Origin of the sequence: Achromobacter sp. JD-1 (genome assembly GCF_038594925.1) — a bacterium.
GTDB lineage: Bacteria > Pseudomonadota > Gammaproteobacteria > Burkholderiales > Burkholderiaceae_B > Achromobacter > Achromobacter spanius_C.
Window position 1 is genome coordinate 111,240 of record NZ_JBCGCS010000005.1, and the last position, 56,908, is coordinate 168,147.

The window sequence follows — 56,908 nt, forward strand, 5'->3', positions numbered from 1 at the left end:
GGCTGGCCAGCATCGTGTTTCGCTCGTTCGCGGGCCTGGGCCTGACGGCCAGCGGCTCGACGATGAGCATGGGCGAGTTCCTGCAACCGGGACGCCTGGCCAAGACCGGCATCGACGCAGCAGCGCCGATCCTTGAGCAGATCAGTGACATGGCGGGCTTCCCAGAGGTGTTCGTGAACATGACGCCCATCGTGGTCATGTTCCTGGCCTGGGCGGTGGTGATCCTGTGCTTCTTCGTGCTGGCAATCCAGCTTTTCATCACGCTGATCGAGTTCAAGCTGACCACACTGGCGGGCTTCGTGCTGGTGCCGTTCGCGCTGTGGAACAAGACCAGCTTCCTCGCCGAGAAAGTGTTGGGCAACGTGGTGTCTTCGGGCATCAAGGTGCTGGTGCTGGCGGTCATCGTCGGCATCGGCTCGGGCCTGTTTGCTGAGTTCCAGGTGCATCCGGCCGAGCCGTCCATCGACCATGCGGTGGTCATTATGCTGGCCTCGCTCACGCTGCTGGCGTTGGGGATCTTCGGCCCTGGCATCGCCACCGGGCTGGTCTCCGGCGCACCGCAGTTGGGTGCCGGGGCAATGGCTGGTGCTGCGATTGGTGCCGCAGGCGCGGCGGTTGCCGTAGGTGCCGCCGCCACAGGCGTGGGCGGTGCTGTGATGGCCGGTGCGCGCATGGCACCGGCTGCCGCCAAGCTCGCCGGGTCTGGTGCGCGGGCCGCGACCTCGGCGGCTGGCAGCGCGAAGTCGGCTTTCCAGGCCGGTTCCGCCGCTGCGGGCGGCGGAGCCAAGGGCGCGATGGCCGGGCTGGGCAGTGTTGCCAAGGGCGGTGCACAGGCCGCTGGCCAGCGCGCTGGTGCTGGCATCAAGGCAGCAGCGGCCAAGGCCGCCGCACCATTCAAAGCAGGCTGGCAAGGCTCTGGTGCCGATGGCGGCTCAGGCGGTGGCACTGCGGGGCCAGCCGCCGCAGGCGATGCCGCTGGCAACACAGCCAACGCGCAGAAGCAAGAGCAGCCCGGTTGGGCCAAAAACCTGCAACGCCGCCAACGACTCACCCAGGCCACCACTGCGGCCGCGCACACGCTGCGCGGTGGCGACGGCGGCGGTTCGGGCCAAGGCCCGAGCCTGCGGGATTCCGATAGCTGACTTTCAAGGAGAACTCCATGCGATTCAAACGACCGCAGGTGCGCTATGCCGATGCGCCACAGCCTGCCACCCCGTATCAAGCCGCTGCCCAGGTCTGGGACGAGCGCATCGGCTCGGCCCGCGTACAGGCCAAGAACTGGCGGCTGATGGCCTTCGGCTGCCTGGTGCTCGCGCTGCTGATGGCCGGTGGCCTGGTGTGGCGCTCGGCCCAGTCCATCGTCACGCCCTATGTCATCGAGGTCGATCAGTCCGGCCAGGTGCGCACCGTGGGCGAAGCGGCCACGCCGTACCGGCCCACCGATGCGCAGACGGCGCACCACATCGCGCGCTTCGTGACGCTGGTGCGCTCGCTGTCCATCGACCCCATCGTCGTGCGCCAGAACTGGCTCGATGCCTACGACTACACCACCGATCGGGGCGCGGCGGTGCTCAACGACTACGCGCGGGTGAATGACCCGTTCGCCCGCATCGGCAAGGAGTCGGTGACGGTGCAGATCACCAGTGTGGTTCGCGCCAGCGATGCGTCGTTCAACGTGCGCTGGACAGAACGCCGCTACGTCAATGGCGCGGCGGCCGGGCTGGAGCGATGGACGGCGGTGGTGTCCATCGTGCAGCAGACCCCGCGCACCGAAGAACGCCTGCGCCGCAACCCGCTGGGCATCTACGTCAATGGCTTGTCGTGGAGCCGTGAACTGGATTCTTCTGAAGGAGCCAAACCATGAATGCACATTTCCATAAAACCGCATTGCCGCTGATCCTGCTGGCATCGACTGTTCTGTTTGCGGGCTGCGCCACGCAGGGCAAACCGCCGCCGGTGATCTCGCTCGATGAGCCGGTGCAGGCCCAGCCGTTGCCCGAGCTGCCCAAGCCCATCGAAGTCGTGGCGGTGCCCGAGCCTTTGGCATTGCCAGCGCAGTTGAAGCCGCTGCCGGACGTTGATGCGGCCCCGATGGCACCGGAGCCTGCCGATGAGAAGGTGCGCGTCTCGCGCGCCAACGCCGAAGCACGGATCGCACCGACCCGTGAGGGCTACGTCAATGCGATTCAGGTTTGGCCCTTCACCGATGGCGCGCTGTACCAGGTCTATGCGTCCGTGGGGCGCGTGACGGTGATCGCGCTCCAGCCCGGCGAGGAACTGGTGACGGTCGCTGCCGGCGACACGGTGCGCTGGATCGTGGGCGACACCTCCAGTGGCAGCGGGGCCGATCTTCGCGTCAATGTGCTGGTCAAACCTATCCGTTCCAGCTTGAAGACCAATCTGGTCATCACCACCAGCCGCAGGACGTACCTGCTGGAACTGACTTCGACCGACAAGGCATGGATGGCGTCGGTGTCCTGGGACTACCCCAAGGATCGGATGCTGGCCTTGCAGCGCCAGGCACAGGCTGCCAGCGCTGCCGCGCCGGTCGATGCAGGCTTGTCGCTGGAGAACATCCGCTTTCGCTATGCCATCAGCGGCAGCAATCCGCCGTGGAAGCCGCTGCGCGCCTTCGATGATGGCGAGAAGGTCTATATCCAGTTTCCGGCAGGCATCGCCCAGGGCGAGCTGCCGCCGTTGTTCGTCATCGGTGCGCAGGGTGACGGGCAATTGGTGAACTACCGCTTCCGCTCGCCGTACTACATCGTGGATCGCCTGTTCGGTGCAGCCGAACTGCGCCTGGGCGCTGACAAGGGAGATGTGGTGCGCATCGAGCGCACGGATGGCATCGCCGGGAGGAACTGAGCATGAGCCAGGACGACATTCCCGACCTTGCCACGCCGCAGGCGGACAAGGTGGCACCCGAGGCGGTGGCGCTGCGCGCCCAACCGCGCCCGGTCACGCGCCTGAACCGGCGCACGCTGGCCATCCTCGCCGGCGGCCTGTCGGTTGGCGTGATGGGCGCGCTGATCTGGTCGCTGCAACCGCAGCAACGCGGTGCAGGCGAATCCACCGAACTGTACAACGTGGATCGCGTGTCCAAGTCGGAAGGGCTGGATGCGCTGCCGACAGACTATTCCAAGCTGCCAGCGTTGCCGCCTGACGTGCCGGAGCTGGGGCCTCCTTTGCCTGGCGACTTGGGGCCAGCCATCGTGAACTCGCAGCAGCCTGTCGCCGCCACCTATGCCGCGCCCGGCTACGACCCCAACGATGCGTTGCGCAAGGAAGCAGAAGCGGCGGCAGCTTCATCGGTGTTCTTCCGCACGGGTTCCCCGCAGGCCGCGCCCGTGGCGCAGTCGCAGGTCGCTGCCGCACCAGGCTTCGCCGCCAATGCCGCTTTTGATCCGCTGGCCGCGGGCCCGGCCTCGACGGCGGCCCAGCCTGCTGATCCGACTGCCGTGCAGAACCGGCAAGACCAGAAAGAGGCGTTCCTGACTGGCGGCTCTGCGGAAACCCGTAACTCCGGTAACCTGCAAATGCCCGCATCTCCATATCAGGTGATGGCCGGAGCGGTCATTGCCGGGGCACTGGTCACGGGCATCAAGTCCGACCTGCCGGGCGACGTGATCGCCACGGTGACGGAGCCGATCTACGACACGGCCACTGGCAAGTTCCTACTCATCCCGCAGGGTTCGCGCATCCTGGGCAAGTACAACAGCCAGGTCAGCTACGGGCAGAGCCGCGTGCAGGTGGTGTGGAACCGTATCATCCTGCCGGACACGTCTTCGCTCACGCTCGACAACCTGATCGGCACCGACCCGGCGGGCTATGCCGGTCTGGAAGACGACGTGGACTGGCATTGGGATCGGATCTTTGCCGGTGCCGTGCTGACCACGCTGCTGGGCGTCGGTGCCGAACTGGCCGCACCCGAGAACCGCCAGGACGGTGATCGCGTCATCATCGCCGGGCGTGACAGCCTGCAGGACGCCGTGAACCAGGTCGGCCAGGAAGTGACTCGGCGCAACCTCAACATCCAGCCCACGCTGACCAGCCGCCCCGGTTTGCCGGTGCGCATCATCGTCAACCGCGATCTGGTGCTGCGGCCCTATCAGCCGCTGTTCTTCAACAAGGGGACTTCACGATGAGCACAACCAGGAAACTGCGGCTGGGGCCGCTGCCCAAGATCGAGAGCGTGAAGCTGACCTTCGCCTGCCCGGCCAGCTTGAAAGCCGATCTCGACCGCTACGCCGCGCTGCATGCCCAGGCGTATGGTGAGGCGGTCGATGCCACGACGCTGATCCCGCACATGCTGGAGGCGTTCATGGCGGGGGATCGGGGATTTCGGAAGTCCACCGTACCGCGAGTTCGTTCGTCACCTGAAAGTAGCTAGGTGCCTATTGTGTCGTGTAAGGCTGTGTTTGAAGTGGCAAGGTCAGCTCTGCAACCAAGCCGCCACCGTCCCTGGGCTTCAGGGTCAGCGTGCCATCGAAACGCTCGGCAATGGCGCGCACGATGGAGATGCCCAGGCCGGCGCCGTCGCTACGTTTTCTCCCATGATCCGCTCGCCAGAATCGCCTGCCTGCTTGCGTGGCCTGCTCGGCACTCAGGCCCGGCCCTCGGTCGGCCACGCGAATGGTGCAATGCTTTTCCGCGTTGTCGAACTGAACCGACACCTCGATGCGGGTCTGTTCCGGCGAGTAGCGCAACGCATTGTCCACCAGGTTGCGAATCGCCGTTCCCAACATGGATCGAGGGACGATGCTGCCCGCATCGTCACCTTGCGTTGTAAGGCTGACTCTCGCCCTGGCAGTTCCTTCCATTGTGTCGAGCGCATCGTTGACGCAAGACCACACGGATTCGCACCGGTCTGCCGGTTCCACAGTCGCTTCGGCATGGGCCAACGTCATCATCTGATCCAGCGTTCTTCTCAGTCGGCGAACGCCTTCTTCAGCACTCGACAGGGAGGATTGTGCCTCTTCGCCGTCGGTCAAACGGATGACCTGCAGGTGCGTGTCGATGACGGTCAAGGGGGTTCGCAGTTCGTGCGCAGCCGCGTCGGTGAATGCCCGCTGGCTGGACAGCGCCTGGGCCAGCCTTCCCATGAGTGCGTTCATGGCATCCAGCACCGGGCGCAGCTCCTTCGGGGCGTGCTGCACCTCAATCGGGGTGGTGTCGTCCACTTCCTTGCTGCGCAACTGTCTGCGCAAATTTTTCAGTGGAGATAGGCCACGGCCAATGCCGATCCACAGCGCTGCCAGGCCGCCCAGGAAAGCAATCAGGAAGGGAACGCCTGCTGCGCGGAGCATTTCTTGCGTCAGCACATGGCGCTGGTCAATGCGGTCGGCGGTCGTGATCTGGTAACCATCGGTTCTAAGAACATAAACGCGCCATTGCTGCCCCTCAACCTCACGGGTGCTCAGGCCGGCGGGAAGGTCGTCAAAGGCTGAATGTGGACTCGGGATGGTGCGGGCCAGGACTTCACCGCGCAGCGAGCGGATCTCGCAGGCAATGCCTTCACTGCCGCTGATGCGAACGGCCTCACTGAAATCGGTGCTGGTCGATTGCGGCCCCAAGGCCGCGCGATCCAGCAGCCCCGAGACCATGCGTGCCGACATGGCCAGTCGCCCGTCCAGCGTCCGATCCAGATTGGCCTGTACGCCCCGCATCATCCATCCCGCTGCTGCCCCCCAAAGGACAAGCAGCGCAATGCCTGCGATCAGTACGGCGCGAAGGCGCAGGCTCATGCGTGCTGCCTCCACCCTAAACGGTAGCCGAGTCCGCGTGCTGTTTCGATGGCCTCAGCGCCCAGTTTGCGTCTGACGTTGTGGATGTGGACGTTGAGCGCGTTGCTGCCCACTTCCTCATTGAGCCCATAGAGGCGTTCGTTCAGTACGTCTGGTGGAATCCAGCCCCCTTTGGCACCTGCCAGATGCACCAGCAGATCAACTTCGCGCCGCGACAAGACGACTGGCTCGTCGTTGAACCAGGCTTGGCCACTTTCCGGTTCAACCCGCAGCGGGCCTGCTTCGATGATGGGGACTGTCCTGCCTTGCGTGCGTCTGACAAGGGCATGCAGGCGCGCCGCCAGCTCGCGCAAGTCAAACGGCTTGATCAGGTAGTCGTCAGCGCCGCTATGCAAGCCAGACAAGCGATGCTCCACAGAGTCCCGTGCGGAGAGGATGATGATCGGTAGCGTAGGCTCGAAGGCGCGCATCACGCCCAGTAACTCAATGCCATCACGATCCGGTAGTCCCAGATCGAGCACCATGGCGTGAAATACGTCTTCTGCCTGCGCGGCTTCCGCCTCGGCAGCAGTACAGACATGCTGCACCGTAATACCGTGCTTGCGCAGTCCGATCACGATGCCTTGGCCGATCAGTTCGTCGTCCTCCACTAGCAATGCTCGCATTCACGCTTCCACTTTTTATTCCCAAAGGGTCATGTTAGGCCAGAACCAATTTTTGGGTTGGAAAGCATCTCGCAGATAGGAAACGATCGGTCGCGCTCCCAATCTGCGATCAGCTTGGTGGTGCTGGCGTGCGCAGTATTCACCGCACGGCAGGCGAAAGAGTCTGATCCCATGCCCAGGTCAAAGACGCATCATTCAGTTGTCCCGCCAGCGCATCAAGTTGTAGTCGGTGCATCGTCAATTGAACTCTGGCTTCATCAAGGGCTAAGAGTGCGGACGCTCGTTCATGCTCGGCATTGAGCAGATCAAGGGTGTTACGGTCGCCAGCACGTAGGCCAACACGGGTGGCATCCAGTTGGGCCTGACTGGCCAGGGCGGCCGCGTCCAATGCCCTGATGCGTGTACTTCCCGACGTCAACCCAAGCCACGCGCTGCGCACGGCCTGGCTGACTTGTTGCCGGGCGAGCTGCTGCTGTGCCTGCGCCTGAGTCAGCGCATGGATGGCCTCGCTTTTCTGGGCGCTACGCAGGCCGCTGGTGGAGAGAGGGATCGTCAGTTGCAATCCGACCCACGTTTGGCGTCCATGATTGATTGCCCGTTCTGCCGGGCCTTGGCCGTTGCTGTGCTCTCCGCCCGCCTTGAGTACCAGATCGAGCTTCGTACCGTCCAACGGCCCCAGCCGTTCCACCTGCTGCGAGACCGCCGCGATGTTCTGCCCCATGAGCAGGATCTTCGGATTGTGCTGCATGGCCTTGCTCTGCCAGAGATCCATATCACCGGCATCAGGAGCGGCATGCAGATTCTGCGGCAGTCGTGCGACGCCTGCCGGCAGGTTGGCCTGCGTCAGATTGATCAAGTCATGCTGGCGCAGATTCAGATCAGTCTCCGCAACCAGTACCTGCGCGCGGACAGCCTGGGCGCGCGCCTCAGCTTCATGTACATCCGTGATCGGGCTGTCCCCCAGCCTGAAACGCTCCTGCGTTTCCTGAAGAATATGTTCGACCGCCTGCTGCTGTTGACTCAGGACGCGCAGCTTCTGTTCCGATAGCGCCAGTTGGAAGTAGGACGAGATGACGTCCAGCATCAGCGCATCGCGAGCGGCGCGCCATTGCAGTTCCGCCTCGGAGGCAGAGATGTCCAGAAGGCGCTTGGTGGCTGTGCGCTGCGGGTCAATCAAGGGTTGAGCGACCTGCACGCCCCAGCTTCCCGTTCGGGCGCGTTGCGCATCGGTGCCGAAGCGCACGTTGTCGCTTTGCCCGAATCCGGGCGCGGAAAACTGGGCACCTCGAATGTCACTGCTCATCTCTCCATATCCGGCACTGCCGGTAAGCGTGACATCGGGCCGCCATAGCGCGCCGGCTTGCGATTTTCGGCTTTCCCCTGCGGCCCGTGTGGCGGTCGCAACCTGCATGGCCGGTGCATGGGTTTGCGCCATCTCCCACAGCTCAGGCAAGGAAGCCGAGTGGGCCGTCAAGCTGCCCCCAAGGCTGCACGCAAGCACCAGGGCTTTGATGGGGATGGAGGCAATAGACTGTCGAAATGGTTTTTTCATGATCAGATGTCCTGGGCAGGAGACGCAGTCGTGGGCGTTTTCCCGCGATAGGCCATGTAGTAGAGCAACGGGATGAGCACCAGGGTCATCAGCGCGGAGACCAGGATGCCGAAGATCAACGAGATCGCCAGGCCATTGAAGATCGGGTCATCCAGAATGAAGAAGGCGCCAGCCATGGCGGCGATGCCGGTCAAGAGAATGGGTTGCGCGCGCGTGATTGCCGAGCGCATGACGGCTTCTTCCAGGGCAACGCCGTCTTCCACCTGTCGGCGGATGAAATCGACCAGCAGGATCGAATGACGCACGATGATGCCGGCCAAGGCGATCATGCCGATCATGCTGGTCGCGGTGAACTTCGCCCCGAGCAGGGCATGGCCAGGCATGACGCCAATCAGGGTCAGCGGGATGGGTGCCATGATGATCAAAGGTGTCAGGTAGGAACGGAACTGCGCCACTACCAGCAGGTAAATCATCAGCAACCCGACCGCGTAGGCGGCACCCATGTCACGGAAGGTTTCGTAGGTGATTTGCCACTCGCCATCCCACTTGAGGCCGTAATCGCGCCAGGTGTCGGCAGGTGCCTCGATGAACGCTTCGACCAGCGGCCCGTCATTGGGTGTTTGCAGTCCCGACAAGGCATCGCGAACGGCAAACATGCCGTACAAAGGGCTGTCGTTCTTGCCTGCCATGTCGGCAGTCACATAGTGAACGGGCAACAAGTCCTTGCGGAAGGCCGGTTGCTCGCGCACGCCTTCGGTCAGTGTCACGAACTCGCGGATCGGAACCGCCTGGCCGCTGCTGGTGCGCACGCGTAACTGCAGCAAGGTGTCCAGATCGCCATGACGTTCGGCGGGCAGTTGCAGCACCGTCGGCACGGGATACTTGCTTTGGTTGTGCAGCCATGTCGCGGCGTCTCCCGACAGTCCCGCCTGCAGCGTGGTCACGATGTCCTGTTGCGAAACCCCAAGCAAGGCAGCCTTGCTGCGATCAATCACCAACTGAGTGCGTGGCGCGGCCTCAATGCTGCTGTCATCCACATCGACGACGCCAGGTGTCGATTCAAAGATGGCGCGCAGACCTTCTGCGACGGCCTTACGACCCGCCGCATCCGGGCCATACACTTCGGCCACGATGGGAGCCAGCACCGGCGGCCCCGATGGCACTTCCACGACTTTGAGGTCGGCACCGTAACGTGCCGCGATAGCTTGCAGTTCGGGGCGCATCCGCATGGCGACAGCATGGCTCTGCTCCGAACGATCAGCCTTGCCGACCATGTTGACCTGCAAGTCGCCGACATCGCCGTTGCGCCGCAGCGCGTATTGACGAACCAGCCCGTTGAAGGTGATGGGGGCGGACGTACCCGCATAGGCCTGCCAGTCGGTCACCTCTGGTTGTTGCGCGACATAGGCGGAGAGTTCGCGCAACACCGAAGCGGTTTGTTCCAAAGGTGTTCCCGCCGGCATGTCGAGCATGATCTGCAGCTCGGACTTGTTGTCGAACGGCAGCATTTTGAGGATCACCAATCCGGCAACCGGAAGCGCTAGCGACAGGCCGACCAGGGACAGGGCTCCCAACGTCACGGCAAGCCGCCGACGCGCACCGCGCTGGGCATCCAGCAAGGGCTTGAAGATGGCCTCAAGCACCGTGGCCATACGTGCGGTGAGTCCACCCGATCCCGCATGAGCGGGCGATTTCTTCATCCAGATCCGGCAAAGCCAAGGTGTGACCGTGAACGCGATGGCCAGCGACAGCAGCATGCCCATGCTGGCATTGATCGGGATGGGACTCATGTATGGCCCCATCAGGCCGGTGACAAAGGCCATAGGAAGCAGTGCAGCGATGACGGCGAAGGCGGCCAGGATGGTGGCACCGCCCACTTCGTCGACAGCGCCGGGGATGATCTGCGCCAGTGTCTTTTCGGGGTATAGCGCCTGGTGCCGGTGGATGTTTTCGACCACCACGATGGCATCATCGACCAGGATGCCGATCGAGAAGATCAGCGCAAACAGTGAAACGCGGTTCAGCGTGAAGCCCCACGCCCAAGAGGCGAACAAGGTCGCCGCCAACGTCAGTACGACAGCGACCCCGACGATGGCGGCTTCGCGCCGGCCTAGCGCCAGGAATACCAGCGCCACCACGGACACCGTGGCGAACAGCAGCTTCTGCATCAACTGCTGGGCCTTGTCGTTGGCGGTGGCACCATAGTTGCGCGTAATGACTGTTTCCACCTCATGGGGAATCAGGGTGTTCTTAAGTTCCTCCATCCGCTCGACCAGTGCGTTTGCGACACTGATGGCGTTCTCGCCCGGCTTTTTCGTGATGGCCAGGGTGATGGCGGGATATTCGCGACCCGCAGTCTGCGCCGCGTCGCCGACTTCGCCATGCCATACATACTGCGTCGCGGGGCGCGCGCCATCGCGCACCGTGGCAACGTCGCGCAGATAAACGGGGCGTCCATCGTGCACGCCAACAACCAACTCAGAGACTTCTTGCGCATCCCCAAGGAACGTACCCGCCTCAAGCCGCACTGCACGGTTGGCCCCCAGCAGTTCACCCACCGGCATGCCGACATTCGCTGTCTGCAACGCATGGCGCAAGTCGGAGATGGCAAGGCCACGGCTGGCCATCCGTTCTGCGTCCAGTTCGATGTTGATGGCACGCCCAGGGCCGCCGATCGCGTAGACATCGCGTGCGCCGGGAACCCGCTTGAGTTCGGTTTCGATGCTGTGCGCGACATGTTGCAGATCCAGCGCACTCGCATCGTCGTCGCGCGAGAACAGTGTCAGCGCCACGATGGGAACATCATCGACGCCCAATGCTTCGACCAAGGGTGAACCAATCCCGAGACCTTGGGGAAACCTGTCGGCATGTGCGCTCAACGTCTCGTTAAGCCGTACCACGGCTTCCTCACGCGGTACGCCAACATGGTATTCGACCGTCAGGATGGCGATGCCCGGCTGCGTGACGGCCATGACATGCTTGACACCCTCTATCCGAGACAGGAACTGCTCGGCGGGAATGGTGACCATCTGCTCGACATCAACGACCGAGGCCCCTGGAAACGGTACGGTGACACTGGCTATCGTCACGTCGATCTGCGGTTCTTCCTCGCGAGGCGTAACCAAAATGGCGAACACCCCGAGCAAGAGTGCGACCAGGGCCAACAAGGGCGTGATCTGAGTGTTCTGAAAGTACGCGGCAAGACGCCCTGTAAGGGCCAGGCGATGACTCATGACCCGTTCCTCAGCGCTTGCGGGCGGCGAGCGCCGGGTCGAGTGCGACGTGCTGGCCCAGAGACAGGCCGGACAGGACTTCGACGAAATCACCGTTGAGCGGCCCCGTCCGAATCTGCCGCAACATCGGGCGGCCGCTATCGTTGAGCACATAGACGCCGGTCACTTCCGCTCTGCGAATGACGGCCGACGCGGGGACATACAGACGTGGACTGTCGGTGGCAGAGGCGAGGTACACCCGAGCAAATGCGCCAGGAATCGCTTGCGGCACATCGGCAGGAAGCTCAAGACGCAGCTCGACGGTGTGCGTACTGGGGTCTGCATGGGGAATCCACTGCACGTTCTTGGGTGCAATGGCGGAGCCTTCGGCGTGCCCCAAGGTCAGCCGCGAAGGTGCCTCTTGTGAGCGCCTGGAGAACAGGGTTTCAGGCACTTTTGCGCTGACACGCAATGCGCTCGGATCGTACAGCGTCAGCAAAGGCTTGCCAGGCATTGCCATGTCGCCTAGCGCTACTGGAACTTCCGAGACGATGCCGTCATAAGGGGCCTTGATGACATAGAAGCCGGACTCGATCTGTGATGCGCCCGCCGCTGCCCGTAGGGCATTGGCTTCGGCCTGGGTGCTGTGATGCCGGGCTTCGGCTCTGTCCAGTGCCGCGCGGCTGATGTAGTTCTGATTGAACAACTCGCGTTGCCGCGCTAACTCCTTTCTGGCCTCATCCTGTTGGGCTTGTGCGGCCAGTACCTGGGCTGCGCTCGCCGCCGCGTTCTGCTGTGCAGCTCTCGCGTCCAGCTTCAGCAACTCCTGCCCAGCGCGCACGGTGTCTCCCGCTTTGACCCGAATATCCACAATGGCGCCCGCGACTTGTGCGGTCACCCTGGTCTGCCGGATCGCCTCGACCACGCCATCAATGGGCGTGACATGCTCGTGAGCCTGATGCGTCACGGGCGCACTGGCTAGCGCTGTTGAACCCGTCGGTTCTGCCTCTGTGGCGACGGCCGCCACACCGCCATATGTGAACAGCAAGACCGCAAGCGCCGATTGCGCACCTCTGACAAACATCATCCGCCCCATTCGTTGGAAAAAAGAGGCTCATTATTTGCGCAAGTACGCAAATAGTCAAATAGTCAAATACGCAATGATGTATGTATGCAGGTTGTCAAATTTGGCGTAGACTGGATCTGTACCGGTTGTGTCCCTGATATTTCGCCATGAGTTCTCCACCTCCCCAAGCGTTCCACCATGTGGCCGCCTACTTCCAAGCGCTGGCTGAACCCACACGTTTGCAGATCATCAATCTGCTGCGAGAGGGGGAGCGCAACGTGGGAGAGTTGGCACAACTCTGTGGTTTTTCTGCTGCAAACATTTCCCGCCATCTCACGCTTTTGACCCAACGCGGTCTGGTCAAGCGAGAAGCCAGAGGCACGGCGGTGTACTACCAGATCGCTGACGACTCCATTTATAGCCTGTGCGATCTGGTGTGCAGAAACGTCATGCAACAACTGCAGCACGCGGCAGAGCAGCAGTCCCCGTTACAGGAGCTGCTGGAGCAGCGTTCGGATATCGCTCATTGAAATCCATCCATGTACGCAGCCAAAAGAAGACCTGATCAGCACATCATTGACCAAGAGGGTCAGCAGCTTCTGCGCGAAGTACTCCCCAAGCCATGGCTCCTTCGTGAGTACAGACCTGATTACGGCTTGGATTTCAGCGTCGAGGTTTTTAAGACGTTAGATCCTGTCGAGGGTAAGCGGCCAATGCACGAAACGCTGGGCGAACATTTTTTTGTGCAGCTAAAAAGTGTTGATGACCCAGAGATCAAGCCACTCGATATTTATGGCCGTGGCAACGTCGAAAAGGCGATGGAACTACTCGATCGTGGGGATAAGATTGCGACCCTTGATACCTATAGGTTCTCGCTTGAAACAACAGAGTTGGTCACCATTGAGCGAATGGGGATTGGCATTCCCGTTCTTCTGGTCATCGCGGATCTGAAGTCTCGGCGCTGCTCCTTCGTCTGCCTTAACGATTACATCGACAAAATATTGATTCCTCGACACGAGAACTACCGGAGCAAAGGACGCCGTACAGTTCACGTTCCGGTGGGCAATGAAATAGGCAGTGAGAGAGGAACGGTTGCGCTGCGCTGGTACGCGAAAAGAGCAAAACTGATCGCAGCCTTTCAACGGTTTACGTACCAGTTTTCGGAACTCCAGTGGGCGGCTGAAGGGAACTGGCAAGAGCTTGCTCAGTATTTTGGGAAGCGTATCGCCGAGTATGACTTTTGGGATGACACTGAAATGTGTGCTCCCATCCCATACCATGGTCAAGGCTTACGTAAATTCCTAGCGGAAGGCAGGCCACATTACTTCCATTCTGACTCGGTGGCCTACGCTGCTCTACCTGAAGAAGAACAGGCCATTTTCAAACAGGCTGATGTGTTTGAACTGTGGCGTTCTCTCTCGTTGCTGCCAAAAACCTACGAAGACGTATGGCGGGAGTGGTTCTTGCCATCTGCCCTTGGCCACATGACATCTTAATTTTCTTCATTCTTCCTCGTGGGAAATAGCCCTTGTTGGCGCTAGTTCGGATGCGCGGAAAGAGCTTGTCGAGCGTGCGATAAAGGCATTTCTCGCCTTCCTAATAAGCTTCCCAGGGAGGAGCGGTTGATCCTGTATCCGTAGCGGCGGCTACCCATCTGGCTCTTTAGTCTCGCTTAATCGACATCGGCCACCATCCAAGCGTTTTTGCTTGGAGGATTAGATTTGTCGGCGTATCGAAAAGTCTGGATGATGACTCTGCTGTGGTGTCTTGCCATCGGCAGTGCATGGGCGAGCAGCGGGCTGTTCTCATGGGGGCGCGAAACTGAGTTCCTGGAGGCAACCGAGGTCTTCAAGCTCGGGGAAGTCCGTCAGGATGCCGATGGACTGGTCATCGCCGGGCAGGTTGCCGACGGCTATTACGTCTACCGTCATTCCTTGAAGCTGACGGATGCTCAAAGCCAGCCGCTTGCACTGGATCTGCCCCAGGGAATTGCCAAGCACGACGAGTTCTTCGGCGATACCGAAATCTTCACCGATGACTCACTTGAGCTGCGTCTGCCTGCAACGGCATCAGGTGCCGCCACCCTGCATTGGCAAGGCTGTGCGGAAGCCGGGATCTGCTATCCCCCGCAGACGATCGCGGTGAACCTGCCAGCAACGCAGGCGGTTGTGCGGGCTGTCCCCGCGCAGCCTTCTCGCTCGGGCAACGCAGCACAACCCGAGAAGGAGACTCAGGCACCGCAAGCAGCCGACAGCACCGCGATGCAGCCCGATGATTCCGGGCAGCCATCAGGTGCATCCCCAAACACCACTACACCCTTGCCGGCTGTGCAAGCAGGAGAGGCGGTCGCGGAAGATCAGGCGGCCGCGCAGCGGCTTGCCTCCTTGGGGCCTGTCATGGGTACGCTGCTGTTCTTCGGGTTTGGCTTGTTGCTGGCGTTCACGCCTTGCACGCTACCCATGATTCCCATTGTCTCGACGATGGTGGTGGGCAGTCGTGCTTCGCCGCGTCGTGCCTTTGTCCTGTCTTTGGCTTACATCCTGGCGATGGCAGGCACCTACGCTGCGGTTGGCGTGGCGGCAGGCTTGGCAGGTGCAAATTTGCAGGCAGCGTTGCAGTCACCCTGGTTGTTGGGCGCCTTCGCGGCGCTGTTCCTGATTCTGGCCAGTTCCTTGTTCGGTCTCTTCGAACTGCAACTGCCGGCGGCGCTGGTCAACCGGGTTGAGTCTGCGGGACGCGGACGCGCTGGCGGCAGCGTGGGCGGCGCGGCAGCGTTGGGGTTGCTCTCCGCGCTACTGGTGGGGCCGTGCATGACGGCTCCGCTCGCCGGCGCGTTGCTCTATATCGGACAAACCGGCAGCGCGCTGCAAGGTGGGCTCGCATTATTCGCGTTGGGTCTCGGCATGGGTCTGCCACTGCTGGTGATCGCCGTGTTCGGTGCCCGTGTACTGCCTAAGCCGGGGGCCTGGATGGATCGGGTTCGCGTGGTTTTTGGCTATGTCATGGTAGGCATGGCCATCACGATGCTGGTGCGCTTCCTGCCGGGAACCGTGAGCTTGATGCTGTGGGGTGCCTGGGGACTGGCGTTGTCAGTGGGGCTGATCGCCTGGGCGCAGGCATCGGTCGAGCGGCAGCGTGCGGCCTGGACATTGCGCTTTGGCGCAGCCTTCGCCGGAATCTGGTCTGTGCTGATGCTGGTCGGAGCGGCATCGGGCGCGGACTCCGTGCTGCAACCGTTGGCGCATGTGCGTAGCGCAGCGCCTGCTGTCGCCACGGCAACACCTGGCCTCAGCTACGTAGCGGCCAAGTCTGTCGAGGATGTCGATGCGCGACTGGCTGAGGCCGGGGCGCGCGGCGAGTGGACGCTGATCGACTTTTATGCCGATTGGTGCGTGAGTTGCCATGTGATCGAGCGCAACGTGTTCGGCGATTCCGTCGTCGCGCAGCGACTGTCGCACATGCAGATCGTGCGGCCAGACGTAACGCGCAATGATGCCCTGGATCAAGCGTTGCTCAAGCAGTGGGGGGTGATGGGGCCGCCTACGTTGATACTGGTGGGGCCGGACGGGAAGGAGCGCCGTGACTTACGCGTAGTTGGCGAAATCGACGCTCGTGCGTTCCTGGCACGGCTCGATGCGGCAGGTACACCATGACCAGCATCGGCCCATTTTCCATCCGGGTGGTCATCGTCTTCGTCGCCGTACTGGTGGCTTGGACAGTGGCTCGCACCCTGGCCAAACGACTGCTGCCGGACACGCCGTACAAGGCGGCTGGCGGCATGATCTTCGATGCGCTGCTCTTGGGATTGCTGTTCGCGAGGCTGGCCTACATCGCACAGTGGTGGCGCGAGTATTCGGCAGCCCCGATGTCCATGCTTTCCATCGGCGATGGGGGGTATGCGTGGTGGGCCGGAATACCAGCGGCACTGATCTTCATCGCGTGGCGAACGCGCGCGCAACGGCCCTTGCGGCGTCCGGTACTGGCCGGGGTGTTGGCAGGGATTCTGACTTGGGTAGGCGCGGGTGGTGTGATCGAGCTGTTGCAACGCTCCGCGCCACCGCTGCCCGAACTGCAATTGGCCTCGCTCGATGCCCAGCCCATTGACCTGACCGCATACCGGGGGCGTCCGATCGTGCTCAACCTATGGGCGAGCTGGTGTCCCCCTTGCCGGCGTGAAATGCCGGCCTTCGAGCAAGCGCAGCAGGCATTTCCGGATGTGGCCTTCGTGATGCTCAACCAGGGCGAAAGTGCGCAGCAGGCTCGCGCCTTTCTGCAAAAGGATGGGCTGCACTTCTCGGATGTGCTGCTCGACCCTTCGTCGCAGGCCATGCAGGCGCTGGGATCGCGCGGCCTGCCCACCACATTCTTCTTCGATGCGCAGGGCCGCCTGGTGCACTCGCACATGGGCGAGCTGACGCTCGCCACCCTCAGCAGCGCCGTCAAGCGCCGCTTTGCGCCATCGCTCGAACACAGCCAAGACAAGGAGTAACGCCAACATGTTGATCAAACGCACTTATCCATCCTCCATCCTCGCTCTAGCGCTCATGCTGACAGCCGCTTGCAGTCAAGCCGAAAACGGGCAGCGTCCGGCGTCAGTGCAAGCGCTGGAGGCACAGGGCCTGACCATCGTGAAGGAGTTCGATGTCGGCGCTGGCATGCGTGGTTTTGCAGGCGTGGCGGGTGACAACCCCGTCGCCATCTATGTCATGGCGGATGGCAAAGCCATTGTCGGCACCCGCTTGAATGAGCAGGGAGAACCGCTGGACGAAGAGACGCTGCAGAATCTGGTGGCCAAGCCCATGGCCGAGCAGGCTTGGGCGCAGTTGGAGTCAGCCACATGGGTGCTGGACGGCAAGGCCGATGCGCCCCGCATCGTCTACACCTTCAGCGATCCGAACTGCCCCTATTGCAATCGCTTCTGGGAAGCGGCTCGCCCGTGGGTGGATTCTGGAAAAGTCCAGATTCGGCACCTCTTGGTTGGCATCATCAAGGCAGACAGTGCTCCCAAGGCAGCGGCCATTCTGGAGGCAGCAGATCCCTCGGCTGCGCTGCAGGAGAACGAGCGCAATATCGGCACAGGAGGAATCAAACCAGCAGCCAGCGTCTCGACCTCTGCCCGCACTACCTTGGCGGCAAACCAGTTGCTCATGATGCAGCAAGGGTTTCGTGGGACGCCGGGAATCATCTTTCTGGATGAAGACGGTTCGCTGCAAAAGATCAACGGCATGCCTCAAGGGGCTGCACTCTCTCGGGCACTCGGGCCACGCTGAACCGGGCCTCGCGGTGAGACATCGCCTATGCCGATATGACCGTGGCTCACGGTCGGATGGCGGATGGAGATCGAGAGGAATGGGCGTGAGGCCATGTGCCATCCCAACAATGAAGGATCGTGATGACTCAGCAGTCCTTGAAAGTCGTTCTCCATGCGCCAACGGCCATGGCATTGCAACGCGCTCGAAACAATGCAACGAATCTTCGGCGCTCTGTACCTGATAGCGAGGTGCGCATCATCGCCAATGCCGAGGCGGTAGCGGCTGCGTTGGACTCTGCACCGCATGAACAGGATTCGGTGACCTATCTTTGTCCGAACACTCTGGATCGGATCAACAGATCATGCCGAGAGCCACTGAACTTGCTTGATGATCCTGCTGTGCTTGCCATCGCGAGATTGCAGCAGGAAGGGTGGAGCTACATTCGCGCATGATTCATAAAGCGCAGGCGCAGATCGAGCCGTATATCCCGCCCGGCTCGGGGGCACCCTTACTCTGCCAGCAGGCTGATGGGGATCTTGAGGTAACGCACGCCGTTGGATTCGGTCTCCGGTAAACGTCCCGCACGGATGTTGACCTGAATCGAAGGCAGCAACAACGTCGGGGCGGGAAGCGTGGCATCTCGCCGCTGACGCATTTCTGTGAATGCCTCGGCGCTGATGCCATCGCGCACATGCACGTTGCGCTGGCGCTCGTCGGCAACGGTCGATTCCCACGCATACACGTCCCGTTCGGGGGACTTGTAGTCGTGGCACATGAACAGGCGCGTCTCAGCGGGCAACGACAGCAGCCGCTGAATCGACCGATACAGCATGTCGACGCTACCGCCCGGAAAATCGGCGCGCGCCGTGCCGTAGTCCGGCATGAACAGTGTGTCCCCCACGAACACCGCATCGCCGATACGGTAGGAGACGCAGGCCGGTGTATGGCCCGGCGTGTGTAGCACCTCTACGGTCAACGCACCGATGGGGAAGGTTTCGCCATCGCGGAACAGTCTGTCGAACTCGCTGCCATCGCCTGAAACATCGTCCAAATTGAAGACGGGACGGAAAATCCGCTGCACGTCACGGATGTGTTCACCGATGGCAACGGGCGCACCTGTGCGCATCTTCAGATAAGGCGCTGCGCTCAGATGATCTGCATGCGCATGGGTTTCAAGAATCCACGCAATCTGCAATTCACGTGCTTGGGCGGCGGCCAGGATGCGATCCGCCGAGGCGGTGGAGGCCTTGCCGCTGCGATGGTCGTAATCCAAGACCGGGTCGATGATGGCGGCCTGGTGAGTGCGTGGGTCTGAAACCAGATAGCTCACCGTGTTGGTGGCTTCATCGAAGAACGCCTGAATGTCAGCGGAAGTAGGCATAGCTTGTCCAAGCAGAGTGCTGAAGTATTGAACTTAAATTAGTTTATGCTAAATTAGAACAATGCGAAATAATGACGCGATCGTGACGATGAAAGACAAGCAGTTCCTGCAACAAGGCGCCGCCCAGGCGGCTGCCATGCTGCGAACCGTGGGCAATGAGCATCGCTTGCTGGTGCTTTGCTTGCTGATCGAACACGGGGAGATGACGGTGGGTACGCTGCACGAATACGTTCCCCTGAGCCAATCCGCACTGTCCCAGCATCTGGCCAAGATGCGCGAGGAAGGCCTGGTAGCGTTCCGCCGAGAGGCGCAGACACTGCACTACCGAATCGAAAACCCCGACGTGGCCACTCTCATTGCCACGCTCAAGACGATTTTCTGCCCTTGAACCTGACTGCTCGGAGCCAATTGACGTGTCCCTGAATCCTATCTCTGCCCAAGCCGCCCTTGATCTCGTTGGTCAGGGTGCCGTGTTGATCGACATCCGTGCTGCGGATGAACATGCGCGCGAGCACATTGCCGCTGCACGCCACATTCCCATGGATCAATTGAAGACAGCGCTTCCGCTGGATGTCACGACAGGCGTCATCTTCCACTGCCGTTCAGGCAACCGCACGCGGGTCAATGCCGCTGCACTGGGCGCGTGCGTGTCCTGCGAGGCCTACGTATTGGAAGGTGGGCTGGATGCCTGGAAGAAAGCCGGGCTGCCTGTGGTGACCGATGTATCCCAACCCCTGGAGTTGCAGCGTCAGGTACAGATCACGGCGGGTGCGCTCATCCTACTGGGGGCGGTGCTGGGTGCCACCGTCTCACCTTGGTTCCATGCCTTGTCCGGGGCCATCGGTGCGGGACTGATCTTTGCCGGCGTGTCCGGCTTCTGCGGCATGGCTCGCCTGCTGATGCGCATGCCGTGGAATCGTAAGGCAGTGGCCGGTTAAACTGTCACCGGCCACCTTGCTGCAGCGCTCCTGGCTTTGCCTTCCCGAAGCCCCTATGTGGCTCCCAGCACGTAGATGTGCTGCTCCCGCAGACGGCTTGGAGTCGGGCTAACTTATTGCCCCGTATATGGTTTCAAGCCTAGCGTGGTTTGCACGAAAGGCTTGACACTGGCCATTTTTTATGGGCCGCTCAGCGAGTCAGCAGCGGTTCAACGTTGCGGCCAGGCAATGCTGCCAGGCTCGGGGCAGACCCAAGACCCTTGCAGCCGTTCGCGGATCTGCGCCAGGTTCTGCTCAAGCAGCAACTGGCCATCGCGAAACACCGGCACCAGCGCGCCGCCCGCGGCTTGTTCGGGCGTTTGCTGGTCATGCAGCACATACCCCGTGGCGGTTTCTTCCACCCGCAGCAAACCCTTGGCCGAACGCTTCACGCCGGAATCCGTCACCGGGTCCTTCACCAGTTCTTCAGGCACGCCATTGACTTCGGCATACGTCGCCTTCAACGCCCAGCCAAAGCTGTCGCGCGTCAGGTACTGATAGGTGTAGGAGCCGATGCCCAGCACCACGTTGCCGGACGCAAAGCCCTTGCGCTCAAGCCGAACCAGAATGTCGCGGCCACGCGCCAAGGTGATGGAATCGCCGTAGATCAGGCCGACGTGCGGGTCCAGCAGCTTGTAGCCGCGCTCGGTCACGACCCCGCCGAAGAGATCCCACAAGCACTGCACCGCGCCCTTGACCTCGGCCTCGCGCAGCGTTTGCGTGGCGTGGGCCTTGTCGTCCAGCAGCCAGTATTGGCCGGTGGTGGCATCGCGCACGGCCTCGAAACCGTCACGGCGGGCGGCGGCCAGCGCGTCGCCATCTTGCACGCCGGGTACTTCGGTGCAGAAGTAGCCCGTCAGGATCTTCACGGGGTCGCCGGAATCGGGGCGGAACACCACCTTGGCATTGCCGAAGGCGTCAGGCTGGCGCGCCAGGATCTCGGGCTTGAGCGCGGCGGCAAAATCCGTCACCACCTGCCAGAAGTCCCAGGTGTCCGACACCACCGACACGATGCCCGCCGGGTACACCTGCGTGACCAGACGGCGGATGGTTTCGATCTCGCCTTCCTTGCTGCCCAGGCACATGACCGAGTGTTCGGTGGCCGGCACCGAGCCGCCAACCAGTTCGCGGTCGGAGTCGGCGCCGTAGATGTCTTCCAGATAATCAATGGCGGGAATTGTGTCGGTGCCGGTGAATGACAGCAAGTGGCCCGCGCCGCTCTTGCGGGCATCGTACAGGCCCGACATGCCGCGCATGGAAAAGTCGTGCCCCTGCCAGTTCACGAAGTCCATCGGGCTGCCGGTCAGGCGCGCGAAATAGGTCAACAGCTTGCGATATTCAAAGGCGATGGTGGCCACCGTGGACGGCTTCCAAGATTCGCAGCTGAACAGGGTTTCGATATACGTCACCAGCCACGCAAAGTCGGGGTGCGTGTTGATGAAGGTGACGGGCGGCACGCGGATATCGACGCGGGCGCCTTCCGGCACGGAACGGATTTCCAGCGGCAGATAGCCCAGTTCGTACAAAGCCTGCAAGTGGTCCACGGTGACCGCGCCCTTGCCCAACGCGTTATCCACCCGGCGCTGATACTGGCGCACGGCGGCGCCTACCGGCTTGCCGAAGAATTCGCGATTGAACAGGTCAATAAGGATTTCCTTGATGAAGCCTTGCAGGCCGAACCAGACGATCTTGTCGTCGAACAGTTCAGGCAGCACCGGGGCCAGACGCGCCGAACGCGGCGTGAAGTTGGCCAGGATCTTGTTGGTGCCCTTGGGGTACTGGAACGGGTGGCCGGTCTTGTAGAAGTCCGCTTGCAGGAAGGGGTTGATGCCGTTCTTGACGGTGAGGGGTTCGGGAGCATTCATGGTGCGGGTTCCTTCCAGACTTTCAGTTTTCAATGTTGACGAGCACCGGCGCGTTCGCGCCTTCGGCGTCCGTCCAGTCATAGGCGGTGTAGATGCCGGCGTAGCGGGCATTCAGTTCGGCCAAGCCCTTGCTGAAAATGCCGTGCGTGACATACAGGTAGAGCGGTTGCCGGGTCTTGTCCCCCAGGGCGGCGGCCAGTTCCAGGAACGTGCGGCCGCCGTCGCAGATGTCGTCCACCACCAGCACGGGCTGATCGGGAATATCGTCCGGCACGCGCGTTTCAGTGATGCGGCCGGTCTGGGTGTCGCGCACCTTTTCGGCGTAGCGAACCTGCGCCACGCCCAGCGTCTTGGCCAAGGCCTGCACGCGCTTGCGGGCGCCGGCGTCCGGGGCCATCAGCGTGACGCCCTGCGCGAAGGCGGGCGCGGCCAGCGCGTTCTTCAGGAATGCGGCGGCGTCCACCACGCGCAAACGCTGCAACAGCGCGGGGGTCACGTCGCTGTGCGGTTCCACCACGGTCACGGTGGCGTATTGCTGATCGTTGATCAGCTTGCAGAACACCGCCGCGCCCAAGGCTTCGCCGGGATTGCAGACGCGGTCCTGGCGCGCGTACGGCACATAGGGCATGTCCAGATGCACCGGCACCACCGGGTTCAGGCGGCGCAGGGCGTCCGTCAGCATCAGCAATTGCATGACGTCGTTGGCCGACTTCAACAAGGCGTGGATACGGAACGCGCTGGCCGCATCGGCTTGGGCCCGCAAGTTGGCCGGCACCGTAACCTGGCTTTCGCCGCCGGGAAATACAAACGCAGCCGGCGTGCCGGTGATGCGTTGTCCTTCTACTACCGCAGTGATGGTGAACATGATCAGCCCTTAGTGGCACTTTAAAACTAAGTGAGGCAAGTATAGATCTACTTATTGTTTATTTGCAACTAAGTAGTGGATGGCAGTCGCCCGGTGCTATCCGACGCTACGGTCGAACAGGGTGAAGTCCTTCAGGCGATACAGGCGCGCGGGCCGCTGCGCCCCGCCCATTTGTTCGCCGGTGGCTTCCAGCACGCCCCACGCTTCCATCTTGCGGCGGAAGTTCGACTTTTCCAGCCGCGTCTGCAAGATCGCTTCGTAGGTGTGCTGAAGCTCCGTCAGCGTGAAGCGTTCGGGCAGCAGGAAAAAGGGCAAGGTGGAATAACTGGACTTGCCACGCAGACGGGCGACCGCGGCCGCGACGATATCTGCGTGGTCAAAGGCCAGCGGCGGCAGCGCGTCCACGCTGACGAAACGAAAGTCGGCTTGCGTGGCGGCTTCCAATTCCGCCGCCGGCACCAACGCCACGTAGGACACCGACAGCGACCATTGTCGCGGGTCGCGGTCTTTGCCGGAGAACACCTGCAACTGTTCCAAGTAGCGCGGTTCAAAGCCGGTCTTTTCCCGCAGCACCCGGCGGATGCTGGCTTCGGTGTCGCGGTCTTCGTCCACATGCACCACGCCGCCCGGCAAAGCCATGGCGTTCTTGAAGGGCGCGCGGTCGCGCTGGTGCAAGGCAATTTCCAGGGCGCCCGCCCGCAAGGTGAGCAGGACGGCGTCGACGGTGACAAGAGGCAGTGGATAGTCCACGGGCGAGTTCCATGAATGCAGCTTCGGGGCAAGATGCCACTATCAGGTGACGCGGTCAATCGCGATCGCCGGCGCCCCGTTTCATCAGCCTGATTTTTGGATATTTCGTCCCCGTTTCTTAAGCGAAATAGCCAGAAAATCCCGCCTGATGTCAGGCAAATAGCGCGAATGTTCTACACTTCCGGTCGGGAACACCGCCTGGCTTCATGTCCGGCGTGCTGTTCCCTTTGTGTTTTCCAACCTTAATTCCCAGGAGTTCCCCGGATGAAAAAGACGCTGCTCGCCGCCGCAATGCTGACCGCTTTTACAGGCATTGCGCAGGCAGAACCGTCAGTCACCCTCTATGGTGTCATCGACACCGGCATCGGCTACAACAAAATCAAGGGCGACGGCTACAGCGGTAGCAAGCTCGGCATGATCAACGGCATCCAGGCCGGCTCCCGCTGGGGCCTGCGCGGATCCGACGATCTGGGCGATGGCCTGCGCGCCGTCTTCAAGCTGGAAAGCGGCTTTGATTCCGCCAACGGCCAACGCGGCCAATCGGGCCGCCTGTTCGGCCGCCAAGCCACCATCGGTTTGGCCAACGACGCCTGGGGTTCGATCGATTTCGGCCGCCAGGCCACGATCGGCTCGAACTACCTGGCCGACATCGACCCCTTCTACACCAGCTACACCCAATCGAACCTGGGCCTGGGTTTCAGCGCGGCCAACACCATGCGCTGGGACAACATGGTGATGTACCGCACGCCGTCTGTGAATGGCTTTGAATTCGGCATCGGCTACTCGTTCAACGCCGACGACACGACCGCCGACCAGACGGGCTTTCGCACCGCCGACAACACGCGCGGCATCACGGCCGGCCTGCGCTACGTGCAAGGCCCGCTGAACGTGGCGCTGACCTACGACCAACTGAACGGTTCCAACCGCAGCACCACCATCGACAACGACGCCACGCCGCGCCAGTACGCGCTGGGCGTGTCCTACGACCTGGAAGTGGTGAAGCTTGCCGCCGCCTATGGCCGCACCACCGACGGCTGGTTCGTGGGCCAGGACCTGCCGGCCGGCACGCCCTTCAGCGACGAATTCGGCACCAACCGCTTCGTGAACGGCTTCAAGGCCAACGCCTACATGCTGGGCGCGACCTTGCCGACCGGCGCGGCCGGCAGCCTGTTCGCCTCGTGGCAGCACGTGGCCCCGTCCAATGACAAGCTGACGGGCGGCGACGCCAACATGAACGTCTACAGCGTGGGTTACACCTACGACCTGTCCAAGCGCACCAATCTGTATGCCTACGGTTCGTATGGCACGGACTACGCATTCATCGACGGCCTGAAGAGCACCGCCGCGGGCGTGGGCATCCGCCACCAGTTCTAAGCGGTTTGGCTAGCGGGACCCGCCGTGCAAGCCTGTACGGCGGGTCCCGCTTGCGTTCACCGTGCCTGCGCGCGTTCCAGCAGTTGCACGATTTCCGCCTGTCCGCGCTGCCGGGCGTGTTGCAGCGGAGTCCGGCCTTCGCGGTCGGCCAGATTTACATCGGCGCCAGCCGCGATCAGCAACGCAACAATCGCCTGATGCCGTGGGCCGCCGTCGCTCAGGATGATGGCCTCAAGCAGCCCCGTCCACCCCAGCCGGTTCACATGGTTGGGGTCCACGCCCGCTTGCAGCAGCGTCCTGACCACGTCCACATGCCCACGCTCGCAAGCCGGAATCAGCGCCGTGCCGCCGTACCGGTTGGTGCTGCGTAAATCAGCGCCGTGGCGCAAGGTCAGTTCAAGGATCTCGCGATACCCCTGGGCGCCCGCCAGCAGGTAGGCGCTGTCCTGCATGCGATTTTGCGCGTTCACGTCCGCGCCCGCCTCGATCAGCACGCGCGCCGTTTCCACTTGATTGCCTTGCGTCGCGCGCAACAGCGCGGTATTGCCCTCGGCATCGCGCCCATCAAGCGGCACGCCCTGCGCCAATAATTCTTGTACGCGGGCGGTTTCGCCTTGTGCGGCGGCCTCCCGCAATTGCGCAGCTGGGTTTTCGGCCGCGCCCGCTTGTGCGCCCAAGGCGCCCAGCACGAAGACGAAGCACGCGCGCCAGTGTCTGATGGTAGCCATTGCCCTTATCCTCCCGTCTGAATCAAGGCCCGATTATGGACAAGCCCCCCGTCATTGGGAAACCTGTACCCGCCATTCCGGGCGGTGCAATACGGAAGAAACACGCTCCAGTCATGATCGGATACTTTTCGCTTGCAACGTCGCCCCTGGCTTATGACTCCTGATTCCGCCCGTTTACTGCCCCGCCTTCCGCTCATGCGCCTATTGGCCGCGATGTTGCTGCCGCTGGCGCTTGCCGCTTGCAACGGCGGCGGCGATGATGCTCCGCCCGTCGAGCAAGCCGCGCCTGAATCCGAAGCGCCCACGCGCAACCCTGCCTACCTGAACACCAAGGCCGGGGACGTCATCCAGGTGCGCATCGAGGAATTGCGCCCAACGCAGGCCGCCATCGGCTACGACCAGATCTACTACAAACTGGGCCGCTGGCAAGGCGATTTCAACCGATCCTGGGCGGGCGACGACGCGCGCAAGCTGGACTACCTGAACCGCACCGTTGGCAAGAAATTTGACGACTACTGCGAAGACATGGGCGGCACCGAGCGCGCCGCCGCGTTCGCCGATCTGGCGGCAGCCCAAGCGGCGCGCCTGGACGCCCCCAGCTCCTTCACCTGCCTGGACGCGCCCGGCACGCACACCGAAAACTTGAAGACGGTGGTGGTCGGTTGGGACGGCAACCTGTACCTGACCGACGGCCATCACACGTTCTCATCGCTGCGCGAGATTTTCGATGGCGGTCCCAAGCTGCCCGTCTGGGTCAAGGTGGACGCCAACTATAGCGACCTGCCGACCGCCGCCGCGTTCTGGCAGCGCATGGTCGACGAGCGCCGCGCCTGGTTGCGCGACGGCCAGAACCAGCCCATTACCGTTGACCAGCTACCCAGCCGCCTGGGTCTGGCCAGCGCCGACGAAGCCGGCGGCATGCAGGAAGACCGCTACCGCTCGCTGGTCTACTTCACCCGCGACATCGCGTACGAAAACGGCAACCTGCCGGAGTTCGCGGAATTCCTGTGGGGCGACTGGTTGCGCCGGCAAGTCGTGGCAGGCGGGCTGCCCGCGCTTGACCAGTACCACATGGCCGCGCCCGCCACGCCTGCGCAGATTCTGGCGGTCAGCACGTTCAATGCCACGCTTGTGCCCGGTGGCGCGAACGACAGCTATGCCGCTGCCGTCCGCGATGCCGCATTGAAGATGGGTGCGCTGGCCGATACCGACATCGTGTTCGACGATCGGCAGGCCGCCAGCCTGGGGCGTATTCCCTTGGCGGCAAACGTGGTCGCGGGGGTATCCATCAAGGACCAGCGCGACACGCTGGAAGAGCTGCCGCGCGTTGATGTGAAAGGCGACGGCTCGCCACGCAACGCCGGCAAGCTCTGGTTCGCCGTGAATTACCGGGCTTGCGGCAAACCGGCGGCGGGCACGTGTTGGGGTTGGTAGGTATTTTTCGCGTGATTCGAGTATCTTGTGCGTCTTCCACGACCTTTTCAAGACACCACCATGCCCATCGAACCTTCCATTGCCAACGCCAGTTCCACGCCGAGCGCCGACGCCTTTCTTCAATTCCTGGTCAACCTTGTGAACAACGGCAGCCAGCTTGAAAGCATCGGCGTCACGTTGCAGATGGGCGGCATGCTGGTGTCGGGATCCATCGTGTCGGGTGCGGAATACTTCGACCGGTTCGCCGCCAGCTTCACGGGTTCGCTCAGCGCCTTGGACGCCGACACGCGAGAAGGCGTACATCGTTCGCTTGCAGAATTGGGCGACGTTTTCCGCGTGCCTCAGCCGGTGGATCCGCTGCCCAACTACATCCACCTGGCCGACGCCTTGTTCTTCATGGCCGACGGCACGCCGGTTGCAGGGCAGCCGACGCTGTGGCGCGGGCGCACAAGTTCCGTGGATGGTTTCATTCTGGGCCGCCTGCAATCCGAAGCAAGCAGCTAGGTACTTTCAACGCCGGCAAAGCGTGTGGTGGATGCATTGAAAGACCGCCATGCGTTGCTGTCGGCCTGAAGCCAGATGCCCAGGCATTCAGAACTGAGCGGCGCGGACAAGGCGCCGCCGCGGAATAGAAGATCGCTGTGCAAGCGCATCCAGGCGAAATCCCGGATGTCTTCAACGCCGCCAGCCACCACCTGCAGGTTGGCGCTCCAGGCGCGTTCCATCAAGGTGAAGAAGCGGCCCTGCAGCGCGCGGTTTTCGGATAGGCCAAGCGGGACCTGAACATGCAGGCCGTCGGCACGCAAGACGCCATGGCCCGATGGCTTGCTTCGACTGGAGCAAGGGAGCAGGCGGGCGCGCAGACGGGCTTGGAATTCCGGGTAGCGCGCCAGCACTTCGGCGTGGTCCGACAGGCGGTCCGTCAAGGGCAAGGTGAAGGTGAGCCGCTTGGCGGGAATCAGCAACGGCGGGGCGTCGTCGTAGCGCGCATGCTTGTTCACCCATACCGAACTTTCCATCAGGCCGATGCCCAGCTCGCTGCACAGGCGTTCGGCCAGGTCGCCGGTTCCGCGCACATCCAGCGCGTGCTCGTAGGACAGTTCGATGGGGGTTTTGAAATGCTTGAAGAAGGCCACGCCGGCCAGCAAGCCCGCGCCCATTCCGACGGGATTCAAGCCGCTCCAGGGGGAGGGCCGGCAACGCCCTATCACGGCGTATTCATGGACTTGACCCTGCGCCGTGAATACGGGCTGAAAGCGCAGCGTGATGGACTCTTCGGACAGAGCCCAGGAACGGGCGTCGTCTTTCATGGCGTGACCCGAAGGTTGAGGTGCGCAGGAAGGCAGATCCGGGTCAATATCATGCTGTTCTCGATTAACGTCTGACCGCCGTGGTGGCGCAAGCCACCGGGCGAGTGAACCCGCCGCGCTGCAGCATCTTGGCGAAGTCCGGTATCTCACGAATAGTGCCCAACGCCGCCGGCCAAAAGAACAAGAAATTTCTTAAATCCCCCGCTCAACCACGCATGCGCGACACGGTTTTCCCCGGCGTTCCCGAGCCATATTTGGGGCGCTATTCACCCCGCGTTTACGTTCCACCCACTTTGAGATTCTTCTTATTCTCTGGGTAAGCAGGTGTTTCTACCATGCGTCCAATGCTGGTAGAAGACCATGGCGCTCCCGCCCTAGAACCCCAGGCCGCTCCGCGCGCCGCCTCGTTGTTGCTGCACTTTCTTGCAGTGGCGCTGCTCGTCTGCATTGCGGCCGGCGCCACCCTTTACCTGTATTGGGCGTTCAGCAACGTGGTGTCCAACTATCGGCGCCACATGAATGCCGCTGCCTACGAAGCGCAGCACTTTTTCGACCAGCGCGAATCCCTCTTGCGCTCAATCTCCGCGTCCGCGGTGCGCAACACCAACCAAGATCCGATCAGTAAGACGCCCACCCATTTCGGCAAGACCGGCCAGGTGGAAGTGCTGCCGCTGCAAGAAGGCCCCGACGCCTACGACTGGGCGCTGGTGCTGACCCCGCGCGACTTGCGCCGCGTTGCCCAAGCCAACACCCGCATCGTCTACAGCGCGCTGCGCCATGCCAGCACCGTGCCCGTTGGGTCGCATGACCAACCTGCCTCGCCGGGCATTGCCCCCACCATCCAGCAATGGCTCGCCCTGACCCTGGCTGACGTGCAGACCCGCGCGCCCACCAAGGGCCTGCCCCCCATCGTCTGGCTGCATCCGCCGCACGACACCGTCAAGCGCCTGTTCCTCTTCACGCCCCTGGATGCCGTGCACCCGGAAGCCGCCTGGATCGGCCTGGAGGTCCAGGGGGTGGAATCGGCCATCAGCGCGCCTCGCTCGGGCGCGGGCGACTACGTGCTGTTCGACGAAATGAGCCGGCCGGTACTGCACAGCGCCGGCGTCGGCACAACCAATCGGGCCTTGCCGCACACCACCCGGGAAGATGCGTTCGGCCTGCAGGGACAGGGTTGGTTGCCCGACTACCTGGTGCTGAGCAAATCGGTCGGCGACGACGGCTGGCGGCTGGTCTACTACGCGCCCATGGCGCACGTCCTGCGTGACAACGCCCTGGCCTTCCAGACCGCGGCCATTGCCTCCTTATTGCTGATCATCACGGTCATCTTGCGAGTGCGCTACATCCGCCGGCGCCTGGTCTTGCCCGCGTTGCGCCAATACGAGGCGCTGGCCGACAGCGTGTCGCTTAACCGCAAACTGATCGAAGTGGCGCCCGTGGGCCTGTGCCTGCTGCGGCGTTCGGACCGCGCGGTCGTGTTGTCCAACGACATGGCGCGCCGCTGGTTCCAGGGCACGCCGGGCTGGCGCACCGACATTCTCTCAACCCACGGCGAAGAGGCTGGCCGCGAACACCGGCTCAACGACGGCCGCACCGCCTACCTGAGCTTTGCCCCAACCACTTACCGCGGCGAAGCGGTTGTGCTGTGCGGCATCAGCGATATTTCCGCGTTGAAGCGGATCGAGCATTCCCTGCTGCAGGCCAAACGCGACGCCGAAGCCGCCAACCAGGCCAAGACGGTGTTCCTGACCACCATGAGCCACGAGATCCGCACGCCGCTATACGGCATTCTTGGCACGCTGGAACTGTTCTCGCTGACGCGCGTCAGCGGCCAGCAGGCGCAGTACCTGGAAACCATCCAGCAGTCGTCGGCGACGCTTTTACGCACCATCAACGACACGCTGGACCTGTCCCGTATCGAGGCCGGCCACACCGTGCTTGAACGCGCGCCCTTTTCCCCCGTTGAACTCTTGAACAACGTCGTGGCCAGCTTCGCGGCGCGCGCCCACGCCAAGGGCGTGCGCAGCTATGCCGTGGCCGACCCTGACACGCCGCCAGCGGTGATCGGCGACGCCACGCGCATCCGCCAGATTCTCGACAATCTTGCCAATAACGCGATCAAGTTCACCGATTCCGGGCAGATCGTATTGCGCCTGAAGGTCAACAGCCGCAACCGCGAAAGCGTCGACCTGTGTTTCCAGATTGCCGACACTGGCGCGGGCATTGCGCCGGAGCATCAGGCCCGCTTGTTCGAACCCTATTACCAGGTGGATGCCGACAACTGCGTGACCTTGCCCGGCACCGGCCTGGGCCTGTCGATCTGCCGAAGCCTGTCGGACATGATGAACGGCAGGCTCAACGCGGTCAGCGAACCCGGCCTGGGCACCAGCATCACCTTTGAAGTCCGCTTGCCGCTTGCGCCCGAAGCGCTGGAGACGGCTTTCCCCGAGCTGGAAAGCACGGTCGTCTACGTACAAGGCGCGGTGCCAGAAATCGTCCACAACCTTTGCGACTGGTTGCGGCGCTGGGGCGCGGTCGGGCTGCCCTACCCCGCCAGCGGCGTGGTGCCTACCGAACCCGCGGTGCTGTTGCAGGCGTGGCCGCATGCGCAGAAGATCGCCAACTGGATCGGCCCGCAGGTCATCGTCCATCCGCCGGGCCTGCGTCCGCGCGTCGAAGACAGCCACCGCAACTGGTTCGCCAGCGCCTACAACCTGGCAGGCATCAACCATGCGGTGCAGCTGGCCCAAGGCGGCGCGGCCCGCAGCACGGCGTTCGACTCCAAGGCGGCGCCGGAAGTGCTGGGCTTGCGGATATTGGTCACTGAAGACAACCCCATCAGCCAACTGATCCTGCGTGAACAACTTGAGCACATGGGTTGCACCGTGGTCTTGGCCGGCAACGGCCAGGAAGCACTGAACCTGCCTGACCTGATGCATTTCGACGCCGTGCTCACCGACCTGAACATGCCCTTGGTCGATGGCTACGAACTCACGCGCATTTTGCGAAAGCGCGGCTACGACCGGCCTGTTCTTGGGGTCACCGCCAACGCCTTTCCCGACGAGCAGCGGCGCGGCATGAATGCGGGCATGACCAGCTTGCTGGTCAAGCCCCTGCCTCTGAGCATCCTGCGCCAAACGCTGCAAACGGTTAAAGAACTCCGGAGTTGACAATGCTTTCCGTGTACAAGGTCTTGGTCCTTGACGACCATGCGTTTCAATGCGCGCAAATACGCGGCCTGTTCCTGGAGGCGGGCTTTGGGCACGTCGACATGGCGAATTCGGCGCATGAGGCACTGGAGATGGTTCGCCTGCATTCTTACCAGTTGGTGTTGATGGACCTCAACATGCCTGGCATGGACGGCGTGCAGTTCATCCACGAACTGGCCCGGCTGCAATGCAACCCGATGCTGGCGATCACCACGGCGTGCTCGCGCCGCATCATGAACAGCGTCAGCCTCATGGCCAAGGAAAAGGGGCTGTCGGTGATCGCGGCCCATACCAAGCCGGTTACGCGCGAACACGCTCTGGCGCTGGCCCGGCGGTTGCGCAACGAACGTCTGGATGGCGCGTTGGCGCCCACGCTGCCTTTGCCGTCCACGCCCCTGTTTGACCGTCGCACACTTGAAAAAGCGTTGTCGACCGGCCGGATCCAGGCGTGGTTCCAGCCCAAAAAGGCATTGGCGACGGGCAATATCGTCGGGGCGGAAGCGCTTGCGCGCTGGCATCACCTTGAATTCGGCTTCATGCTGCCGGCCTCGTTCCTGGGTGCGGTACGCCATCATGGGCTGGACCACGCCCTGCTCATCCGGATGCTGGACGACGCCCTGGCCGCCTATCTTGATTGGCGCCGCCTGGGGTTCAGAATGCCGGTGTCGGTCAATCTGCCCACCCGCCTGCTGGATCAACCTGACTTGCCCGACCAGCTTTACAATCTGGTCGCGCAGCGCGGTGTGCCCTTCGAAGATGTCACTTTCGAACTGCTGGAAGACGAAACCACCTCGGTGCCCGGACACTACTATATGGGCGCAAGCCGCTTGCGCTTGAAAGGCTTCGGTCTGGCGCAGGACGATTTCGGCAAAGGATACAACTCGATGTATACCCTGATCTCCACGCCGTTCACCGAGCTCAAGATCGATCGCGCCTTTGTCAGCGGCGCCGCGGAAGACGAAGTGCGCGCCGCGGCCTTGTTATCCTCGGTACAGTTGGGTCGCCAATTGGGGCTGCAAGTCACCGCCGAAGGGGTGGAAAACACGAAAGACCTGGAGTTTTTGCGCAAGATCGGCTGTGATTTCGCCCAAGGCTTCCTGATATCCGCCGCCGTCAACGCCCATGACTTCACCGATTTGCTGGCTGACGAGCCCCGCCCCTACGCCACCCACCCGCTATAGGACCCTCGCCCGCGTATGCAGGAAACGCCGTTTAGCAGGATTGCACGTACCTCGCGCCGGCTGAATATCGCGCTGTTCGGCATTCTGCCCGTCGCGCTCATCATGATCGGCGCTTTGCTATGGGGCGCCCAGCGCATCATCAAGCAGGAAGAAGACCGCCTGTTGATGGACTTCGCCGTTCTTGTTGGATACATCCACGAGCAAGAAGGCTTTCTGCTGCAATTCCGCAAAGAGAACCAGCGCCTGGACGGCCGCGCCCCCATCGAAGACACCAAACTATCGACGCCGCTGGACTCGACCCGGCCGGGCCTGCGCATCTATCGCGGGCAACACGCGCTGGTGGCCATGCCGTTCTCGCTGTTCTGCAATTACCCGTCGGAATGCCCCGTGGCCAATAGCCCGGTATCGGCCGCGGCGGGCTACTTTGCGGATTTCTACAGCACCTACTGGGCGAATTCGTACTTTCCCGCGGCCGCCGCGTTCCTGATCAACAAGACCGACAGCCTGGGTATTGCGGTGCCGGCCATCAACGTCAAACCGGGCTATGGCGAGCCGCTCAGTGAAGACACCCTGCTGTTGGTCAATGACGCCGTGCGTGCGCGGCTGGCCTCGGCAACAACCGACGACGCCGCATCGGACGGGCAGATACAGTGGATCTCTCCGGGCGGCTTGCCGGATCGCATGATGGGGCTGCTGCACGCCGGCTTTTCCGGCACGGCCTGGACCAATCGCGGCGGCGGCAAGCCCGACGTCTACGTCGCCACGCTGCTTAGCCGCGCGCGTATCAACATCTATGATCGCGCCCTGCCCTCGATCCAATACGACGGCTTTTGGCTGACGCATCGGGACATCGGCCTGATGCTCGGCGAAGGGCCGCTGCCCGCCGCCGGCCACAGCGGCCTGAGCGCCACGCGCGACGGCCTGATCCTGCAGGTGTCGGACCCGTCCAGCATCTGGACCGCGTACTACCGCGTCAGCTATCGCAATTTTTTCGAAGACAACCTCTGGCTGCCGATCACCGCCGCGCTGCTGTTGCTGCTTAGCCTTGCCGGCGGCATCGGCTACCAGCGCTGGTACACCCGCCGCGTGATCGAGCCGGCGCAAAATGCCCACCGCGACATCGCCGAAAGCGAAGAATTCAACCGCACCCTGATCCAGACCGCGCCCATTGCGCTGTGCGTGCTGGCCCGCGCCAATGGTGACGTGCTGTTCGCCAACAGCCTGGCGCTGGAATGGCTGGGCGCGGCCACCGGGCAGGGCTTGCGCGACTCTCCCGCCGCCCGGCCGCTGCTGGACCAGGTGCTGACTGCCTCGGCGCCCGGCACCATTGAAACCTTCCACGCCGACGACGGCCGCCCCTTGTACGTGGCCTACTCGCCCACGCGCTACAAAAAGCAGGACGTGGTGCTGTGCGCGTTCGCGGACATCAGCGCGCGGGCCGAAATCGAACGTGCCCTGGCGCAGGCCAAACGCGATGCCGACAAGGCCAGCGAAGCGAAGTCCACCTTTCTGGCCACCATGAGCCACGAGATCCGCACGCCGCTGTACGGCGTACTGGGCACGCTGGAGCTCATGGGCATGACCGAACTGAACGCCGAGCAGCGCCAGCATCTGGAGCGCATCCAGAATTCGTCGGTGATCCTGCTGCAACTGATCAGCGACATCCTGGACATCACCAAGATCGAATCGGGGCAACTGGCGCTGGACTCCAGCCCGTTCCGGCCGCGCGAACTGGTGGAAAGCTGTGCGCGCTCGTTCGCCGCGCTGGCCAGGCAAAAAGGCCTGCTGCTCTTTGCCTGCGTCGACGGCTCGGTGGCGCCGTGGGTCACGGGCGATGCCGTGCGCATCCGGCAGATTCTCAGCAACCTGCTCAGCAACGCCATCAAGTTCACCGAGTCTGGCCATGTCATCGTGCGCCTGCATGGCGCGGACCGGGCCGACGGCACGCAGGTGCTGGCCCTCCAGGTGGTGGATACCGGCATAGGCATCGACAAGGAAGACCAGGCCCAGCTTTTCAGCCCCTTCTACCAGATCGACAGCGCCAGCCATACCGTGCGCGGCGCGGGCATCGGCCTGTCAATCTGCGCGCGCCTGGCCAGGCTGATGGATAGCCACATCCGTGTCACCAGCGAACTGGGGCTGGGCAGCAGCTTTTCGCTGGAACTGGCCTTGCTGCCGGCCGACGGCCCCCCCGTGGACGAGCCCGACCTGCACGGCATCCGCATCTACGTGCGCAGCCCGCACCGCGAACTGACTGACAACGTTTGCCAGTGGCTGACCCGTTGGGGCGCCGACGCCCAGCGCGCGCCCGCCCCGCTGGGCCGCGGCGAACCCGACGACGTATTGCTGGACATCCTGGGTCCCACTGACGCCGCGCCCGCCAATTGGACGGGCCACTTCCTGTCGGCGGGCGATCCGCGCGAGTCAGCCGCCGGGGCGCCGGATCAAGTGGACGGACATGACCTGGACAGCATCGGGTTCGGCATTTCGCGCCTGCTGCGCGGCGACCCGCCCGTGCCTGCCGCCCCCGCCGCCAACCCGCTCATGGATCCGCTGGACCTGCGCGTGCTGGTGGCCGAGGACAACCCCATCAACCAGGCCACGCTGCGCCACCAACTGGAACAACTGGGCTGCACCGTCACGGTGGCCGGCAACGGCGCGGATGCGCTGTCGATGTGGAACATGGCCACCTATGACGTGCTGCTGACCGACGTCAACATGCCCAAGATGAACGGCTACGAACTCACGGGTGAACTGCGCTCGCGCGGCTACGCCCAACCCATCATCGGCGTGACCGCCAACGCCATGCGCGACGAAGAAGCCCGCTGCATGGCCGCGGGCATGAATTCCTGGCTGGTCAAGCCGATTGAACTGAGCGCCTTGCGCCGCCACCTGGGCGGTATCACGCGAGTGCGTGCCGACGCGATTGTGGCGTCCGATGTGCCGGAAGAGCCGGAAGAGCCAAAGGTGCCCGATGTGCCCGAAGAGTCACTCAACCAGGACAACTTGCCCGTCCCCGCCCACGCGGCGCCCGAGCCGCTGGTGCCCGAGAAGTACCGCCGCCTGTTCCTGGACACCATGGACGCCGACCTGGCGAATCTTGACCAGGCGGTCACCCGCCGGGACGTAACGTCCGCGCTGCAAACCATGCACCGGATGCGAGGCGCCCTGGTGATGGTCAAAATGACAACCTTGTCATCCGACTTTCAGGCGATCGAGTCCAAACTCAGGCGCGACGGCGGAGACGATGAGGGCTTTCAAGAAGTGACCAGACTGACCCATGAGCTCAGGATCCTGCTGGCTCAAGTTTGAGTCTTGGTACAGAATGACCCCCACAACCTCCACGATTGCCCCACGGCGCCCCCGAATGGAACGACTCCGAATAGTCCTTGCCGACGACCATCCGCTGGTCCTCGCGGGCATGCGCGACTTGCTGGAAAAAGATCTCAGCGTTGAAGTCACGGCGCTGCTGGCCAGTCCCACCGCCTTGGTCGAACATTTGACCCACGACCTGCCGCATGTGGTCATCACCGACTACTCCATGCCCGGCGATGAAACCTATGGCGACGGCATCCGCCTGGTGCAATTCCTGACGCGGCGCTTTCCGAAAACGCAGATCGTGGTGCTGACCATGGTGTCCAACCCCATGATCATTTCCGCCATGTATGACGCGGGCGTGGCCGCCGTGGTGCTCAAGCGCGACAACCTGGCCGAAATCGTCACGGCCCTGCACACGCTGCAAGCCGGCCGCAAGTACTATCCGCCCGGGTTCCAGCGGGACGGCACGGTGGATTCGCGCAGCAAATTCATCGGCGAACGTATCAACAGCCTGTCGCCCAAGGAATTCGAGGTGCTGCGTCACTTCATCCGTGGCGAATCCATGATGCAAGTGGCCGAGACGCTCAAGCGCAGCGTCAAGACGGTCAGCGGCCAGAAGATATCCGCCATGCGCAAGCTGAACGTGCAGAACGACCAGGAACTGGTGGCGTTCTGCGTGGAAAGCGAAATTTTTCAATAGGTTTTCAGTAGGCAACCCCGAGACACCCCGCATGACGCAAGACGTATTTGAAGCCATCACCGGCCAGGAAGTAGACCGCCAGGCCATGCTGGCCCTGATTGAGAACGCGGCCGGCCAGGCGCTGTCGTTCCAGGACTGCGATTTCCAGCACGCCGATTTTTCACGCCTGGATCTGCGCGGCGCGCGCTTCACGGCCTGCGCCATTGCGGGCGCCTCGTTCCAGGGCGCCACGCTAGCCGACACCACCTGGCTGCGCTGCCGGGGCGGCCAGGCCAACTTTGCATCGGTGGACGCCAGCGACGCCACCTTCCAGAACTGCGATCTGAACAACGCCAACTGGCGCCGTGCGCGGCTGGCCGGCGCCCACCTTCAAGGCTGCAAGCTGACTGGTTCCGACTTCGACGGCATCGCCTGCCTGGGCTGGACCGTCGAAGAATGCCTGCTGGTCGGCGCGCTGCTGCGCGGCGTGTCGTTTCGCAAAACCAACATCATGCAGTTGGACTTTTCAGACGCCGACCTGGCCGGCAGCGATTTCCGCGACACCGTCTTCCACGGTGGCAGCCTGCGCAACGCCAATTTGAAAAACGTGCGCTTTGAAGGCGCCGACCTGCGCGAAGTGGACTTGAGCGGCATCGACCTGACCGCCGCCGCGCGGCTGGCCGGCGCCACCATTTCCAAGACCCAGGCGGCCACCTTGCTGGCCGAACTGCGCATCAGCGTGCTCTGACGCGCATTCGGATTCCGAGTTCCGGATTCCGAACTACGGCCGGCGGCGCAGGAAGCGCTGTTCCACCACCACGCTGCCCCACTGCCGGCCTTCCGATTCGTCCGTCAGGACAAAGCCCGCGTCTTCGTACAGATGGCGCGCGGCGTCCAGCCCCTTGAAAGTCCACAGGTACGTGTCGCGGTAGTGCGTGTCCGCGAACGCCAGCGCGCGCGCGAGCAGGTGGCGGCCCACGCCCAGGCCACGCAACGACTCGTCCACGATGAACCAGCGCAGATGCGCCTGGCCGATGGCGGGATCGCCATCAATCACGATGGATGCCAGCGTGCGCCCATTCTCCGCATATAGCCACATGCCCTTGCCGTGTTCCGGCAGCGCTTCGGCAAAGGCCGCCAGTTCCGTGGCGACCTTGCGTTCGAAGTACACGCCAAAGCCCGAGACCTGCGCGTAGTAACGCGCGTGCAGGCCGGCAATATCGCCGATGCAGCCGGGCACATAGCCTTCGATGATCTGCTCGCTGATGGCGGCGGTGGAAGGCGTCAGGTTGGGGTTCTCGCGCGAGAGCGCGTCGGCGTACAGCGACATGAAGCGGATCAGGGACTGCTGGTCGTCCGGCGTCATTCGGCGCAAGGCATGCGAGACCTGATCGGTGGCGAACTGGTCGATGCGGTCGCGCAATGCCAGCCCCGCCTCGGTCAGGGTCAGGCGCGAAGACCGCGCGTCCTCGGGATCCACCTCGCGGGCGACCAGGCCGGCGGATTCCAGCTTGGCCAACTGGCGGCTGGTGTTGGATTTGTCCAGGCGCAAGATCACGGCCAGGTCGCGCGCCTGGATGCCCGGTTGCAGGCCCACTTCAATAATGGCGTGGACGGCGGACGGCGCCAGTTCGCTGCCGGCCAAAGAGGTCCGCATGAAGCCCAATTCACGTACGAGCTTGCGAGAAAACTCCCGCAGATCGCGAATGGTCTGTTCACGGGATTGGGAGGGAAAGTCGATCAGGTCCATGGGCGCGCCTATCAGTTGCGGTTCGCAACCAATGTAATTGCGAGCCGCAACTAAAGCAAGCACCGCGACGTCCCCCCCCCATCAATCGACTTTTTGGGACCGCTGAACCGTCACCTCGGTAGGCGGCGCCGGCGGTTTGCGGTGAAACGGCACCTTGCGCAAATACAGGCGCAGCGCCTGCCAGTGGATGCGGAACACCACGCCCAGCGTCATGAACGGCATGGCCGCCAACGCGCGCAACAGCGCGCCGGAGGCAAGCGGCACGCTCGCGCCGCGAATCTCGGTGTGCAGCAGCGGCTGCGCCTGTTCCGGGTCGTCAAAATAATCAATGCTGGCCACATGCGCACCGCCGACGCTTTTGACGCGAAACCGGTAGCGGCCCGTCACCTGGCAAAACGGCGACACATGAAACGCCTTGTCGCTATGCAGCGCCTGGCCGTCCTGGATGGCGCCACCGTCCGGCGCGCGCAGCACGTACTGATGGCGTTCGCCGAAGGTGTTGTTGACCTCGGCCACCAGCGCGCGCAGTTGGCCGTCGGTGTCGTGCACGTACCAAAAGCTGACGGGGTTGAAGACATGGCCGAATACGCGTGGAAAGCACTGCAACCACACCGCGCCCACCTTGAAGTCCACGCCCGCCACGTCCAGCCGCGAGCGCAACCACGCCATGAGGTCGCCGCCGTCGCGGGCGCCATGATCCGAAAAATGAAATGCCACGGGGCGGCGGCGATTGACGCCGAACAGCCACGACGCGCTGCCCGTGTAGCGCTCGGCCTGATCGATGCGCAGGCGCAGGCAAAACACCGGATACGCGAAGCGGTGCACCACCGGTCGGGTACGCACATGCAGCACCCGCGCGCGCATCAGTTCGATCAGGCCGGCGCTTGTCATGTTGTGCCGTTCAAGTTGTGTAATTCATGGGCATCGCCCCACGGCGGGCTGACGCCAAAATCGGCCGCCACGCGGATGGCCGACGCCAGCCCATCCTCATGAAAGCCATACCCTGCCCACGCGCCGCAGAACCAGACGCGCGCACGCCCCTGGATGTCGGGCAGCCGGCGTTGCGCCTCGACGGCGTCGGCATCCAGAATGGGGTGTTCGTACGCGTAGCGGCCCAGCACCTGATCCGGCGCGGGTTCGCGTTGCGGGTTCAGCGTCACGATCACGGGCTGCTTGAAGGGCAGCGGCTGCAACACATTGAGCAGGTAGCTGACCGACATGGGTGCATCCGCCGTAGGGCCGGCCAGATAGTTCCACGCCGACCATACCGAACGGCGGCGCGGCAGCAGCGCGGTGTCGGTATGCAGCACGGCCTCGTTCGGCTGGTAGCGCACGCGCGACAGCACTTCACGCTCGGCGTCGGTGGCGTCCAGCATCGCCAGCGAGGTCGGCGCATGGGTGGCCAACACCACGGCGTCGAAACGATCGACGTGGCCCGCGGTGCGAACTTCCACCCCGTCTGCCAGCCGCTTGACGGTATGCACAGGGCTGGCCACGCGCACCTGCGCAATGCGCGGCAACATCGCGTCCACATACCGGCGCGCACCGCCCTTGACCGTTTTCCATTGCGGCCGCCCGGCCACTTGCAGCAGGCGGTGGTTCAGGCAAAACGAGAGAAAGGTGCGGGCCGGCTGCGCCAGCACCATGCTGGGCGGCGTGGACCAGATGGCGCCTGCCATGGGCAGCAGATACCAATCACGCATGGCCTGCCCATAGCCTTCAGCATCCAGCAGATCGCCCAGCAGCGCGTGCGGGCCGCTGCGCGCGAGATAGGCGGCGGCATGGCGGTTGAAGCGCAGGATGTCGCGCAGCATGCCCAGGAAGGCGGGGCGCAACAAATTGCGCCGCTGCGCAAACACCGTGCCCAGGTTGGTGCCCGCCCATTCCAGGTCGGGCTGAGTCAACGACACGCTGAACGTCATGTCGCTGGCGTGTACGGGTATTTCCAGGTGCTTGAACAGTTGCACCAGGTGCGGATACGTCAGGTCGTTATGCACCAGGAAGCCGGTGTCGACAGGATGCGTGACCCCGCCGACCGTGGCGTCGACGGTATTGGTGTGGCCGCCGACGCGGTTCTCCGCTTCGTACAGGGTCACCGAAAACTTGTCGGACAGCAGCCATGCCGCGCCCAGGCCCGCCACGCCGCCGCCGACGACGGCGATGCGGCTGCCCGGGGCCATGGGGGGCAAGGCGGGACGCGCCTGCGCGGGCGCAAAAGCAGGCGTTGAATCAGAGGCCTTCGACGTACGGGTCACCATGGCGTCGCCTTGTTGTGTTTGCTGACTATTGTGGGCCGACTGTAAATCACCCATGGCTGATTACACCATCACGGCCGCGGGAAGGCCGCGCGCGCGGCGTTGATCCTGGCATGGCAGACGCATGCGCTCATGTGGTCGTTGACCATGCCCACCGCCTGCATGAAGGCGTACATCGTCGTCGGCCCCACGAAGGTCCAGCCGCGCGCCTTCAACGCGCGCGACAGGCGGGTGGAGGCCGCCGATGCCGGGTTGTCGTTCCAGTACGCCAGGTCCACCGTTGCGGGCCGCTCGGCCGCCGTGGGCTCGTGCCGCCACAGCCAGGACGCCAAGGACCCCGTCTCGTCCGCCAACGCCACGGCACGCCGCGCATTATTGATGGTGGAGACGATCTTGGCGCGGTTGCGCACAATGCCCGCATTACCCATCAGGCGCTCCACATCGCGTTCCGTGTAGCGCGCCACGCGCTCAAAATCGAAATCATCGAAGGCCTCGCGAAACGCCTCGCGCTTGCGCAGGATGGTGATCCACGCCATGCCCGCCTGAAAACCTTCCAGGCAGATCTTTTCGTACAGGCGGCGGTCACTGCCCACGGGCTGGCCCCACTCGTGGTCGTGATAGTCCGGCATGGATGGCTGCCAGAAGCAGCGCGGCTCGCCTTGCGCGTCCAGGATCAGGCCCGCCGCTTGCAACTTGCCTTCAGGCGGCATCATTCTTCGCGGGGAACCGGGCAGCCCGTGTCGCCTTCCTTGCACGTCAGGTAGCCGCGCAGGTCTTTGGTACGCGCCTGCGTCAGCGTATCCAGGCATTGGCTCAGCACCATGGGATAGATGCTGCCGCCCGAGGCCCCGCTGGCCGAAAACGCACATTCCGCATCGCGGAAAAACAACCAGGCTTTTTGCGCGCTTTGCAATTGCGTGGTCTTGGTGCTGTCGCCCTTGAACCGCTTGATGAGCGTCCGGTAGGCGTCGTTCAGGTCCGCGTCCGATTTTTTGTAGTCCTGGTTGGCGCACAGGGTCATGTCGGTTTGCGTGATGGCGTTGTCGCACTTGATCGGATACAAACTCGGCTTCGGCTGCGGCTGCGCCTGCACACTGGCCGCGAGCAGCACCGCGGCGGCGGCGGCGGCGGTGATGGTCGTGGCGATCGCGATACGCATGGGCGTTTCTCCTGGTTGTCTGCATTGGGTTCGATGGGAAAGTGTCGCATGAATGGGACCCGGCGCGCAGGCGGCCTTCTGCGTGAAAGGCCTGGATTGGGGTGCGCTGAACCTGAGTGGCCCAAGCGCGGGTAGCCTAAGATAGCGACCATGAAGATTCAATTGCTCTCTGACCTGCACCTGGAAACCGACCCGACTTTTCTGGCGCGGCCCCTCCCCGGCGCCGACCTGCTGGTGCTGGCCGGCGACATCGGGTCGTACCGCCAGGGTTCCCGGTTGACCAGCGCCGACTTCGGCCTGGGCAGCTACGCACCGCGCAACGGCTGGCCCACGCCCGTGGTCTTCGTGCCGGGCAACCACGAATACGACAACCTGGATTTCGACGAGGCCCACGACCGCCTGCGCGAGCTCTGTCACACGTTGGGCATCCAATGGCTGGAACGCGACACCTGTGTGATAGACGGCGTGCGCCTGGTCGGCACCACGCTGTGGACGGATTTCGACGCGCTGGCCGCCGACAGCGACCCCATCGGCGTGGCGCTGGCCAAGCGCGCCAAGGCCTTTCGCGCGGCCGACTTCTATCTGGAAAAAGCGCAGATGCGCCGCCACGGCGCGCCCTTCATGGCCGAACAAATGCGCGAACAGGGCCTGGCCTGCCAGCAATGGCTGCGCGACGCCCTGCGCGTGCCGTTCGACGGCCCGACACTTGCCATCACCCACTTCGCGCCCACGCTGGCCAGCGCCGACCCGCGCTACGGCGTCACCCCCGGCACCGCGGGGTTCTGCAATGCGCTGGACGACTTGCTGCCGCTGGCCGACTGCTGGATGCACGGCCACCTGCATTGCGCGCATGACTACGTCAAGGACGGCTGCCGCGTCGTCGCCAATCCGCTGGGTTATGCCAAGAAAGGCGAACAGGCCGACTACGCGCCTGATCGCCTGTGGGAAGTAACCGTCAGAACTTGAGGCTGGCGCTCAAGCCGTAGGTGCGAAGTCCCCTGTCCTTATCGCTCATATCCCAGCCGCGCATGAAAAAGCCCGCATTGCGGCAACGCGCAACGCGGGCTGGATATTGCAGCAGCGCGATCAGGGCGCCGGATTCGGGTAGCGCGTGTGGATCGCGTCGATGGCCTTCAACACGTCCGGCGACAACGTCACGTCCACGCTGTCGATGTTTTCCTTCAACTGTTCCAGCGTCGTCGCACCGATCAAATTGCTGGTGACGAAGGGGCGCTGGTTCACCCAGGCCAGCGCCAGGTGCGTGGGCGACACGCCGTGCTCGCGCGCCAGCGCCACGTACTCGGCGGTGGCGGCTTCGGCCTGCGGATTGCTATAGCGCGTAAACCGCGTGTAGCGCGTCAGGCGGGCGCCTTCGGGGCGTGCGCCGTTCAGGTACTTGCCGCAAAGCATGCCCATCGCCAGCGGCGAATACGCCAGCAAGCCCACGTTTTCGTGGTGGGTGAATTCAGACAGCCCGATTTCAAACACGCGGTTCAACAGGCTGTAGGCGTTCTGGATCGACACGACGCGCGGCAGGTCCTGGGTATCCGCATGACGCAGGAACTGCGACAGGCCCCACGGCGTTTCGTTGGACACGCCCACGTGGCGGACCTTGCCCGCGCGCACGAAATCCTGCAACACCGACAGGGTTTCTTCGATCGGCACGGTGTGCTCGTCTTCCACCCACGGGTAGTTCAGTTGGCCAAAGGTGGCGGTGGTGCGGTCAGGCCAGTGCAGTTGGTACAGGTCCAGATAGTCCGTCTGCAAACGCTTCAGGCTGGCGTCCAGCGCTTCGGTCAGGTTCTTGCGGTCCAGGAAGGTCTTGCCGTCGCGGATGTGACCGGGCCGCTTGGGGTCGCGCACCGGGCCGGCCACCTTGCTGGCCAGCACGATGTCCTGGCGGCGCTTGCTGCGCGCCAGCCAGGTGCCGATATAGGTTTCGGTCAGCCCTTGCGTTTCGGGCTTGGGCGGCACGGGGTACATCTCGGCCACATCGACCAGGTTGACGCCGCGCGACAGCGCGTAGTCCAGTTGCTGATGGGCTTCGGCCTCGGAATTCTGTTCACCCCAGGTCATGGTGCCCAATCCAATCAGGCTGACATCCAGGTCGGTACGGCCGAGTTTGCGGGTTTTCAAGTTCTGCTCCGTGCGGGTCTTCAGAGGGGAAAGCCGACACCTTACTCCAAGATGTTGGCGTTTCGCTGACAGCAACCCGGTCATTTGGCCTCTTGCCGCCACTGCCCAATCCGCATACGCTGGCCACTGTCCGACGGGGAGCGCCATGCTCAGGAACTTCAACGAGTCTTATCTCTTTATCCTTGGCGTCATCGTCTTGCTAGGCATCATCGAGCTCTGCTTCCGGCTGGGCCGCAAGCAGCGCAAGCCGGCGGACGAGGCGCACAAGACGCACATCGCAGCGCTGCAAACCGCCCTGCTCGGCCTGCTGGCCTTGCTGCTGGGTTTTACCTTCGCCATGTCGGTCACGCGGTTCGAGACGCGCAAGAACCTGGTGCTGGAAGAGGCCAACGCCATCGGCAACGCCTACTGGCGGTCGCAGTTGATTGCCCCCACCGCCCGTGCCCAGGTGCCGCCCCTGTTGCTGGAGTACATCGACGCCGCGCTCGACATGCACGACGCCGACAGCGACACCGCCCGATCCAACGCCGCCAGCCTCACCACGCGCCGGATCGAACGCCAGATCCGCGCCATCACGGCCGCCAGCGCCGACAACCCGCCCGGCATCGCCACCATCATGTTCATCCAGGCCATCAACGAGATGGCGCAGGTCAACGAAAAGCGCCGCGTGGCACTTGAAAACCATGTGCCCGAACCGGTGTTCTACCTGCTCTTCATCGTCAGCATCGGCGCGGTCGGCTTCATCGCCTACGGCACCGGCCTGCACGCCCGCAGGCGGCTGACCTCAACCGGCCTGTTCGCGGCACTGATCGCCCTGGTGCTGACCTTCATCGTCGACATCGACCAACCCGGAACGGGCGTCATTCAGGTCAGCCAGGAAAGCATGGAGCGCATGCAGAAGACGTTGGAAAGCGAGTTGTAGCTGTAGCGGGCGCGGTGAGCGAGGACGAATCGCTCAAAAAGAAAAAGGCCCCTGACGGGGCCTGGTTCAACCTGCTAATCGGACCTCTTGATTATCGTCACGCTTGGGTGACAACCCCATGGGGCGGGGGCAACGCACGGCTTTCGCCGCTCCGTTTACACGTTACCAGCGGCGATCATACCGGTGATCGCGCCCGCCATCAACCGCCCGCCAGCACCCGTTTCAGAAATGGCGCCGTGGCGCCCTTGCCGCTGCGGCTGACGTCCGCTGGCGCGCCTTCGGCCACGATGTGGCCGCCGTCTTCGCCCGCGCCGGGGCCGACGTCGATCATCCAGTCGCTGTTAGCGACCACGCGCAGGTCGTGTTCCACGACCACGACCGTGTTGCCCGCGTCGACCAGCCCATGCAATTGCGCCATCAGCTTATCCACGTCGGCCGCGTGCAGGCCGGTGGTGGGTTCGTCCAGCACGTACAGGGTGTTGCCGCGCTGGCTGCGTTGCAGTTCGGTGGCCAGCTTGATGCGCTGGGCTTCGCCGCCAGACAGTTCGGTCGCCGGTTGACCCAGCCGCAGGTAGCCCAGGCCGATCTCATGCAACAGGGACAGCGGGCGCCGCACCGCGGGTTCTTCGCTGAAGAACGCCAGCGCCTCGTCCACCGTCATCGCCAGCACCTGGGCGATGTTGCGGCCGTTCCATTCGATTTCCAGCGTCTTGGCGTTGTAGCGGCTGCCATGGCATACCGGGCACGGCGCGTACACGCTGGGCATGAACAGCAGTTCCACGTGCACGAAGCCTTCGCCTTCGCAGGTGTCGCAACGGCCTTGCGCCACGTTGAAGGAAAAGCGGCCCGCGCCATAGCGCCGCGACTTGGCGGCGCGGGTGTCCGCAAATAGTTTGCGCACGTGGTCGAACAGGCCGGTGTAGGTGGCCAGGTTGGACCGGGGCGTACGGCCAATGGGCTTCTGGTCCACGTTGACCAGGCGCTTGATGGCGTCGGCGCCCGCGTCGATGCGGCCGGTCGTGCGCGGCGGGCCATCGGCCTGGGGCAGATCGCCATCGGCTTCTTCCGCCACCGGTTCCTGCCCCAGATGTTCGCCGATCAGTTCAACCAGCGCCTGGCTGACCAGGCTGGACTTGCCCGAGCCCGACACGCCCGTCACCGCCGTGAACGCGCCCAACGGAAAGCGCGCATTGATGCCGTGCAGGTTGTTGCGATGGATGCCACGCAGCGACAGCCAGCCCGAGGCCTCGCGCACGGCGGCCCTGCCGGCCGGCGCCGGGTTGAACAGATAGCGCGCGGTCAGTGACGCCGTCACCTTTTTCAAGCCTTCCGGTGGGCCGCTGTACAGCACCTGCCCGCCATGCTGGCCCGCGCCCGGCCCCACGTCCACCAGCCAATCGGCGCGGCGCAGCGTGTCCAGGTCATGTTCGACCACGAACAGGGTATTGCCCGCGTCCTTCAGTTGGTCCAGCGCGCGGTGCAGCGCCTGTCCGTCGGCCGGGTGCAGGCCGGCCGAGGGCTCGTCCAGCACATACACGACGCCGAACAGGTTGGACCGGATCTGTGTGGCCAGGCGCAGCCGTTGCAGCTCGCCCGGAGACAGCGTGGGCGTGGCGCGGTCCATTGCCAGATAGCCCAGGCCCAGCGCCTGCAAGGTACCGATGCGTTCGACCAGGTCATGCGCGATGCGTTGCGCGGCGATGCGCTTTTCCGGCGACAGGTCGGGCGTGCGGCGCACATCGGTGCTGCCCGTGTGCGCCAAGCCGCCGGCCGCCACGCGGCGCGCGTTGTCCTTGCGGGTGGTGGCGCGGCTGCGCGCGGCGCCCGTGGCGGGCGCATCGAACTGGCCGCGCGCGGCCGGGGCCAGCACCTCGGCAATCCGCGCCAGGGGCAAGCGCGACAAGCTGCCGATGTCCAGGCCGGCGAACGTCACGGACAAGGCCTCGGGCTTCAGGCGGCGCCCGTCGCACACCGGACAGGCCGCGCCCGTCATGAACCGCGCCACGCGCTTTTTCATCATCGCGCTTTGGGTCGTGGCGAAGGTGTGCATCACGTAGCGGCGCGCGCCCGTGTAGGTGCCCATGTAGCTGGGTTCCTGCTTGGCGCGCAGGGCGGCGCGCGTCTCGGCCGGCGTGAAGCCCGCGTAGACGGGCACCGTGGGCTGCTCATCGGTGTACAGGATCCAGTCGCGGTCTTTCTTTTTCAGGTCGCGCCACGGGATGTCCACGTTGTAGCCCAGCGTGACCAGGATGTCGCGCAGGTTCTGACCGTGCCAGGCGGGCGGCCAGGACGCAATGGCGCGCTCGCGGATAGTCTTCGATGGGTCGGGCACCATCGACGCCTCGGTCACGTCGTACACGTAGCCCAGGCCGTGGCAATGGGGGCAGGCGCCCTGCGGCGTGTTGGGCGAGAAGTCTTCGGCGTACAGCATGGGCTGCTTGGCCGGGTAGGTGCCGGCCCGCGAATACAGCATGCGCAACATGCTGGACAAGGTGGTGACGCTGCCCACCGTGGAGCGCACGTTGGGCGTGCCGCGCTGCTGTTGCAGCGCCACCGCGGGCGGCAGCCCTTCGATGGCGTCGACATCCGGCACGCCCACCTGATCGATCAGGCGCCGCGCATAGGGCGACAGCGATTCCAGATAGCGCCGCTGTGCTTCCGCGTACAGCGTGCCGAACGCCAACGATGATTTGCCCGATCCGGACACCCCTGAAAACACGACCAGCGCGTCTCTGGGAATATCCACATCGACGTTCTTCAGATTGTGTTCACGCGCGCCGCGAACGCGGATGCAGGCGTTGGCGCGGAGTTTGGCGGGGGGCTTTCGTGGGCTCATCGAGCCATAGTAAAGGACAGCCCCCGCCCCAATCCAGACCCGGAATCAACCCATCCGCAGGTCAGCGGCCTGGCGCGCCAGGTCCAGGTATTTGCGGCGCAGGATCTCTTCCGCCTGATCGCGCGGGTCCATCGGGTCGTTCTCGGTTTCGTCCAGCTTCGCGGCCTGCACCAACGACAGCAGGTTGCGCGAATTCGATTCGGACGACGGCGTGAAGGACTGGTCGACCTGCTTGCCCTTGATGAACTTGGACACCTGCGTGCTTTGCGTGCGCGATTCGTTCAGCGTTGCCGTCGCCAGCACGCCCTCCTGATAGCCCACGTCCGTCTTGCTGCTGGTGGTGTCATGAATCTGGAAGTACAGGTAGTTCTGCGACTTCTCGTCCTGGGTCAGCGCCAACTGCACGTCGGGTGACAGCGACCGGTGATAGCTGGCCGTCAGCGCGGACTGTTGCGTTTGCGAGACCGCCAGATCCCAGCCCGCCTTGCCCGACACCTGGCTGCTTTGCGAGGCCTGGAACGAAAAGCCGTCCAACTCCTTGGGGCGCGCCGGGTTGATGGCGTCTCGCACCTGCTCGATCGACGCCGAGAAATCCGCCAGGCCAGACAACAGGCTGCGATGCGCGTCGGCCGCGGGCAGGCGGCGCGTGGTGGTGTCCGCCGCCGGAACCTGCGCCGCGCCGTAGCTGGTGTGCATGGCCGAGAACACGTCCTTGAACGTGCCCATCAGCGCCTCATCGCCCGAGCCCCGACGCTGGGCGCGGTCAAACTGCTGCAAATACTTGGAGACGGCGGCCGACTGTTGCTCGGCCGAGCCCAGCGTAACCGGGCGGGTCAGGTCCAAATCCACCTTGACCACGCCCATGACGCTGGACACGGTCAGACTCTTTTGCTTGGCGTCCGCCTGAAAGTCGACGGTCTGCTCAGCGCCGTCCACCATGCGGGTTTGGCGCAGGCTGATCGAAGACAGCAAGGGAGAACTGCCGTTGGCCAACTTCGTCAGAGACCAGCGCGGCGGCTCTTCGGCCAAGCCGTCCAGCGCGTCCTGGAAGGCGCCCGACAAGGCAGCGATGGCGCGGCGTTCGTCTTCGTTCAATTCCCCTTCGGTCACGTCGATCTGCACGGCCATGCCTTCCTTGCCGCTTTGCAGGGTGACTTGCACCTTGACGCCGCTGGCCGTGTCGATGCGCAGCGACACCGCGTTGTCAGGCTGAAGGTCGGCTTCCGACAGCGGGCCGGCTTCGGCGGTGGCTGACGCCGCGATGCGCGTGGCAGGCATCCACTGGGAATGGCTGGCGCCTTCGGTGCGCAAGCGGTTCAGCACCGCCGCGCCCACCTCGGCGAACGGGCTGACGCGGGTGCGCGCGTCCACGCTCTTGGACATCGCAACGGCCAGGGCATCGGGCACGGTCCCCGTTTCGTCGTAGACCGAGCCGGCTGTGGTGGAAACGCCTTGGCCCAGCATCACGACCGACGATTTCGCGGAACCGGCCGCCTGGGCCGGATCGACGGCGGGGTTGACGATTTGCCCCGCGCGAATGACGGTAACGGGCGTGCTAAGCGGGGCGGCGCTGGTCGCGCCTGCCAACGAGCTGATGACGGTCATTGAGCATCCACATTGGGCAGCGTCTGCCCGGGTTTTGTCTACATTCTTGTTAGAGCTTCTAACGTGTTAACGGCAGGCCCGAACAAAAATTAACCACGCCCGCGCATTGCCCGCGCATCCGATGCGGCCCGGCGTCAAACCTCGTGGCGCGCCAAAAACTCACGCACCGCCTCCAGCACCACCGGCTCGGTTTCGCGGTGCGGTACATGGCCGCAGCCCGCCAGCGGCAGCATCCGCGCCGGCCCGGCCGCCAGCGCCGTGAGCTTTTCAGGATGACGCATGGAGCCGTACTCGTCGTTTTCGCCGTGAATGGCCAGTAGCGGCTGGCTCACGCGCGGCAGGGTCGCGTCCAGGTTCCAGTCGGCGAATTCAGCCGACTGCCAGGTGTTTACCCAGGCATCCAGCACCCACTGCGCCTTGTCGCCGTGATAGCGCTTCAGGCGTTCCAGTTGGGCGGGGTCCTGGAACTGTTCACCGGCTTCGCGGATGCCGGCCAGGGTGCGGTCTTCCACGAATTCCTGAGCGGATTCGGTAATGACGCCCACGCAGCGTTGCGGGAACGCCGCGGCAATCGCCACCGCCATCCCGCCGCCCACGCTATGGCCGAAGGCGATGAAGCGCGACAGTTGAAAGTGGTCGGCCAGCGCGGCAAAGGCGTCCTCGGCCTCGGCGTAGACAAAGTCGGCGCGCAGCGTGCCGGGGTGCGGGTCCGACTGGCCGAAACCCAGGCGGTCGTAGGCGATGACGGCGCGGCCCGCGGCCTGGGCCAGATGGGCCGGGAAGTCGCGCCACAGGCCGACGCTGCCCAGGGAATCATGCAAGAGCACGATGGGTGTGTCCGCGCCCGGCCAACGGCGGGCGTGGATACGGCCGTGGCGGGAGGGAATCATTGCGTCCTGGGGCGTTGCGGCGGCGGCGTCGGCCATCTTCATCCATCCTTGGTTCGATCTCGGTAGACGGATTCTGCTGCCTAGCGCGCCGCCGGGCAACTCCCCGGGGTGGGCCGAGCCGGCCCCGGGGCTACTTTAGAAGGCGGATCTGGGGGGTGCTCCGGCCGACGCTCTGGGGGGATTGCGCTGGCGTATTGCCCTTATGCCGCGTGCCCCAACGCCAGCCTTTGATTCCCCATGTTTTGATTGCCCTGCCCCTGTCCCTGCACATCGCCACGCAGCTTGAACAGCCCCACCGTATCCGCCAGCACGCGCGCCTGGTCGCTCAGCATGGCCGAGGCCGCGGCGGATTCCTCCACCAGGGCCGCGTTCTGCTGCGTGGCCTGGTCCATGTCGGCCACGCTGCGGTCGATCTGGCTGATGCCCACGCTTTGCTCGGTCATCGCGCCGTGGATTTCATTGACCAGACGCTGCACGCGGGCGATGCCGTCCACGATTTCGCTCATGGTCGATCCCGCCGCCTGCACCCGCTCGGTGCCGCTCTTCACGTTTTCCACCGAGGCCTGGATCAACGTGCGGATCTCTTGCGCGGATGCGGCGCTGCGTTGCGCCAGCGTGCGCACTTCGCCCGCCACCACCGCAAAACCTCGGCCCTGTTCGCCGGCGCGCGCGGCTTCCACGGCGGCGTTGAGCGCCAGGATGTTGGTCTGGAAAGCGATGCTGTCGATCACGCTGATGATCTCGGTAATGCGCTGCGACGACTGCGATATCGCGCTCATCGTGGTCACCGCGTCCGTCACCACCTTGCCACCGCGCTCGGCGGCCACGCTGGCTTCCGTGGCCAGGCGCTTGGCGTGCTCGGCGGCTTCTTCTGTCTGGCGCACGCTGGAGGTCATCTGCGTCAGCGCCGACGAGGTTTCCTGCAAGGAACCGGCCGACGTCTCCGTGCGCTGGGACAGGTCGCGGTTGCCCATGTCGATCTCGCGCGTGGCGGCCGACATCGAATGCACGCCCGCGCGCACGTCCAGCATCACCTTGCTGATTTTGTCGACAAAGGCGTTGAACGACGCCGAAATCTGCGCCACTTCGTCGTGGCCCACCACGGCCAGGCGGTGCGTCATGTCGCCGTCGCCCGAGCCGATGGTGTCCATGGCGTCGCGCACGGCCGACAGGCGCTTGAAGGCGCGCGACGTCACCACGCTGGCGATGCCCACGGCCACCAGGGTCAGCACCACCAGCGAAATCAGCGTGGCGTTCAGCACTTGCGTCAGGCCGGCCGTGGCTTCGGCTTGGTCCAGCGCAATCACCAGCGACCAGTCGGTGCCGGGAATGTGGCGCGCCTTGATCAGCTTGGGCTCGCCGTCCAGGCTGACGGTGATGGGTTCGGCGCCGTCGCGCGCCATGGCAGTCAGCGCGGCGGCGGTCAATGCCGGGGCCACGTCGGTGGACGGCTTCAACGCCAGCTTGTCGTTCACGTGCGAGATGACCTGGCCGTCGGCCGCCACCACGAACGCCAGGCTGGACGGCGTGGGGCGGATGGCGCGGATGATGCTCTGGATGCCGTCCAGCGGCACGGCGCCGCTCAGCACGCCCGTGGTCTGCCCGCCACGGATCATCGGGGCGGTGAAGGCCACGTAGAGCTTGCCGGTGCTCGAATCGCCATACGGCTTGGTGACGGTGAGCTTGCCCGCCGCCACCGCGCTCTTGTACCAGGGCCGCGCGGTGGGGTCGTAACCAGCGGCGGTCTGCGTGGTTGAAAAAAAGGTCTTGTCCGACCAGCCGATGGTCGAAACGGGAAAGCCGTTGGTCTCGCCCATCAGCTTGGTCAGGCCACGCGGGTCGCCTTTTTCGACAACGGCGGCGGTGGCGGTCACGGCCTGGGCCTTGTCGTGCGACCAGCGCTCGATGGCGCTGGCATTGCCCGACGCGATGGCGTCCAGGTTGCCCGAGATGGTCGCCATTATGTTGCTGCGCACGATCTGGTAGGTGGTGATACCCGACAGCACCAGTGCCCCGACGACGGTAAAGCAGGTGATCAATAAAATGCGGTTGCGCAACGAGGTGATTTTCATTCTTGCCTTCTGACTGCCACGACCCATGCCGGACGGCACAGGGATGCGGCCGCCAGGCAATACACGAAACCGACAGCCACGTTGGGCTTACGGCAAAGGCGGCGGAACCTTTAGCCAGACGCGGCGCAATCGGTATTTAGTCGTGGATGGCGGGCGCCGCGTCGTCCTGGGCCACGACCGCCACGGCGGGGCGCGACGCCAGTTCTTCCAGCAGATCCGCCGACGGCACGAAGAACAGCCCACCCGTCACGGCGCGGCTGTAGTCCAGCAAGCGGTCGTAGTTACCCGCCGGACGGCCCACGAACATGTTTTCCAGCATCTGCTCGATGGGTGCGGGTGAACGCGCGTAGCCAATGAAATACGTGCCGAATTCGCCCATGCCCGCGCGGCCGAATGGCATGTTGTCGCGCAGGATCTTGATTTCCTGGCCGTTCTCTTCCAGCGTGGTCAAGGCGCTGTGGGACGACGCCGGCTTGATGTCGTCGTCCAGTTCCACGTTGGACAGCTTGTGCCGCCCGATGACGCCTTCCTGGCTTTCCACGGTCAGCGCATTCCACGCGGCCATGTCGTGCAGGTACTTCTGCACCAGCACGTAGCTGCCGCCCGCGAACTCGGCGTCTTCATCGCCGATGACGGTGAAATGCACGGCTTCGCGCCCCTCGGGGTTTTCGGTGCCGTCGACAAAGCCGATGATGGCGCGGCGGTCGAAGTAGCGGAAACCGTGCACTTCGTCCACCACGGTCACCGCATCGCCCAGGCCGTCCATCAACAAGGTCGCCACTTCAAAGCACAGGTCCATGGAATCGGCGCGGATGTGCAGCAGGATGTCGCCCGGGGTCGACACGGCCACGCGTTCGCCGTCGCCGAAGACGCGAAACGGGTGCAGGTTGGCCGGGCGTGGCTGGCCGAACAAGGCGTCCCAGGCGTTGGCGCCGAACGCGCACACACAGGACAGGTTTTCCAAGGGCGAACGCGTGTTCACGGTACGCACGCGGGCCGCCACGTCTTCGCACCAGCCGCGCACGGTGGCGGCGGCGTCGGCGCCGGGGTTGAGCGTGGCCACGATGAAGATGGCGTGGCGCGTGGTGGGGCTGTGGACGGCTTGGGGTTCAGGCGGGAAGTCGGGCATGGGAAGGCTCAATGGGCGAGGGGACACCGCCGAAATTGTATCCGGCGGCCCTGGCGCCTTCTTGAACGATTTAGCGCACCATTGAACGATTTGTCGCTGCCCGCCCCGCTACCCGCCCCGCTGTCCCCCGCCTCGCCGCGGGGTTCAGAAGCGGTACATCACGCCCACCGAGCCGAACACATTGGTCTTGCGCTCGGTCAGCGGGCTGTCGCGCGCGTCGCCCAGCAAGGTGTTGACGCCCAGGGTGGACACCGTGCTCCAGCTTGGGTTGATGCGATACGACCAGGTCGTGAACAAGGCCGCCGACTTGAAGCCGGAAGACGGCGAGTACGTCGACAGGCCTTCGCGGCTGCGCGCGGCTTGCGATGAGGTCACGCCGAACCAGGTCTGCATGGCGTCGTGATTGGCCCATTCCGTGCTGACGCCCACCTGCACCGTGTTCTGTTCGGTCTTCAGCGCCGCGTAGGACGCGCGCAGTTCCAGCGTGCCGCCATAGCCGCTGCGCGCCGCCTGCTTGTAGCCCGCGCCCAGCGAATAGCGGCCCGGCCGCCATTCCACATAGGCCCCGTAAGCCGCGTGGAACTTGATGTCGTCCAGGCCTTCGGTGCGGTCGGCGTCGTCGGCCTTGCGCCCCAGGCTCAAGCCCACGAACACGCCCGCATCCAGGTCGGGCGCCAAGGACGTCTTCAAACCCATGGCGGGCAGGCCCATGCGGGGGGTGATGAAGAAATTGCCGGAATGGTAGTTGATGAGCGGCACGGGCAGCGCGCGATATTCGCTGGACCCCTCATAGACCGGAATGGCTCCGACCCCTAATCCTATGCCGTTCGTGGCCTGCGCCTGCGCCGCGCCAGCGCCGCCAAGCACCGCGCCGGCCATCAGGCCTCTTGCTACTATACCCATCCGCATCAGGGCTTCCTTTCGTTCATGACATTGGCCGTGGGCAAGCGCCCCGGGATTGGCCTGCATTGTCCTGATCAACTTTTAAAATTTCTTTAAGACCCCGCCGCGCCGTGCCTGACGGCGCTCTGGAGCGTGCGTGCGTATCCTGCTTGTCGAAGACGACCCCATGCTTGGCGATGCCTTGCGCGCGGGCCTGGCCGAAGATGGGGCCGATGTGGACTGGGCACGCACAATGCCTGAAGCGCAACTGGCGCTGGTGGACCACGGCTATCAAGCCGTGCTGCTGGACCTGGGCTTGCCCGCCGGCAGCGGGCTGACGCTGCTGAAGACGCTGCGCGGCCGGTTCGACACCACCCCCGTACTGATCATCACCGCGCGCGACCGACTCAGCGAACGCATCCAGGGGCTGGACGCGGGCGCCGACGATTACCTGGTCAAGCCGTTTCAACTGGATGAGTTGCTGGCCCGCCTGCGCGCCGTGCTTCGGCGCAGCAGCAACAGCGTGGTGTCCGCGCTGCGTTGCCGCGACGTGGTGCTGGAACCGGCCGGCCGCGTCGTCAAGCGCGGCGGCCAGGAAGTCAGCCTGAGCGCGCATGAGTACCACACGCTGCTGGCGCTGATGCAGCGCATGGGCCACACCGTCAGCCGCGACCAATTGGAAGTGGCGGTCTATGGCAGCAGCGGCACCATCGAAAGCAACACCGTGGCGGTGTACATCCATCAACTGCGGCGCAAGCTGGGCGACGGGCTGATTGAAACGCAGCACGGGCTGGGCTATCGCATGGTGGCGGGCGCCGCGCCATGATCACGCTGCGCCGCCGCTTGGCGGTCACCCTGCTTCTGGCCATGCTGGCCACCTGGCTGATTGTGTTCCTGCTGATCTATATGCAGCAGACGCGCGCCGAAACCGGCATGTTGGACCAAAGCGTGCGCTACGGCGCGCAAAAGGTGCTGCTGTCGCTGCCCACCAGCCTGCTGCAAGCCGAGCCCTTGCACGAAGAAGACCGTTTCGACCTGCCCGCGTCGTCGAGCTTCGACGGCGAAACCTCCAACTTTCAGGTCTGGTCGCTGGCCGACAAGCGGCTTATCGTGCGCTCGCCCACCGCGCCCGATACCCCCATGGTGCAGAGCTTTGAAGACAGCTTCCAGGACGTGATGGTGCATGGCGAACCCTGGCGCGTCTATGCCTTGTCGGATGCGGATGGGCTGGTGCAGGTGCAGTTCGCCAAGTCGGTCGATCAATTGCAGGACGACACCGTGGCGCGCATGTGGAGCGGCCTGTGGTTTTTCACCGCGCTTTTCCTGGCGCTGACGGGCTTGACGTGGCTGGTGATACGCCGCGCCTTCCGCCCCGTGGACCCCGGGCGAGCTGCGGCCTTTCATCGGCGCCATCAACGGCTTGCTGGAACGGCTGTCGGCATCGCTGGACCGGGAACGGCGCTTTCTGGCCGACGCGGCGCACGAACTGCGCACGCCGCTGGCGGCGCTAAGCGCCTATGCCGAGCTGGCCTTGCGCAGCGACACTGAAACGGCGCGCAACCAGGCAGTGGAAAAACTGCGCGACGTGGCGTTGCGCACGTCGCGCCTGGCCGAACAGTTGCTGGAACAAGCGCGCATGCAGGCCCAGGACGAAAGCGAGATCGAGCCCGTGCCGCTGGACCACCTGGTGCAAATGATTGCGCGCGACAGCGAAGTGCTGGCCAATACCAAGCGGCAGCGCATCATCCTGGACACCCACGCCACCTCCCTTCCCGGCAATGTCGACGCGTTGGGGGTGCTGGTGCGCAACCTGCTGGACAACGCTTTGCGCTACACGCCGGAAGGCGGCTGCGTGAAAGTCAGTTGCGGCCCACTGCCGCAAGGCGGCGCGCAACTAAGCGTGGCGGACAACGGACCCGGCATTGCCGTCAGCGAGCGCGAGCGTGTGTTCGACCGTTTCTACCGCGTGCCCGGCGCCATCGAGCGCGGCAGCGGCATCGGTTTGTCGCTGGTGGCGCAGATTGCCGCGTGCCACGGCGCGCGAGTGGAATGGGGGCCGGGACTGGATGGCCGGGGTATAGGAATCACCCTCAATTTCACCGGGATCCGGCCGGCCCTTCGGGTATAGTCTGGAACTCTTCGCTGCCCCCCCAGGAACCCTGCGCCACCATGACCAGCGCCCGCGACCTTGTCTATGCGGAACTTCGCCGCCGGCTGATGTCGGGCGTGTTCCTGCCCGGTGAACGGCTGCGCGAAGAACACATTGCGGCCGAGCTTGCCGTCAGCCGCACGCCGGTGCGCAGCGCCATCGAAAGGCTGGTGGCCGATGGCCTGGTCAAGCGCGAAGGCCGGCGCGGCGCCGAGGTGCTGGGCTGGGTGGACCGCGACATCAACGAGGCGTTCGACTTGCGCCTGCTGCTGGAGCCCTATGCGGCGCGCACCGCCGCCGAACGCGCCACGCCCGAACAGATCGAGCAGCTTGAACAGATCAACCAGCGCATGCTGGACGCGGTGCAGTCGGACGACGCCGACAAGGTGGCGCGCGTGCAGCACTGCAATAACCTCTTTCACCACGCCCTGCTTGACGCGGCGCAATCCGCGCGGGTGCGCAACATGGTGGAAAACCTGCTGGACATGCCGATCATCATCGGCTCGTTCTATTTCTATACACATGACGATATGCTGCGCAGCGTGGAACATCACCGGCAGA

At 63.9% G+C, this 56,908-nt stretch carries 50 protein-coding genes (2 of these 50 only partly in view); 27 read left to right on the forward strand and 23 right to left on the reverse strand.

Annotation, left to right across the window (positions count from 1 at the left end):
* The 5 genes in view from trbL to WBR68_RS10240 are tightly spaced (at most 17 nt apart) and all read left to right on the forward strand, a layout consistent with a single transcriptional unit that may run on beyond the window.
* On the forward strand, window positions 1-1,142 hold the 3' portion of the coding sequence (trbL, locus tag WBR68_RS10220) for a P-type conjugative transfer protein TrbL (protein ID WP_034395001.1). It extends 247 nt beyond the left edge of the window; only the last 1,142 of its 1,389 coding nucleotides appear in the window; its start codon lies beyond the left edge, outside the window; the stop codon is at window positions 1,140-1,142.
* A 17-nt stretch (window positions 1,143-1,159) separates the two neighbouring features.
* Window positions 1,160-1,864 (forward strand): conjugal transfer protein TrbF, encoded by a 705-nt coding sequence (trbF, locus tag WBR68_RS10225; RefSeq protein ID WP_034394997.1) that lies wholly within the window; start codon window positions 1,160-1,162, stop codon window positions 1,862-1,864.
* Window positions 1,861-2,865: a P-type conjugative transfer protein TrbG gene (trbG, locus tag WBR68_RS10230; RefSeq protein WP_034394993.1), complete on the forward strand. Its 1,005-nt coding sequence runs from the start codon at window positions 1,861-1,863 to the stop codon at window positions 2,863-2,865. Before trbF ends, trbG begins: the two co-directional genes overlap by 4 nt.
* A 2-nt stretch (window positions 2,866-2,867) precedes the next feature.
* Window positions 2,868-4,145, forward strand: a complete 1,278-nt coding sequence (locus tag WBR68_RS10235; RefSeq protein ID WP_034394991.1) for a TrbI/VirB10 family protein — start codon at window positions 2,868-2,870, stop codon at window positions 4,143-4,145.
* Entirely contained in the window at window positions 4,142-4,390 is a 249-nt protein-coding gene (locus WBR68_RS10240; RefSeq protein ID WP_034394987.1) for a DUF2274 domain-containing protein, read from the forward strand. The genes WBR68_RS10235 and WBR68_RS10240 overlap by 4 nt, the downstream gene beginning before the upstream one ends.
* Before the next feature lie 4 nt (window positions 4,391-4,394).
* Here WBR68_RS10240 and WBR68_RS10245 read toward each other — a convergent pair whose 3' ends face one another.
* The 5 genes from WBR68_RS10245 to WBR68_RS10265 form a co-directional block, all read right to left on the reverse strand.
* Window positions 4,395-5,744, reverse strand: a complete 1,350-nt coding sequence (locus WBR68_RS10245; protein ID WP_034394984.1) for an ATP-binding protein — start codon at window positions 5,742-5,744, stop codon at window positions 4,395-4,397.
* Window positions 5,741-6,409 (reverse strand): response regulator, encoded by a 669-nt coding sequence (locus tag WBR68_RS10250; protein WP_034394980.1) that lies wholly within the window; start codon window positions 6,407-6,409, stop codon window positions 5,741-5,743. Before WBR68_RS10250 ends, WBR68_RS10245 begins: the two co-directional genes overlap by 4 nt.
* Window positions 6,410-6,548: 139 nt before the next feature.
* On the reverse strand, window positions 6,549-7,961 hold the full coding sequence (locus WBR68_RS10255; protein ID WP_034394977.1) for a TolC family protein: 1,413 nt from the start codon (window positions 7,959-7,961) through the stop codon (window positions 6,549-6,551).
* A gap of 2 nt (window positions 7,962-7,963) precedes the next feature.
* Window positions 7,964-11,194, reverse strand: a complete 3,231-nt coding sequence (locus tag WBR68_RS10260) for an efflux RND transporter permease subunit (RefSeq protein WP_230694103.1) — start codon at window positions 11,192-11,194, stop codon at window positions 7,964-7,966.
* 10 nt (window positions 11,195-11,204) lie between these two features.
* Complete coding sequence (locus WBR68_RS10265; protein WP_153855204.1) at window positions 11,205-12,260, reverse strand: efflux RND transporter periplasmic adaptor subunit; 1,056 nt, start codon at window positions 12,258-12,260, stop codon at window positions 11,205-11,207.
* A 146-nt stretch (window positions 12,261-12,406) separates the two neighbouring features.
* Here WBR68_RS10265 and WBR68_RS10270 point away from each other — a divergent pair, with 146 nt between their 5' ends.
* The 6 genes from WBR68_RS10270 to WBR68_RS10295 all read left to right on the forward strand — a co-directional run bounded on the left by WBR68_RS10270 (window position 12,407) and on the right by WBR68_RS10295 (window position 17,943).
* Window positions 12,407-12,769 (forward strand): ArsR/SmtB family transcription factor, encoded by a 363-nt coding sequence (locus tag WBR68_RS10270; RefSeq protein ID WP_153855205.1) that lies wholly within the window; start codon window positions 12,407-12,409, stop codon window positions 12,767-12,769.
* A 9-nt stretch (window positions 12,770-12,778) separates the two neighbouring features.
* Window positions 12,779-13,735, forward strand: coding sequence for a DUF4365 domain-containing protein (locus WBR68_RS10275; protein ID WP_153855206.1), 957 nt, complete (start codon window positions 12,779-12,781; stop codon window positions 13,733-13,735).
* Between the two features lie 249 nt (window positions 13,736-13,984).
* Window positions 13,985-15,892 carry a protein-disulfide reductase DsbD gene (gene dsbD / locus WBR68_RS10280; RefSeq protein ID WP_194936610.1) on the forward strand — a complete coding sequence of 636 codons (1,908 nt, stop codon included), beginning with the start codon at window positions 13,985-13,987 and terminating at the stop codon, window positions 15,890-15,892.
* The gene (locus tag WBR68_RS10285; RefSeq protein WP_153855208.1) at window positions 15,889-16,728 is read left to right on the forward strand and encodes a TlpA family protein disulfide reductase; all 840 of its coding nucleotides are present in this window, start codon (window positions 15,889-15,891) and stop codon (window positions 16,726-16,728) included. The genes dsbD and WBR68_RS10285 overlap by 4 nt, the downstream gene beginning before the upstream one ends.
* Before the next feature lie 7 nt (window positions 16,729-16,735).
* Window positions 16,736-17,509: a thiol:disulfide interchange protein DsbG gene (gene dsbG / locus WBR68_RS10290; RefSeq protein WP_153855209.1), complete on the forward strand. Its 774-nt coding sequence runs from the start codon at window positions 16,736-16,738 to the stop codon at window positions 17,507-17,509.
* A 122-nt stretch (window positions 17,510-17,631) separates the two neighbouring features.
* Window positions 17,632-17,943, forward strand: coding sequence for a hypothetical protein (locus WBR68_RS10295; protein ID WP_153855210.1), 312 nt, complete (start codon window positions 17,632-17,634; stop codon window positions 17,941-17,943).
* Between the two features lie 56 nt (window positions 17,944-17,999).
* On the opposite strand, the gene WBR68_RS10300 is transcribed toward WBR68_RS10295, so the two are convergent.
* Entirely contained in the window at window positions 18,000-18,872 is an 873-nt protein-coding gene (locus WBR68_RS10300) for an MBL fold metallo-hydrolase (RefSeq protein WP_153855211.1), read from the reverse strand.
* 88 nt (window positions 18,873-18,960) lie between these two features.
* Between WBR68_RS10300 and WBR68_RS10305 the strand changes: the two genes are divergently transcribed.
* Window positions 18,961-19,260, forward strand: coding sequence for an ArsR/SmtB family transcription factor (locus WBR68_RS10305; protein ID WP_194936611.1), 300 nt, complete (start codon window positions 18,961-18,963; stop codon window positions 19,258-19,260).
* A gap of 25 nt (window positions 19,261-19,285) precedes the next feature.
* Window positions 19,286-19,810 (forward strand): rhodanese family protein, encoded by a 525-nt coding sequence (locus tag WBR68_RS10310; RefSeq protein WP_034392213.1) that lies wholly within the window; start codon window positions 19,286-19,288, stop codon window positions 19,808-19,810.
* 209 nt (window positions 19,811-20,019) lie between these two features.
* On the opposite strand, the gene WBR68_RS10315 is transcribed toward WBR68_RS10310, so the two are convergent.
* The 3 genes from WBR68_RS10315 to WBR68_RS10325 form a co-directional block, all read right to left on the reverse strand.
* Window positions 20,020-21,714: a nicotinate phosphoribosyltransferase gene (locus WBR68_RS10315; RefSeq protein WP_230694104.1), complete on the reverse strand. Its 1,695-nt coding sequence runs from the start codon at window positions 21,712-21,714 to the stop codon at window positions 20,020-20,022.
* Window positions 21,715-21,736: 22 nt separating this feature from the next.
* Window positions 21,737-22,579, reverse strand: a complete 843-nt coding sequence (prs, locus tag WBR68_RS10320; protein WP_230694105.1) for a ribose-phosphate diphosphokinase — start codon at window positions 22,577-22,579, stop codon at window positions 21,737-21,739.
* A gap of 96 nt (window positions 22,580-22,675) precedes the next feature.
* Window positions 22,676-23,329 (reverse strand): NUDIX hydrolase, encoded by a 654-nt coding sequence (locus tag WBR68_RS10325; RefSeq protein ID WP_230694106.1) that lies wholly within the window; start codon window positions 23,327-23,329, stop codon window positions 22,676-22,678.
* Between the two features lie 264 nt (window positions 23,330-23,593).
* Between WBR68_RS10325 and WBR68_RS10330 the strand changes: the two genes are divergently transcribed.
* Window positions 23,594-24,703, forward strand: a complete 1,110-nt coding sequence (locus WBR68_RS10330; RefSeq protein ID WP_050445420.1) for a porin — start codon at window positions 23,594-23,596, stop codon at window positions 24,701-24,703.
* Between the two features lie 56 nt (window positions 24,704-24,759).
* Here the strand turns inward: WBR68_RS10330 and WBR68_RS10335 are convergent, their stop codons facing one another.
* Window positions 24,760-25,431, reverse strand: a complete 672-nt coding sequence (locus WBR68_RS10335; RefSeq protein WP_127185621.1) for an ankyrin repeat domain-containing protein — start codon at window positions 25,429-25,431, stop codon at window positions 24,760-24,762.
* Window positions 25,432-25,626: 195 nt separating this feature from the next.
* Between WBR68_RS10335 and WBR68_RS10340 the strand changes: the two genes are divergently transcribed.
* Window positions 25,627-26,865 (forward strand): ParB/Srx family N-terminal domain-containing protein, encoded by a 1,239-nt coding sequence (locus WBR68_RS10340; protein WP_230694107.1) that lies wholly within the window; start codon window positions 25,627-25,629, stop codon window positions 26,863-26,865.
* A 60-nt stretch (window positions 26,866-26,925) separates the two neighbouring features.
* Window positions 26,926-27,369 carry a gas vesicle protein gene (locus WBR68_RS10345; protein WP_198158128.1) on the forward strand — a complete coding sequence of 148 codons (444 nt, stop codon included), beginning with the start codon at window positions 26,926-26,928 and terminating at the stop codon, window positions 27,367-27,369.
* On the opposite strand, the gene WBR68_RS10350 is transcribed toward WBR68_RS10345, so the two are convergent.
* Complete coding sequence (locus tag WBR68_RS10350) at window positions 27,366-28,175, reverse strand: hypothetical protein (protein ID WP_050445423.1); 810 nt, start codon at window positions 28,173-28,175, stop codon at window positions 27,366-27,368. The genes WBR68_RS10345 and WBR68_RS10350 overlap by 4 nt on opposite strands.
* 335 nt (window positions 28,176-28,510) lie before the next feature.
* On the opposite strand from WBR68_RS10350, the gene WBR68_RS10355 reads away from it, so the two are divergent.
* Genes WBR68_RS10355 through WBR68_RS10375 form a run of 5 tightly spaced genes read left to right on the forward strand, consistent with a single transcriptional unit; the run spans window position 28,511 to window position 37,310 of the window.
* Window positions 28,511-31,345: an ATP-binding protein gene (locus WBR68_RS10355; protein WP_332310589.1), complete on the forward strand. Its 2,835-nt coding sequence runs from the start codon at window positions 28,511-28,513 to the stop codon at window positions 31,343-31,345.
* A 2-nt stretch (window positions 31,346-31,347) separates the two neighbouring features.
* Window positions 31,348-32,565 carry an EAL domain-containing response regulator gene (locus WBR68_RS10360; protein WP_050445424.1) on the forward strand — a complete coding sequence of 406 codons (1,218 nt, stop codon included), beginning with the start codon at window positions 31,348-31,350 and terminating at the stop codon, window positions 32,563-32,565.
* Between the two features lie 15 nt (window positions 32,566-32,580).
* The gene (locus WBR68_RS10365; RefSeq protein ID WP_050445425.1) at window positions 32,581-35,877 is read left to right on the forward strand and encodes a hybrid sensor histidine kinase/response regulator; all 3,297 of its coding nucleotides are present in this window, start codon (window positions 32,581-32,583) and stop codon (window positions 35,875-35,877) included.
* A gap of 55 nt (window positions 35,878-35,932) precedes the next feature.
* Window positions 35,933-36,583 carry a response regulator gene (locus WBR68_RS10370; RefSeq protein WP_230694108.1) on the forward strand — a complete coding sequence of 217 codons (651 nt, stop codon included), beginning with the start codon at window positions 35,933-35,935 and terminating at the stop codon, window positions 36,581-36,583.
* A gap of 31 nt (window positions 36,584-36,614) precedes the next feature.
* A complete protein-coding gene (locus WBR68_RS10375) occupies window positions 36,615-37,310 on the forward strand; it encodes a pentapeptide repeat-containing protein (protein WP_230694109.1) in 696 nt (231 codons plus the stop codon).
* A gap of 33 nt (window positions 37,311-37,343) precedes the next feature.
* Here WBR68_RS10375 and WBR68_RS10380 read toward each other — a convergent pair whose 3' ends face one another.
* The 5 genes from WBR68_RS10380 to WBR68_RS10400 all read right to left on the reverse strand — a co-directional run bounded on the left by WBR68_RS10380 (window position 37,344) and on the right by WBR68_RS10400 (window position 41,726).
* The gene (locus WBR68_RS10380) at window positions 37,344-38,312 is read right to left on the reverse strand and encodes a bifunctional helix-turn-helix transcriptional regulator/GNAT family N-acetyltransferase (RefSeq protein WP_230694110.1); all 969 of its coding nucleotides are present in this window, start codon (window positions 38,310-38,312) and stop codon (window positions 37,344-37,346) included.
* An 81-nt stretch (window positions 38,313-38,393) separates the two neighbouring features.
* Window positions 38,394-39,203, reverse strand: a complete 810-nt coding sequence (locus tag WBR68_RS10385) for a DUF1365 domain-containing protein (RefSeq protein WP_230694111.1) — start codon at window positions 39,201-39,203, stop codon at window positions 38,394-38,396.
* The gene (locus tag WBR68_RS10390; protein WP_370641218.1) at window positions 39,200-40,492 is read right to left on the reverse strand and encodes an NAD(P)/FAD-dependent oxidoreductase; all 1,293 of its coding nucleotides are present in this window, start codon (window positions 40,490-40,492) and stop codon (window positions 39,200-39,202) included. Before WBR68_RS10390 ends, WBR68_RS10385 begins: the two co-directional genes overlap by 4 nt.
* A gap of 146 nt (window positions 40,493-40,638) precedes the next feature.
* Window positions 40,639-41,277, reverse strand: a complete 639-nt coding sequence (locus WBR68_RS10395) for a DNA-3-methyladenine glycosylase I (RefSeq protein WP_370641219.1) — start codon at window positions 41,275-41,277, stop codon at window positions 40,639-40,641.
* Window positions 41,277-41,726: a lysozyme inhibitor LprI family protein gene (locus tag WBR68_RS10400; RefSeq protein WP_230694113.1), complete on the reverse strand. Its 450-nt coding sequence runs from the start codon at window positions 41,724-41,726 to the stop codon at window positions 41,277-41,279. The genes WBR68_RS10395 and WBR68_RS10400 overlap by 1 nt, the downstream gene beginning before the upstream one ends.
* 150 nt (window positions 41,727-41,876) lie before the next feature.
* Between WBR68_RS10400 and WBR68_RS10405 the strand changes: the two genes are divergently transcribed.
* Window positions 41,877-42,692, forward strand: a complete 816-nt coding sequence (locus tag WBR68_RS10405; protein ID WP_230694114.1) for a metallophosphoesterase — start codon at window positions 41,877-41,879, stop codon at window positions 42,690-42,692.
* Between the two features lie 120 nt (window positions 42,693-42,812).
* Here the strand turns inward: WBR68_RS10405 and WBR68_RS10410 are convergent, their stop codons facing one another.
* On the reverse strand, window positions 42,813-43,862 hold the full coding sequence (locus WBR68_RS10410; protein ID WP_050445431.1) for an NADP(H)-dependent aldo-keto reductase: 1,050 nt from the start codon (window positions 43,860-43,862) through the stop codon (window positions 42,813-42,815).
* A gap of 145 nt (window positions 43,863-44,007) precedes the next feature.
* Between WBR68_RS10410 and WBR68_RS10415 the strand changes: the two genes are divergently transcribed.
* Window positions 44,008-44,784 (forward strand): bestrophin-like domain, encoded by a 777-nt coding sequence (locus tag WBR68_RS10415; RefSeq protein ID WP_050445432.1) that lies wholly within the window; start codon window positions 44,008-44,010, stop codon window positions 44,782-44,784.
* A gap of 199 nt (window positions 44,785-44,983) precedes the next feature.
* Here the strand turns inward: WBR68_RS10415 and WBR68_RS10420 are convergent, their stop codons facing one another.
* The 6 genes from WBR68_RS10420 to WBR68_RS10445 form a co-directional block, all read right to left on the reverse strand.
* A complete protein-coding gene (locus WBR68_RS10420) occupies window positions 44,984-47,620 on the reverse strand; it encodes an excinuclease ABC subunit UvrA (protein WP_230694115.1) in 2,637 nt (878 codons plus the stop codon).
* 45 nt (window positions 47,621-47,665) lie between these two features.
* A complete protein-coding gene (locus WBR68_RS10425) occupies window positions 47,666-49,225 on the reverse strand; it encodes a hypothetical protein (RefSeq protein ID WP_230694116.1) in 1,560 nt (519 codons plus the stop codon).
* A gap of 134 nt (window positions 49,226-49,359) precedes the next feature.
* Window positions 49,360-50,151, reverse strand: coding sequence for an alpha/beta fold hydrolase (locus WBR68_RS10430; protein ID WP_230694117.1), 792 nt, complete (start codon window positions 50,149-50,151; stop codon window positions 49,360-49,362).
* Window positions 50,152-50,315: 164 nt separating this feature from the next.
* Window positions 50,316-52,187, reverse strand: a complete 1,872-nt coding sequence (locus tag WBR68_RS10435) for a methyl-accepting chemotaxis protein (protein WP_230694118.1) — start codon at window positions 52,185-52,187, stop codon at window positions 50,316-50,318.
* Window positions 52,188-52,323: 136 nt separating this feature from the next.
* Window positions 52,324-53,316 carry a Dyp-type peroxidase gene (locus tag WBR68_RS10440; RefSeq protein ID WP_050445435.1) on the reverse strand — a complete coding sequence of 331 codons (993 nt, stop codon included), beginning with the start codon at window positions 53,314-53,316 and terminating at the stop codon, window positions 52,324-52,326.
* A 144-nt stretch (window positions 53,317-53,460) separates the two neighbouring features.
* The gene (locus tag WBR68_RS10445) at window positions 53,461-54,225 is read right to left on the reverse strand and encodes a MipA/OmpV family protein (RefSeq protein ID WP_050445563.1); all 765 of its coding nucleotides are present in this window, start codon (window positions 54,223-54,225) and stop codon (window positions 53,461-53,463) included.
* 130 nt (window positions 54,226-54,355) lie between these two features.
* On the opposite strand from WBR68_RS10445, the gene WBR68_RS10450 reads away from it, so the two are divergent.
* The 4 genes in view from WBR68_RS10450 to WBR68_RS10465 are tightly spaced (at most 41 nt apart) and all read left to right on the forward strand, a layout consistent with a single transcriptional unit that may run on beyond the window.
* Entirely contained in the window at window positions 54,356-55,024 is a 669-nt protein-coding gene (locus tag WBR68_RS10450; RefSeq protein ID WP_050445436.1) for a response regulator transcription factor, read from the forward strand.
* Window positions 55,021-55,746, forward strand: a complete 726-nt coding sequence (locus WBR68_RS10455; protein WP_230694119.1) for a sensor histidine kinase N-terminal domain-containing protein — start codon at window positions 55,021-55,023, stop codon at window positions 55,744-55,746. The genes WBR68_RS10450 and WBR68_RS10455 overlap by 4 nt, the downstream gene beginning before the upstream one ends.
* Window positions 55,697-56,326: a sensor histidine kinase gene (locus WBR68_RS10460; protein ID WP_230694218.1), complete on the forward strand. Its 630-nt coding sequence runs from the start codon at window positions 55,697-55,699 to the stop codon at window positions 56,324-56,326. Before WBR68_RS10455 ends, WBR68_RS10460 begins: the two co-directional genes overlap by 50 nt.
* Before the next feature lie 41 nt (window positions 56,327-56,367).
* Window positions 56,368-56,908: the 5' portion of a GntR family transcriptional regulator gene (locus WBR68_RS10465; protein ID WP_050445438.1), read on the forward strand. The gene runs 116 nt beyond the window's last position; only the first 541 of its 657 coding nucleotides appear in the window; it begins with the start codon at window positions 56,368-56,370; the stop codon falls past the right edge of the window.

Coding starts and splice junctions, on each gene's coding strand:
- WBR68_RS10365 (WP_050445425.1), top strand. CDS start 32,581: ATGCAGGAAACGCCGTTTAGCAGGATTGCACGTACCTCGCGCCGGCTG.
- trbG (WP_034394993.1), top strand. CDS start 1,861: ATGAATGCACATTTCCATAAAACCGCATTGCCGCTGATCCTGCTGGCA.
- WBR68_RS10455 (WP_230694119.1), top strand. CDS start 55,021: ATGATCACGCTGCGCCGCCGCTTGGCGGTCACCCTGCTTCTGGCCATG.
- WBR68_RS10405 (WP_230694114.1), top strand. CDS start 41,877: ATGAAGATTCAATTGCTCTCTGACCTGCACCTGGAAACCGACCCGACT.
- dsbG (WP_153855209.1), top strand. CDS start 16,736: ATGTTGATCAAACGCACTTATCCATCCTCCATCCTCGCTCTAGCGCTC.
- WBR68_RS10340 (WP_230694107.1), top strand. CDS start 25,627: ATGCGCCTATTGGCCGCGATGTTGCTGCCGCTGGCGCTTGCCGCTTGC.
- WBR68_RS10300 (WP_153855211.1), bottom strand. CDS start 18,872: ATGCCTACTTCCGCTGACATTCAGGCGTTCTTCGATGAAGCCACCAAC.
- WBR68_RS10335 (WP_127185621.1), bottom strand. CDS start 25,431: ATGGCTACCATCAGACACTGGCGCGCGTGCTTCGTCTTCGTGCTGGGC.
- WBR68_RS10265 (WP_153855204.1), bottom strand. CDS start 12,260: ATGATGTTTGTCAGAGGTGCGCAATCGGCGCTTGCGGTCTTGCTGTTC.
- WBR68_RS10400 (WP_230694113.1), bottom strand. CDS start 41,726: ATGCGTATCGCGATCGCCACGACCATCACCGCCGCCGCCGCCGCCGCG.
- WBR68_RS10420 (WP_230694115.1), bottom strand. CDS start 47,620: ATGAGCCCACGAAAGCCCCCCGCCAAACTCCGCGCCAACGCCTGCATC.
- WBR68_RS10295 (WP_153855210.1), top strand. CDS start 17,632: ATGACTCAGCAGTCCTTGAAAGTCGTTCTCCATGCGCCAACGGCCATG.
- WBR68_RS10395 (WP_370641219.1), bottom strand. CDS start 41,277: ATGCCGCCTGAAGGCAAGTTGCAAGCGGCGGGCCTGATCCTGGACGCG.
- WBR68_RS10315 (WP_230694104.1), bottom strand. CDS start 21,714: ATGAATGCTCCCGAACCCCTCACCGTCAAGAACGGCATCAACCCCTTC.
- WBR68_RS10240 (WP_034394987.1), top strand. CDS start 4,142: ATGAGCACAACCAGGAAACTGCGGCTGGGGCCGCTGCCCAAGATCGAG.
- WBR68_RS10260 (WP_230694103.1), bottom strand. CDS start 11,194: ATGAGTCATCGCCTGGCCCTTACAGGGCGTCTTGCCGCGTACTTTCAG.
- WBR68_RS10360 (WP_050445424.1), top strand. CDS start 31,348: ATGCTTTCCGTGTACAAGGTCTTGGTCCTTGACGACCATGCGTTTCAA.
- WBR68_RS10250 (WP_034394980.1), bottom strand. CDS start 6,409: ATGCGAGCATTGCTAGTGGAGGACGACGAACTGATCGGCCAAGGCATC.
- WBR68_RS10445 (WP_050445563.1), bottom strand. CDS start 54,225: ATGCGGATGGGTATAGTAGCAAGAGGCCTGATGGCCGGCGCGGTGCTT.
- WBR68_RS10345 (WP_198158128.1), top strand. CDS start 26,926: ATGCCCATCGAACCTTCCATTGCCAACGCCAGTTCCACGCCGAGCGCC.
- WBR68_RS10390 (WP_370641218.1), bottom strand. CDS start 40,492: ATGGCCCCGGGCAGCCGCATCGCCGTCGTCGGCGGCGGCGTGGCGGGC.
- trbF (WP_034394997.1), top strand. CDS start 1,160: ATGCGATTCAAACGACCGCAGGTGCGCTATGCCGATGCGCCACAGCCT.
- WBR68_RS10425 (WP_230694116.1), bottom strand. CDS start 49,225: ATGACCGTCATCAGCTCGTTGGCAGGCGCGACCAGCGCCGCCCCGCTT.
- WBR68_RS10330 (WP_050445420.1), top strand. CDS start 23,594: ATGAAAAAGACGCTGCTCGCCGCCGCAATGCTGACCGCTTTTACAGGC.
- WBR68_RS10370 (WP_230694108.1), top strand. CDS start 35,933: ATGGAACGACTCCGAATAGTCCTTGCCGACGACCATCCGCTGGTCCTC.
- WBR68_RS10440 (WP_050445435.1), bottom strand. CDS start 53,316: ATGCCCGACTTCCCGCCTGAACCCCAAGCCGTCCACAGCCCCACCACG.
- WBR68_RS10415 (WP_050445432.1), top strand. CDS start 44,008: ATGCTCAGGAACTTCAACGAGTCTTATCTCTTTATCCTTGGCGTCATC.
- WBR68_RS10235 (WP_034394991.1), top strand. CDS start 2,868: ATGAGCCAGGACGACATTCCCGACCTTGCCACGCCGCAGGCGGACAAG.
- WBR68_RS10435 (WP_230694118.1), bottom strand. CDS start 52,187: ATGAAAATCACCTCGTTGCGCAACCGCATTTTATTGATCACCTGCTTT.
- WBR68_RS10380 (WP_230694110.1), bottom strand. CDS start 38,312: ATGGACCTGATCGACTTTCCCTCCCAATCCCGTGAACAGACCATTCGC.
- WBR68_RS10245 (WP_034394984.1), bottom strand. CDS start 5,744: ATGAGCCTGCGCCTTCGCGCCGTACTGATCGCAGGCATTGCGCTGCTT.
- WBR68_RS10430 (WP_230694117.1), bottom strand. CDS start 50,151: ATGGCCGACGCCGCCGCCGCAACGCCCCAGGACGCAATGATTCCCTCC.
- WBR68_RS10375 (WP_230694109.1), top strand. CDS start 36,615: ATGACGCAAGACGTATTTGAAGCCATCACCGGCCAGGAAGTAGACCGC.
- prs (WP_230694105.1), bottom strand. CDS start 22,579: ATGTTCACCATCACTGCGGTAGTAGAAGGACAACGCATCACCGGCACG.
- WBR68_RS10385 (WP_230694111.1), bottom strand. CDS start 39,203: ATGACAAGCGCCGGCCTGATCGAACTGATGCGCGCGCGGGTGCTGCAT.
- WBR68_RS10270 (WP_153855205.1), top strand. CDS start 12,407: ATGAGTTCTCCACCTCCCCAAGCGTTCCACCATGTGGCCGCCTACTTC.
- dsbD (WP_194936610.1), top strand. CDS start 13,985: ATGATGACTCTGCTGTGGTGTCTTGCCATCGGCAGTGCATGGGCGAGC.
- WBR68_RS10350 (WP_050445423.1), bottom strand. CDS start 28,175: ATGAAAGACGACGCCCGTTCCTGGGCTCTGTCCGAAGAGTCCATCACG.
- WBR68_RS10275 (WP_153855206.1), top strand. CDS start 12,779: ATGTACGCAGCCAAAAGAAGACCTGATCAGCACATCATTGACCAAGAG.
- WBR68_RS10305 (WP_194936611.1), top strand. CDS start 18,961: ATGAAAGACAAGCAGTTCCTGCAACAAGGCGCCGCCCAGGCGGCTGCC.
- WBR68_RS10355 (WP_332310589.1), top strand. CDS start 28,511: ATGCGTCCAATGCTGGTAGAAGACCATGGCGCTCCCGCCCTAGAACCC.
- WBR68_RS10255 (WP_034394977.1), bottom strand. CDS start 7,961: ATGAAAAAACCATTTCGACAGTCTATTGCCTCCATCCCCATCAAAGCC.
- WBR68_RS10285 (WP_153855208.1), top strand. CDS start 15,889: ATGACCAGCATCGGCCCATTTTCCATCCGGGTGGTCATCGTCTTCGTC.